This is a genomic window from Pseudomonas sp. 58 R 3, assembly GCF_900006605.1.
Lineage (GTDB): Bacteria > Pseudomonadota > Gammaproteobacteria > Pseudomonadales > Pseudomonadaceae > Aquipseudomonas > Aquipseudomonas salomonii.
Genome location: NZ_CVTT01000015.1, coordinates 1 through 43,796, shown reverse-complemented (window position 1 = coordinate 43,796; position 43,796 = coordinate 1). Strand labels below are relative to the sequence as shown.

The 43,796-nt window shown below is 60.5% G+C and carries 39 protein-coding genes and 2 pseudogenes; 22 read left to right on the top strand and 19 right to left on the bottom strand.

Annotated features, from left to right (window positions below; genetic code table 11):
• The 5 genes from BFP92_RS01935 to BFP92_RS01915 all read right to left on the bottom strand — a co-directional run.
• Positions 1–610, bottom strand: a 610-nt coding sequence (locus BFP92_RS01935; RefSeq protein ID WP_275656393.1) for a thiamine pyrophosphate-binding protein, incomplete at its 3' end; no start/stop codon positions are given.
• Positions 600–2,708 (bottom strand): acetate--CoA ligase family protein, encoded by a 2,109-nt coding sequence (locus BFP92_RS01930; protein WP_065911385.1) that lies wholly within the window; start codon positions 2,706–2,708, stop codon positions 600–602. The genes BFP92_RS01930 and BFP92_RS01935, both read right to left, overlap by 11 nt.
• An 18-nt stretch (positions 2,709–2,726) precedes the next feature.
• Entirely contained in the window at positions 2,727–3,887 is a 1,161-nt protein-coding gene (locus BFP92_RS01925) for an acyl-CoA dehydrogenase family protein (RefSeq protein WP_065911383.1), read from the bottom strand.
• Between the two features lie 31 nt (positions 3,888–3,918).
• Positions 3,919–4,710 (bottom strand): enoyl-CoA hydratase/isomerase family protein, encoded by a 792-nt coding sequence (locus BFP92_RS01920; protein ID WP_065911382.1) that lies wholly within the window; start codon positions 4,708–4,710, stop codon positions 3,919–3,921.
• A gap of 150 nt (positions 4,711–4,860) precedes the next feature.
• Positions 4,861–5,499, bottom strand: coding sequence for a TetR family transcriptional regulator C-terminal domain-containing protein (locus BFP92_RS01915; RefSeq protein WP_065911381.1), 639 nt, complete (start codon positions 5,497–5,499; stop codon positions 4,861–4,863).
• A 181-nt stretch (positions 5,500–5,680) separates the two neighbouring features.
• On the opposite strand from BFP92_RS01915, the pseudogene BFP92_RS32275 reads away from it, so the two are divergent.
• The 3 genes and pseudogenes from BFP92_RS32275 to BFP92_RS01905 form a co-directional block, all read left to right on the top strand.
• Positions 5,681–6,138, top strand: a pseudogene (locus BFP92_RS32275) (NAD(P)-binding protein); the annotation flags it as partial.
• Between the two features lie 34 nt (positions 6,139–6,172).
• Positions 6,173–6,657, top strand: a pseudogene (locus BFP92_RS01910) (cupin domain-containing protein).
• A 310-nt stretch (positions 6,658–6,967) separates the two neighbouring features.
• Positions 6,968–7,798, top strand: coding sequence for a hypothetical protein (locus BFP92_RS01905; protein ID WP_065911379.1), 831 nt, complete (start codon positions 6,968–6,970; stop codon positions 7,796–7,798).
• Between the two features lie 9 nt (positions 7,799–7,807).
• On the opposite strand, the gene BFP92_RS01900 is transcribed toward BFP92_RS01905, so the two are convergent.
• Entirely contained in the window at positions 7,808–8,203 is a 396-nt protein-coding gene (locus BFP92_RS01900) for a carboxymuconolactone decarboxylase family protein (RefSeq protein ID WP_065911377.1), read from the bottom strand.
• A gap of 275 nt (positions 8,204–8,478) precedes the next feature.
• Here BFP92_RS01900 and dkgB point away from each other — a divergent pair, with 275 nt between their 5' ends.
• The gene (gene dkgB, locus BFP92_RS01895; protein ID WP_065911375.1) at positions 8,479–9,297 is read left to right on the top strand and encodes a 2,5-didehydrogluconate reductase DkgB; all 819 of its coding nucleotides are present in this window, start codon (positions 8,479–8,481) and stop codon (positions 9,295–9,297) included.
• On the opposite strand, the gene BFP92_RS01890 is transcribed toward dkgB, so the two are convergent.
• The 8 genes from BFP92_RS01890 to BFP92_RS01855 all read right to left on the bottom strand — a co-directional run bounded on the left by BFP92_RS01890 (position 9,294) and on the right by BFP92_RS01855 (position 18,411).
• Entirely contained in the window at positions 9,294–9,716 is a 423-nt protein-coding gene (locus BFP92_RS01890; RefSeq protein ID WP_056858053.1) for an ANTAR domain-containing protein, read from the bottom strand. The two genes, dkgB and BFP92_RS01890, sit on opposite strands and share 4 nt — an antisense overlap.
• 134 nt (positions 9,717–9,850) lie before the next feature.
• Positions 9,851–13,477, bottom strand: a complete 3,627-nt coding sequence (locus BFP92_RS01885; RefSeq protein ID WP_065911373.1) for a transporter substrate-binding domain-containing protein — start codon at positions 13,475–13,477, stop codon at positions 9,851–9,853.
• Between the two features lie 6 nt (positions 13,478–13,483).
• Positions 13,484–14,131, bottom strand: a complete 648-nt coding sequence (locus tag BFP92_RS01880) for a response regulator transcription factor (protein ID WP_065911371.1) — start codon at positions 14,129–14,131, stop codon at positions 13,484–13,486.
• Positions 14,132–14,393: 262 nt separating this feature from the next.
• A complete protein-coding gene (locus tag BFP92_RS01875) occupies positions 14,394–15,110 on the bottom strand; it encodes an MgtC/SapB family protein (protein WP_056858056.1) in 717 nt (238 codons plus the stop codon).
• A gap of 560 nt (positions 15,111–15,670) precedes the next feature.
• Entirely contained in the window at positions 15,671–16,252 is a 582-nt protein-coding gene (locus BFP92_RS01870; protein WP_065911369.1) for a GNAT family N-acetyltransferase, read from the bottom strand.
• A gap of 13 nt (positions 16,253–16,265) precedes the next feature.
• Positions 16,266–16,610, bottom strand: a complete 345-nt coding sequence (locus BFP92_RS01865) for an FKBP-type peptidyl-prolyl cis-trans isomerase (RefSeq protein ID WP_065911367.1) — start codon at positions 16,608–16,610, stop codon at positions 16,266–16,268.
• 94 nt (positions 16,611–16,704) lie between these two features.
• Entirely contained in the window at positions 16,705–17,325 is a 621-nt protein-coding gene (locus BFP92_RS01860; protein ID WP_017138992.1) for a transglycosylase SLT domain-containing protein, read from the bottom strand.
• A gap of 117 nt (positions 17,326–17,442) precedes the next feature.
• A complete protein-coding gene (locus tag BFP92_RS01855) occupies positions 17,443–18,411 on the bottom strand; it encodes a hypothetical protein (RefSeq protein WP_065911365.1) in 969 nt (322 codons plus the stop codon).
• Between the two features lie 171 nt (positions 18,412–18,582).
• On the opposite strand from BFP92_RS01855, the gene BFP92_RS01850 reads away from it, so the two are divergent.
• The 3 genes from BFP92_RS01850 (at position 18,583) to BFP92_RS01840 (ending at position 20,750) form a co-directional block, all read left to right on the top strand.
• Positions 18,583–20,079 carry a PAS domain S-box protein gene (locus BFP92_RS01850; protein ID WP_065911364.1) on the top strand — a complete coding sequence of 499 codons (1,497 nt, stop codon included), beginning with the start codon at positions 18,583–18,585 and terminating at the stop codon, positions 20,077–20,079.
• Between the two features lie 132 nt (positions 20,080–20,211).
• Complete coding sequence (locus BFP92_RS01845) at positions 20,212–20,463, top strand: CsbD family protein (protein ID WP_065911363.1); 252 nt, start codon at positions 20,212–20,214, stop codon at positions 20,461–20,463.
• A 14-nt stretch (positions 20,464–20,477) separates the two neighbouring features.
• On the top strand, positions 20,478–20,750 hold the full coding sequence (locus BFP92_RS01840) for a DUF1652 domain-containing protein (RefSeq protein ID WP_056858062.1): 273 nt from the start codon (positions 20,478–20,480) through the stop codon (positions 20,748–20,750).
• Positions 20,751–20,869: 119 nt separating this feature from the next.
• On the opposite strand, the gene BFP92_RS01835 is transcribed toward BFP92_RS01840, so the two are convergent.
• Positions 20,870–21,178, bottom strand: a complete 309-nt coding sequence (locus BFP92_RS01835) for an RcnB family protein (RefSeq protein WP_065911361.1) — start codon at positions 21,176–21,178, stop codon at positions 20,870–20,872.
• A gap of 213 nt (positions 21,179–21,391) precedes the next feature.
• On the opposite strand from BFP92_RS01835, the gene BFP92_RS01830 reads away from it, so the two are divergent.
• The 5 genes from BFP92_RS01830 to BFP92_RS01810 all read left to right on the top strand — a co-directional run bounded on the left by BFP92_RS01830 (position 21,392) and on the right by BFP92_RS01810 (position 27,614).
• Positions 21,392–22,429 carry a hypothetical protein gene (locus BFP92_RS01830; RefSeq protein WP_139114019.1) on the top strand — a complete coding sequence of 346 codons (1,038 nt, stop codon included), beginning with the start codon at positions 21,392–21,394 and terminating at the stop codon, positions 22,427–22,429.
• A 138-nt stretch (positions 22,430–22,567) separates the two neighbouring features.
• Positions 22,568–23,125 (top strand): helix-turn-helix domain-containing protein, encoded by a 558-nt coding sequence (locus BFP92_RS01825; RefSeq protein ID WP_065911390.1) that lies wholly within the window; start codon positions 22,568–22,570, stop codon positions 23,123–23,125.
• An 11-nt stretch (positions 23,126–23,136) separates the two neighbouring features.
• On the top strand, positions 23,137–24,483 hold the full coding sequence (locus BFP92_RS01820) for a glutamine synthetase family protein (RefSeq protein ID WP_065911357.1): 1,347 nt from the start codon (positions 23,137–23,139) through the stop codon (positions 24,481–24,483).
• A gap of 14 nt (positions 24,484–24,497) precedes the next feature.
• A complete protein-coding gene (locus tag BFP92_RS01815) occupies positions 24,498–25,598 on the top strand; it encodes a DNA alkylation repair protein (RefSeq protein ID WP_065911355.1) in 1,101 nt (366 codons plus the stop codon).
• A gap of 156 nt (positions 25,599–25,754) precedes the next feature.
• A complete protein-coding gene (locus tag BFP92_RS01810) occupies positions 25,755–27,614 on the top strand; it encodes a DUF3857 domain-containing transglutaminase family protein (protein ID WP_065911388.1) in 1,860 nt (619 codons plus the stop codon).
• A 133-nt stretch (positions 27,615–27,747) separates the two neighbouring features.
• Here the strand turns inward: BFP92_RS01810 and BFP92_RS01805 are convergent, their stop codons facing one another.
• A complete protein-coding gene (locus BFP92_RS01805; protein ID WP_065911353.1) occupies positions 27,748–28,641 on the bottom strand; it encodes a LysR family transcriptional regulator in 894 nt (297 codons plus the stop codon).
• 129 nt (positions 28,642–28,770) lie between these two features.
• Between BFP92_RS01805 and BFP92_RS01800 the strand changes: the two genes are divergently transcribed.
• The 6 genes from BFP92_RS01800 to BFP92_RS01775 all read left to right on the top strand — a co-directional run bounded on the left by BFP92_RS01800 (position 28,771) and on the right by BFP92_RS01775 (position 36,507).
• Complete coding sequence (locus tag BFP92_RS01800; RefSeq protein ID WP_065911351.1) at positions 28,771–30,417, top strand: GMC family oxidoreductase; 1,647 nt, start codon at positions 28,771–28,773, stop codon at positions 30,415–30,417.
• 65 nt (positions 30,418–30,482) lie between these two features.
• Positions 30,483–32,105, top strand: coding sequence for an MFS transporter (locus BFP92_RS01795; RefSeq protein ID WP_017135018.1), 1,623 nt, complete (start codon positions 30,483–30,485; stop codon positions 32,103–32,105).
• Positions 32,106–32,276: 171 nt separating this feature from the next.
• The gene (locus BFP92_RS01790; protein WP_065911387.1) at positions 32,277–34,226 is read left to right on the top strand and encodes a DNA topoisomerase III; all 1,950 of its coding nucleotides are present in this window, start codon (positions 32,277–32,279) and stop codon (positions 34,224–34,226) included.
• 132 nt (positions 34,227–34,358) lie between these two features.
• Positions 34,359–34,799: a CBS domain-containing protein gene (locus BFP92_RS01785; protein WP_056858068.1), complete on the top strand. Its 441-nt coding sequence runs from the start codon at positions 34,359–34,361 to the stop codon at positions 34,797–34,799.
• A gap of 8 nt (positions 34,800–34,807) precedes the next feature.
• On the top strand, positions 34,808–35,656 hold the full coding sequence (locus BFP92_RS01780) for an NAD-dependent protein deacetylase (RefSeq protein WP_065911349.1): 849 nt from the start codon (positions 34,808–34,810) through the stop codon (positions 35,654–35,656).
• A 521-nt stretch (positions 35,657–36,177) separates the two neighbouring features.
• A complete protein-coding gene (locus tag BFP92_RS01775) occupies positions 36,178–36,507 on the top strand; it encodes a hypothetical protein (protein WP_056860409.1) in 330 nt (109 codons plus the stop codon).
• Between the two features lie 122 nt (positions 36,508–36,629).
• Here BFP92_RS01775 and BFP92_RS01770 read toward each other — a convergent pair whose 3' ends face one another.
• Positions 36,630–37,532 carry a LysR family transcriptional regulator gene (locus BFP92_RS01770; RefSeq protein WP_065911347.1) on the bottom strand — a complete coding sequence of 301 codons (903 nt, stop codon included), beginning with the start codon at positions 37,530–37,532 and terminating at the stop codon, positions 36,630–36,632.
• A 133-nt stretch (positions 37,533–37,665) separates the two neighbouring features.
• Here BFP92_RS01770 and BFP92_RS01765 point away from each other — a divergent pair, with 133 nt between their 5' ends.
• Genes BFP92_RS01765 through BFP92_RS01755 form a run of 3 tightly spaced genes read left to right on the top strand, consistent with a single transcriptional unit; the run spans position 37,666 to position 40,248 of the window.
• Positions 37,666–38,364, top strand: coding sequence for a CoA transferase subunit A (locus BFP92_RS01765; RefSeq protein ID WP_058420641.1), 699 nt, complete (start codon positions 37,666–37,668; stop codon positions 38,362–38,364).
• Positions 38,365–38,395: 31 nt separating this feature from the next.
• The gene (locus BFP92_RS01760) at positions 38,396–39,055 is read left to right on the top strand and encodes a CoA transferase subunit B (protein ID WP_065911345.1); all 660 of its coding nucleotides are present in this window, start codon (positions 38,396–38,398) and stop codon (positions 39,053–39,055) included.
• A gap of 11 nt (positions 39,056–39,066) precedes the next feature.
• Positions 39,067–40,248 (top strand): acetyl-CoA C-acetyltransferase, encoded by a 1,182-nt coding sequence (locus BFP92_RS01755; RefSeq protein ID WP_065911343.1) that lies wholly within the window; start codon positions 39,067–39,069, stop codon positions 40,246–40,248.
• A 187-nt stretch (positions 40,249–40,435) separates the two neighbouring features.
• On the opposite strand, the gene BFP92_RS01750 is transcribed toward BFP92_RS01755, so the two are convergent.
• Both BFP92_RS01750 and BFP92_RS01745 read right to left on the bottom strand, forming a co-directional pair.
• The gene (locus tag BFP92_RS01750) at positions 40,436–40,855 is read right to left on the bottom strand and encodes a PaaI family thioesterase (RefSeq protein WP_065911341.1); all 420 of its coding nucleotides are present in this window, start codon (positions 40,853–40,855) and stop codon (positions 40,436–40,438) included.
• A gap of 90 nt (positions 40,856–40,945) precedes the next feature.
• Positions 40,946–42,031, bottom strand: a complete 1,086-nt coding sequence (locus BFP92_RS01745; protein ID WP_065911338.1) for a DUF1615 domain-containing protein — start codon at positions 42,029–42,031, stop codon at positions 40,946–40,948.
• 336 nt (positions 42,032–42,367) lie between these two features.
• Here BFP92_RS01745 and BFP92_RS01740 point away from each other — a divergent pair.
• Positions 42,368–43,796 (top strand): DUF6531 domain-containing protein (locus BFP92_RS01740; RefSeq protein WP_239694229.1); only part of this gene is annotated, 1,429 nt, incomplete at its 3' end.

The following is a 43,796-nucleotide window of genomic DNA, read 5'->3' as shown; positions in this document are numbered from 1 at the left end:
CGAGCTTGGCCACGGCCTGCTCCAGCGCGTCAGCGGGTGGCAGGCCGCGCCCCGGACGCCGCACGACTTCATGGCTCCAGTCGCGCCTGATCGGCGCTGCCAGCACATCCAACGGCACCGAAATATGCACCGGCCGTGGGCGCTCGCTGTCGAACACCGCATAGGCGCGGGCGATCAATTCGGGCAAATCCTCGGCACTCAAGGCCACCGCCGAAAACGCGGTGATCGGCGCGGTGATGGCGCGCTGGTCCTGGGTTTCGTGCAGGCTGCCCCAGCCTTTGCCGAGGCTGGCGGTGTGATTGACGCTGGAGATCACCAGCATCGGGATCGAGTCGGCGTAGGCCTGGCCAATCGCTGTAGCGGCATTGGTCACGCCGGGCCCGGTGATCACAAAACACACGCCCGGTTTGCCGCTGACCCGCGCATAGCCGTCGGCCATAAAACCGGCGCCCTGCTCGTGGCGCGTCAGCACATGGCGAATGCCACTGCCGGGCAAGCCGCGATACAGCTCCAGGGTGTGGACACCCGGAATGCCGAACACCGTGTCGACGCCATAATTAGCCAGCAACCGCACCAGGGCCTGGCCGCCGGTCAGGATCTTATCTTGCATGTTCATCTCCTAGGCGAATCAACGCATCCACCGCCAGCGTGCCGTGGGCATTGACCAACAATGGGTTCACATCCAGCTCCAGCAACTGCCCGGCGTTGGCGCAGGCGTAGTCGGCCACCGCGCGAATGGCCGCCACCAACGCATCCATATCCGCCACTTCACGCCCGCGAAAACCTTGCAGCAAGGCCGCGCTGCGCAGGCTGAGCACGGCGTTGCGAATCGCCTCATCGGTGGTCGGCAGCAGCAGGCTGCGGCTGTCTTTGAGCAACTCCACCAGGACGCCACCGGCGCCAATCACCAGGGCCAGGCCAAAGTTATTTTCGCGCTTGATGCCCACGATCAACTCGGCCAAGGGCTGGGTAGCCATGGCCTCCAGCAGCAGTTGGTCGAAGACCACGCCCGGCGCATAGGCGGCAATCTGCCCGCGCATTTGCACAAGCGCGGCGGTCAGGGCAAAGCCATCCTGCAGGTTCAGCGCGACGGCCCCGGCTTCGGTTTTGTGCGGCAGGTCGGTGCTGACGGCCTTGAGCACCAACGGGTAGCCCAACAGTTTGGCGTCGGCGATGGCGCGCCCTGGCGTGCTCAGCACCGCCGCAGGCGTGCTCAAGCCAAAGGCGCGCAAGGCCTGTTTGGACACCCATTCATCCAGCGCCAGGCCTTGGCCCGCAAGCGGCTGCGGGCACAGCGGGGCAAGGATCGACTCGCCGCGCTCGAGCAACACACGACGATGGTTTTGATAATCGGCAATCCGCCCCCAGGCGGCGAGTGCATCTTCCACGCCTTGCAGCGCGGCAATGCCGTGGGCATGCAGGCGTTCGCGGGCATGGGCGGGCAGTAATTCGGGAAAGGCCGAGGTGACAAAACCGGTTTTGCCATGGCGGTTGAGCGCGGCGCAAAACAACTCCAGCAACAGGTCGCATTCCTTACGCTCGCCGGTAAATTCGGCCGGGTAATCCAGTACCAGCATCGCCGCATCGGCGTCAGTGCGCAGGGCCGTCTCGAGCAGGCATTCGAGCGCTGCGCGGTCGCCCCAGATGGCGGTGGTGAAGTCCAATGGGTTGACCAGGTTGGCGTAGCTGGGCAGCACCTGCGCCAGCTCGGCGCGCTGGCCTTGGTCGAGTTTTGGCAAGGCCAGTTGGTTGCGCTCGGCGTAGTCGGCAATCAGCCCCGCGTCGCCACCGGAACAGGCCAATGCGATCAGGCGATTACCGGCCGGCAGATTGCCGCAAGCCGCGGCTTTCAGGGTTTCGACAAAACTCACCGGCCCACTCACGCGGATCACGCCAAGGCGCGCAAACAGGCTGTCGTACAGCGCATCGGAGCCAGACAGCGAACTGGTATGACTCAGGGCCAGCTCGGCGCCGATCTGCGACACACCGGTTTTCAGCGCGATAATCGGGATGCCTTTTTCCAGCGCCTTGTGCGCCGCGCGGGCAAACCCCGGCACATTCTTCAAGCCTTCCAGGTGCAGGCCGATGGCGGTCACGCGCGGCTCATCGAGCAGCACGTCCATCAACTCGGCAACCCCCAACTGTGCCTGGTTGCCTACCGACGCCATATACGCAATGGGCAGCGAGCGGTCGCTCATCGACAGGTTATAGGCGAAGTTGCCGCTTTGGGTGAGCACCGCCACGCCCTTCTCTACCGCCTTGCCGCCGTGGGCCACCGGCCACAGCGCGGCGCTGTGCAAGTAGTCCAGCAGGCCGTAACAGTTGGGGCCGAGCAAGGCCATGTCGCCCGCCGCAGAAACCAGCTGCTGTTGCAAGGCCGCACCATCGGCGCCCGTTTCAGCAAACCCGGAGGCGTAACAAATGGCGCCGCCAGTGCCGATGGCGGCGAGTTCGGCGACGCAGGCCAAGGTCAGCTCACGGTTAGTCGCGATAAACACCGCATCCGGGCCGTAAGGCAAATCGGCGACCCGACGCACACACGGGATGCCGTCGAGGCGGTCATGCTGCGGGTTGACCAGCCACATCGGCCCGGTAAAACCGCCGTCGGCGCAGCGCTTGAGGGCGCGGGCCATGCTGCGCCCGCCGACAAAAGCCAGGTGCCGGGGCGCCAGCAGGCGCTTGAGGTTGTCGCCAATAGCCTGGGACATAAGCGTTCTCCGCGCCGATCAGCGCAACAACGGCCGCAACAGTTCACGGGCAATAATGTGCCGCTGGATTTCCGACGTGCCTTCCCAGATCCGTTCGATCCGCGCGTTACGCCAGATGCGCTCCACCGGCCCTTCGTCCATCAAGCCCATGCCGCCGAAAATCTGCACGGCTTCATCGGCCACCTTGCCCAGGGTTTCACTGGCAAACAGCTTGGCCATGCCGGCCTCGCCATCGGTCATGCTGCCCTGGTCCATCTTCCAGGCGGTGTGCAGGGTCAGAAGCTCGGCGGCGCGAATCTGCGTGGCCATGTCGGCCAGCTTGAAACTCACGCCCTGGTAGGTGCCGATGGGCTGGCCGAACTGCTTGCGGTCCGCCGCCCATTGCAGCGACACCTCCAGCGCACGCTGGGCCTGGCCGACACAGTTGGCAGCCACCATCACGCGCCCGGCGGTGAGCCAGGCATTGGCCACTTCCCAACCCTTACCGACTTCGCCGAGCACTTTGGAGGCGGGCACACGGCAGTCGTCGAAGAACATTTCATAGGTGTGATAACCACGGTTACTCACACACTTGGGACCGCGGCGGATGGTCAAGCCGGGCGTATCGCGATCGACCAGAAATGACGTCACCGCATTGCGCTGTCGGCCGTTGTGTTCGTAGGTGTCGGTCACGGCAAACACGATGGCAAAATCGGCGTGGCCGGCGTGGCTGATGAAGTGCTTGCTGCCGTTGATCACAAAGTCATCGCCGCTGCGCACAGCGCGGGTCTTGATCGCGTTGGCGTCGGAGCCGGCGCCGGGTTCGGTCAGCGCAAAGCAGTCGATTTTCTTGCCTTGCACGCACGGCAACAGGTAGTCCTCGACCTGCGCGCCGGTGCAGGCCATCAGGATCTTCGACGGGCGCGCGACAAACACATGCAGCGCCCACGAGACCTTGGACAACTCACGCTCGATCAGCGCTTGCGACAGGTAATCCAGGCCACCACCGCCCACCTCTTCGGGCATGTTGAAGGCGTAGAAACCGGCAGCGACAGCCTTGTCGCGAATCTGCGCGGCCAGCTCGGGCGACACCGCGTCGGCGCGGTCCACCGCGTCCTCATGGGGCAACAATTCCTTGGCAACAAAGCTGCGTACCGCGTCCACCAACATGTCTTGTTCTTGGCTGAGTTGGAAATTCATGGCGCTACCTGTGTGTGCTTCCTGTGTGGGCTTAGCGACCGGAGAAAACCGGCAGGCGTTTTTCCATCGAGGCACGCAGCGCTTCGGCGCCGTCGTCGCTGCGCCCGCACAACAGCCCGGCGGCCCGTTCGGCCTCAAGCTGTTCAGGCAGGCTGCGCCCGGCGCTTTCGCGGATCAGGGTTTTGGTCTGGGCGAAGGCGAAGGTGGGGCCGTTGGCCAGGCGCGTGGCCAGCTCGCCCGTGTGAGCGTGCAGTTGCTCATCGGCGACCACTTCGCCCACCAGCCCGGCGGCCAGTGCGCGCTCGGCGCTCCACAGCTCATCGAGAAACAGCAGGCGCTTGGCTTGCTCGCTGCCGATCAGGCGTGGCAAGTGCCAGCTGGCGCCAGCGTCCGGCGAATACGCCATGCGGGTGTAGCCGGCCTTGAAGCGCGCCGATTGGGCGGCGATACGCAGGTCGCAGCACAGGCTCAGGTCCATGCCGGCGCCGACGGCAGTGCCGTTGATCGCAGCAAGCGTAGGTTTGTCGAGGGTGTGCAGGCGGTTCATCAGGGCGTGAGCGGTTTCGGTCCAGCCGTAGGTTTCCAGGGCGCCACAGGACTCGGCGTCGGCCCACTCAGCCAGGTCGGCACCGGCGCAAAAACTGCGGCCGCTGCCGGTAAGCACCACCACGCGCACACTGGGGTCGGTGTTGAACGCTTCGAGCACGGCATGCAGGTGCTTAAGCGTCGGGATGTCGAGTGCATTGCGCTGCGGGCCACGGTTGAGCGTGATCCAGGCAACGCCAGCTTGCACCAGAGTGAGCACGGGCGAATCGGTAGTCATGGCTTCCTCGAATTATTTTAATTGGCGTGAGGGGTACGACATGGCGAGATACTAAACGAGTGTTCAGCAAGGAGGCAATCGGCAAACTGCAAATATTTTCAGGGCGAAAAAAAACGCTCGAAAAGAGCGTTCAGGCGCTGAAGGGAAGGTTCAGGCTTTGAGCTGGTAGCGCGCGCGACCGCCGCCTTGCAGGCCGTCGACCCAGGCTTCGCAGATCTGGATGCCCTGCTGCGGCGTGAACGTGCCGGGGTTGAGCCCCGACTCCAGCCACAACCCATCGAGCAACGCGCTCAAGCCGATGGCGGCCAAATCAGCATCGAATTGCTCCCAGCCTTCCTCTATGGCCATGTCCGCCAACGCCGAACGCATAATGGTGCGGTACTCGCCATAGGAATGCTCGTGGGCCTGGTTGATCGCCGGTGCAGTCTTGACCGCGCCCCAGAACACCAGCCAGGCATCCAGCAATTGCGGGTCGAGCAGTTCAGCCGAAAAGGAGCCACGAAACAGCGCCGACAAACGCTCACGCGGCTGCGGCGGCGCCTTGGCCATGGTCTCGCGCAACAGGCTCATGACTTGGGCGGTGATGGTGCGATAGGCCTCGGCCACCAGCTCATCCTTGCCCGAATAGTGATGGCTGATCAGCCCGACCGACACCCCGGCCTCGGCGCTGATCTTGCGGATCGAAGCGCCCTGAAAACCGTCACGCTTGAGGCACGTGAGCGTCGCCTGGACCAGGTTGGCCTTGCGCAATTGCGGCTCCATGCGGGAGAAACGCGATTCCTGGGTCATGGGGCGGTGTCCTTCGGTTGAGTCGGCGGAACGACTCTACCTCAGTCACGGTAACCGGGCGACACCCGATCCAGCATCCGCAGCAACGCGCCTGAAGAACCGCATCATGTCCAGCGGGCATGACACTTCGATGCCGACGGATAACCGGGTCAATGCGCAGTTGATCGCCTATCACCGTGCGCGCGCCGAGGATGTGCGCGCGTGCATCGCTTGCAATCAGGCCTGTATCGGTCACTTTCACAAGGGGTTGCCAATCGCCTGTATCCAGCACCCGGAGACCGGGCGCGAGCTGCAGTTTGGCCACCTGCAACCGACGTTGAAGCGCCGCCGTATCATGGTGGTCGGCGGTGGCCCGGCAGGGATGAAAGCCGCCGCCGTGGCCGCCCAGCGCGGCCATGACGTCACCCTGTTTGAGGCCAGCGCACAGCTGGGCGGGCAGGTGTTGTTGGCGCAGTTGGCGAACCGATGCTGCTGGAGAATATCGACGGCCTGGTGTTGTGCCTGGGCCATCAGCCGGTGGACACCCTGGGCGCGGAGCTTGCGGGGCTGGTGCCGTTTGATCGCATCGGCGACTGCCTGGCGCCGCGCACCGCCGAAGAGGCGATCTACGAAGGACTCAAGGTAGCGTGGAAACTCTGAACGACGAACCGCATCCACTGTTTCCGGCACCCGCATTCGCGGCCTGCGCAAGGCACGCGGCCTGACGCTGACCGAACTGGCGTACCCATCGATCCCGGAGCTGTTCAATATCGCCCGCAGCCTGGGCGTGACCATCCAGTGTTTTTTTGCCAGCGAGGCCGCCCCTGCCCCAGCGGATGAAGGCTATGTGGTACGCAAAAACAATCGTCAAAGCATCCGTTATGAAGATGGCATCGTCGACCAACTCCTGACCGCGTTGCCCAACCACCAACTGGAGATGCTGCACGCATGCTTTCCACCCGGTACCTACAGTACCTACAGCCAGCAAAGCTACAGCCATGAAGGCGAAGAAGCCGGTTAGTGTTGAGCGGCACGTTTGAGCTGTGGGTCGGTGAGCGGCATTTCCGGCTGGCTGAAGGCGACAGTTTCAGCTTTGCCAGCAGCGAGCCGCACCGGTATGGCAACCCGGGCAAGGTGGATACAGTGGTGATCTGGGTGATTACCCCCCCGACATTTTAGGCCGCCGGCGCAAATGCAGACGTTTCCTACGGGAACCGACGACAGTGGCGCGGCTTGCCATCAGTGGTGAGGCGCCCTGTCGCTTGCTATAAAAATGGCTACTTCTTTTCGAGGTTGTCGCCATGTCTTTATTGCATTTGTTGTTTGGGAAACCGACTCAGGATGATTGGGATCGAGTAAGGGATGTCAAATCCCGTAAAACCTGGAAGCTCGTACGTGGAGGCATCGGCCTGGACATCGATGAGGTTATTGCGTCAGAGGGTTACAAGGACGCTGTGCGCCAAGTACAAAAAATGGAGTCCGATCATTCATGGGCCTGCTGATCATTGTGCCGTTACTGGTCAGTGGCTATCTGGTCTGCCTCAGGCACCCGTTTTTCTACTTGCGCCTGCATCGCTTCCAGGGACAACTGCTTTACCTGCAGGTAGCCAGGCTCGGCATGCTCTGCCTGATCGTTGCCACGTTTTTAAGTGCTGCACTGCTGACGTTGTCAAAACAAACGGCCTTTATCGCAGGGCATGAAATTGCGGCGGACTACAGCCAAAAACTGGGTACGTTATTGGTAGAACTCGACATTGCCAATGAGAAAAACTGCATGCTTTGGGTTTTCATGTTGCAGGCGGGTATGACCGCTCTGGCGATTCCCTTTTTCTGGGCAAGGCTTTATGTACGCATGAAGAAGAGAATGCTGAAGCTGGAAACCGACACGCAGCTCTACCACGTGCTTTCGCTGGGTATTCTTGAGGGCACGCCATTCAAGCTTTTATTGAGAGAATCCATCGTCAAGTGCGTGCCGTGCATGTTCAGTTTAAGCGACAGGAAGGTCTATGTCGGGATTGTATTGTTCGCAGGCACGCCCTCGGAGTCCGAAGGCATTGGCCAGGGGTTCAGCCTGGTGCCCATACTCAGTGGTTACCGGGACAAGGACACATTGGAGGTCACGCTCCACACTCACTACTCTTCTATAAACCGCCCCAGGCCGATTCTGCTGGTTCAGGAAAACGTCGTGTCGGCCACTCGCTTTGACTTCACCACATGGACCCGTTCCCAGTCCCGCAGAAGCCGAAAGGCGCAGCAGGGGCAGTTCCATCACCACCGCCCTGCGCGCCGCCCGGTAGAAGCCCCGCGCATCTGCGCATGAGGCTGGGTATCACGGCCACTTGAACATATCGTCCACCGGCACACGGTAGCCGGTAGCCAGGCGGTTGGTCTCGTTGGCCATGCCGACCACGGCCTGCAACTCGCCAAACATCTCGTCGGTCATGCCGGCCTTGCGTGCGGCGGCGGTGTGGGAGGCGATGCAATACGGGCAATTGTTGGTCACGCTGACCGCCACATACAGCAACTCCTTGGTCAGCGGGTCGAGTGCTCCCGGTGCCATGATTTCCTTGAGGCCTTCCCAGGTGCGGCGCAATGTCGGCGGGTGGGCAGCCAGGCATTTCCAGAAGTTGTTCACCTGGTCGACCTTGCGTGTTTGCATGATGTCGTCGTAGACCGCGCGCACTTCAGGGCTGGCATCGGCGTATTCGGTGAGGTGTTGGGTCATGGTCTTTCCAAGGCTGGCATAGAGCATTCTGGAATACCGCGCCGTACCCATTGCTGGCAAGTGAAGCCGCTAAACCTCGGGTGACAAAGTTGACCAACGGTCATGCGAACCCATGCTTTAGTGAACGGGCGCGCAAGGCACCGCCCCCTCACCGCAGCAAGACCATGGGCATTCGTGATTTGTGGTTAAGAGTCCTTTTCGCAATGGGCGGTTTTTCCGAGTGAACGACGGGGGGATACTCGACTCCATTGTTCACACCTCTTCTGGAGTTACTGATGTCTACCCCAACCCCAAACGTCCCCGCCTTCGGCCTCGGCACCTTCCGCCTGCAAGGCCAGGTGGTGATCGATTCTGTGAACACCGGCCTGGAACTGGGCTACCGCGTCATCGACACCGCGCAAATCTACGAGAACGAAGCCGATGTCGGCAAAGCCATTGCCGACAGCGGCGTAGCGCGTGATGGGCTGTTTATCACCAGCAAGATCTGGATCGCCAATTTCGCCGAAGGCCAGTTGATTGCGAGCCTGCGCGAAAGCCTGCGCAAACTCAAAACCGATTATCTCGACCTGACGCTGATCCACTGGCCATCGCCGGAAGGCCAGGTGCCGGTCGCCGAATTCATGGGCCAGTTGCTGGAAGCCAAGCGCCTGGGCCTGACCCGCCAGATCGGCATATCCAACTTCACCATTGACCTGATGAAGCAGGCTATCGCTGCGGTGGGTGCCGAGAACATCGCCACCAACCAGATCGAGCTGCACCCCTACCTGCAAAACCGGAAGGTTGTGGATTTCGCCACCGCCCAGGGTATCCAGATCACGTCGTACATGACCCTGGCCTACGGCGAAGTGCTCAAAGACCCGGTGATCCAGCAGATCGCCGAACGCCATCAAGCCACACCGGCGCAGGTCACGCTGGCCTGGGCTATGCAATTGGGTTACGCGGTGATCCCGTCGTCGACCAAACGCGCCAACCTGCAAAGCAATCTCGAGGCCCTGCACCTGACCTTGAGCGCAGCCGATATGGCGCAAATCGCCGCCCTGGAGCGCGGCCATCGATTGACCAGCCCCAAGGGCATTGCGCCGAAGTGGGACTAAACCCCGGCCAGGGGTTTGCGCGATAACTCCCGCAGCCACGGCAACACCCGCAGGCCCGTCGTGGCCTCGGGTGGGTCGATGATATCCATGAAATGTTCAAGATTGACGTTGTCCGGCACACCCGGCAACCGCACCAGTACGGCAGACTTTGTACCCGTCGACCTGCCCAGGTCCTGATGGTCGTAGAGCAGCACATGCCGCACCTGCGGCTGCGGCCCGCAAGCCTGCTGCGCCAGCCCCGCATTAATGATCAACACGTCGAAGGGTTCGGCCGGGATCGCGGTGAGTATCTGGACTTCCTGATAGGTCTGCACCGGCACAATCCGGTGGTAACCCAATTGATTGAGCATTTTTTCGATATACAGTCGTTGCAGGTGTTGTTCATCGGCAATCAGGATGGTCAGTGCTTTGTTCGGCATGGCGAACCCCTGGGCTGGCAGCGCTCGTCAGTGAGCGTCACCCATTTTCCAGACATATACCGAAGACAAAATCAGGCATATTCCCCCTTCATGTAGGAGTTCTCCCAAATCTACCGAATACCCCTCAACGGCGGTCAGAGCTGCTTGCAATAAGCATCCATGCGCTGGTGCAAATCAGCAATCGCCGCGTCTATCGCTTTAACCGCCACGGCCAATGCACTGCGCTTGTGCCGCTCACACACCGCCTCCAATGTTTCGCAACAGGCGATCAACGTCTCAGCCTTGACCATTCGCGCCCCTCCTTTGACGCGATGCGCAAGTTCGTGCAGCTCGCCAAAACTGTGCTGGCGTAGCGGCAATGCCAATATCGCACGGTCTGCTTTCAGGCTGTCGAGCAAGGCGCCCAACAGCTCCTTGAGCGCGGCGCTATCGTCCCCTGTTACGACGGTCAAAGCCGTCAAATCAAACCCCGGCTCAGCGCCGGGTGACTCAGGCCCGAGCGCATAGGCGCTCAGCGCCGAGCGCAAGTCCTCAAGCCCGGCAGGCTTGAACAGGCAACCATCCATGCCCGCCTGCCGGCAGCGCTCGGTTTCTTCGGGCTGGGCATTGGCGGTAAACCCCAGCAGCAGACAGGCGTGCAAGCCTTGCTCATGCTCTTGCGCACGGATTTCACGCGCCAAGGCATAGCCATCCTTGAGGGGCATGTTGCAATCGGTGATCACCACATCGGGCCGCTGGGTTTGCCAGCGCTCCAAGCCCTGGACGCCGTCTTCGGCAGTGCAGATGCGGTGTCCCAGAAAGCTCAGCTGCCGAGCCAGCAGCAGGCGATTGGCCGGGTAGTCATCTACCACCAGAATGTTCAACACACGCACGGGCCGGGTGGGTGCCGGCGTGGCCGAAACCTCGCGTGTTATTGTCGCTGTCGTCGCTAATGTGAGTGCCACGTCCACCCGCGTCCCCTGCCCCAGCATACTGCTCAACTGCAGATTGCCCGCCATCATTTCGCACAACGTGCGGCTGATCACCAACCCCAGGCCCGAGCCGCTGCGCGCCGATTGCTCGGTATTGCTGCCCTGGATAAACGGGTTGAACAGCCGCTGCTGGTCCTCGGCACTGATGCCTATGCCGGTGTCTTCTACCCATAAGGTGAGGTCCAATTGGCCGGGGTCCGATGCCAACCCGCAGCGCCCGCCCAAGCGCACCCGGCCCTGGTCGGTAAACTTGATGGCATTGCTCAGCAGGTTGGACACCACCTGCTTGAATCGCAACGGGTCGATCAACACCGCGCGATCCATTTGCGGGTCAAGCTCGACTTGCAGCGCCAGGCCCTTCGCGCGCGCCAACCCTTCAAATACCCGTGCCACCGACGTCAACAGTTCATGCAGGTTGGCTGGTTCAAGGGCTAATGACAGATGGCCGGACTCGATTCGGGCAATATCCAGAATGTCGCCGATCAGCTCCAGCATGCCATGGGAGGCCACCGAGGCCACTTCCAGGGCATCGCGGTCGGCACGCCCTTGTTCGGCGTTGGCCAGCGCCAGCTCAATCATGCCGATCACCGCATTCATGGGGGTGCGGATTTCGTGGCTCATGGTCGCCAGGAACGTGGTCTTGGCACGGTTGGCGGCGTCAGCTTCCTCCTTGGCCTCCTGCAGCTGGCCCAGCAAGCGCTGGCGCTCGCTCACATCCACCCAGCCGGCAATCATGCCCACGACATTTTCGTCGCCATCACGGTACGGGAGCATCCAGTGGTAAATGGTCAACACCTTGCCCGCAGGCAACCTGAGCACCCGATCATGAATCTGCGGCTCGCCCCGCTCCATCAAGCGCAGATAATCCTCATGGAATGACTGGGCCTGCGGCGGGTTGCCGGTGTCGGTTTCGATCACCGTCTTGCCAATCACCCCTTCAAGCTTGAAGCCAAACACATCCAGGTAAGCACTGTTGCAAGCCATCAGCCGGCCCTGGCGATCACGTACGTAGATGGGGTGGGGCGTACCGTCGATCAGCACGCCCATAAAGCGCATCTGGTCGCTCAACGCCCGCTCGGCCTGAGCGCGCTTGCGTATCAGGCTGCGCAGGTAAATCGCCCACCCCAGGGTGATCAGCAGCAATACCGCCGCCAGGCCGAACCCTTGGATAATCGTGCTGCGGTGGCGCAGCCAATGGTCTTCGATGATCACATCGGTGCGCCATTGGCTGATCAGTTCATCCATCTCCTGGGGCGGGATGCTCAGCAACGCCTTGTCCAGTATCGAGTACAGCTCCAGCTGACCCCGGTTGACCCCGAACGTCATGCGCACGGGTTCAGAGCCGACGGTGCTGGTAACGTGCAAGCGGTCGCGGTACTCAAAGGCGATCAGGTAACGCGCATAGATCAGCGAACTGACGGCGCCCTCGGCACTGCCGCTGGCGACCAGGGCCATGGCATCCGTAGGGTTCTTCGCCTCCACAAACTGGATACCGGGATAGTCGCGATTGATGACTTCACGCAGCGCGTTGCCGCTGGGGATTGCCAGGCGTTTACCCAGCATATTCTCCAGGGTCATGGTGCCAGGCGTGTCGGTACGGGTGACCAGCACCAGCGGATTGGTCAAATAGGGCCGGGTAAAGCGCACCTGGTCAGAACCTTCGATGCTGGGCGTGACCACCGCCATCATGTCCGCCCGGCCCGAACGAACCGCCTCGATTTGCTGGGGCATCGTGCCGCCCGGGACCACATCGAACTTCAAGCCGGTGCGCAGGCTGATCCGGGAGAGAACGTCCGCACTCAAGCCCTCTGATTGCCCTTGTGCCGTGAAGGATGCCAACGGCAGCATCTGGTCGGACGCCACCACCCTCACCCGTGGGTGTTTTTCCAGCCAGCGTTGCTCGCTGGTACTCAGGTGCAGTCGCTCAGCCCCCAGGACGCCAAGATTGCCAGCACTCCAACGGCGCACGATATCCAGCTGCTGGTTAGTCGGGATCGACCTCAGCGCGCTGTTGATAATGCGCAGCAGGCGGATATTGTCCCGGCCCACCGCAAACGCAAAGGCGTTGGACTCCAAGGTCGAAAAGTCCGCCAGCTGTACGTTGTTGAGGTGGTTGCGATTGATCTGGTAGTGCGCGGTGATGGCATCTCCGAGGTAGACATCGGCGCGGCCAAAGGCCACGGCGCCGATGGCTTCGAAGACCGACGCAAACAGCTCCACATGGGCCTTTGGGTAGAACGCCTCGACCACATCGGGCGGCATGTAGTGATAAAGCATCGCCACACGCTTGCCGGCCAAGTCGACACTCAGGGACTGGGTGTCTCCGGTACGGGTGACCAGCACGGGCTGGTCATTGGCATAGGAGCGCGACAGGACGAGTTGCGGGTCCCCCGCCTCAAACCCGTTGGCCGAACCCAGGAAGTCGATGGAGCCTTGCTTGAGCGCTTCGATCACCTCATCACGCGTGTCATAGCGGCGCACTTCAACGCTGACGTTGAGCGCCTGGGCAAGCAACTGGGCATAGTCGGCGGTGATACCTTCCAGCTCATCGTTGTTGTTGGTCAGTTCGAAAGGCCCGTAATCGGGCGCGGAAACCCCCATCCATAGGGTGCGCCGCTCACGCAGCCAGTGCCAGTCAGCGTCTCCCAGTACCACGGGCGCGTCATGCCCGTCGAGGCTCGAATGCCCCAGCAACCGCAAGGTGTGCGGCTCATCAAGGGCAACAGCGAACAGCGGCAGCAGGCTCATCGACACCATCAGGATGAATCGTCGAACCAGGGCCAGGATCATGTCGAATCAGATCAGATGATTGCGCTGGGCAAATTTGGCCATGTGCACCACAGAAGACATCCGCAACTTCTCCTTGAGTCGAGTCTTGTAGGTACTGATGGTCTTGTGGCTCAGCAGCATATCCAGGGCAATCTTGTTGTTGGTGTAACCCAACGCCAACATCCTCAACACGGCCAATTCGCGATCCGACAGCGAATGCACCAGTTCTTGCTCGGTGGCCTGCAAATCGTCACGGCGCACCGAACTGCTTGGCAGGCTAGGGAAACAGTTGTAGTTGGACATCACCGCCTTGATTGCTTTTTGCAGCTCTTCCAGCTCTCCGGTCTTGGCAACAAACCCCATGGCGCCGGCACGCATGCACCGGGTGGAAAAAAACTCCGGCGGATACGACGTCAATACCAGAATCTTGCAGGGCGCCCCCAGCGCCTTGACTCGGGCGATCACCTCCAGCCCACCCAGTTTTGGAATGGCCAAGTCGAGAATAATCAAGACGGGGCACCATTCTCTAACCTTCTGAAGCGCGTCCGCCCCCGTGCCGGCTTCCTCAATGTCAGTGAAGCCTTCGCACTTGAGCAAATACCTGACAGTCGCCCGTATAAACGGATGGTCGTCCACGATTAATACTTTGTTCCCACTAACTGACGCTTTGCTCATATCACTACCCTGAGAAGAATAAGTACCCTTACACATCACGCGGGACACAGGTACCTGTGAGAAATGACAGTGCCGACCAGTGGCACTGCCTTCACTCAGGTGGCCCCTTCGATCGAAGTCATGCCGAGCACATGTAGCCGAACCGTGACCACCGGCCAGCTGCAAGTGCGCAACCTTAACAACGAAATAACGTATTGACCGAAGGGGGAATCCCAATCATATGTAAGACTTTTCCTCGCAAAATAGCGCTTGCGCACGCTTCTCAGTCGGTGGTGCTCGGGCTCCAGAACGCCTGCACGACCAGGCTCGATGTGGAAATACGCGCCACCAGCGCGTCCAGTTCGTCGCCGTCTACCGAGGTCGCGGCCAGGGTGGCCTCGATTTCCACCTCTTCGCTGCCGAACGGCCGCACATCAACGTCGCTGGCCGGGTAGTTGCAGCGCGCCAGTTCGGCTTCCAGCAGCACCATCACCGCCTGTTGCTGGCTGCGCCGGGCGATGACATAGAGGATGTTGGTGACCTCCGCCGACACCACGTCCAGTGGCTGGCGGTTGATGTTATTGACGATCGGCCGCAGCAAGGTGTTGGCCGCCAGCACAAACAGGGTGCCCAACAGTGCTTCAAGGATCAGATCAGCCCCCGCACACGCCCCCACCGCCGCCGACGCCCAAAGTGTGGCGGCAGTGTTGAGCCCACGCACGTTGCCTTCTTCGCGCATGATTACGCCCGCGCCCAAAAAGCCGATGCCCGACACCACGTACGCGACCACTCGCACCGCGCCCTCCGCGCCGCCCAGGCGGTTGGCCATGTCGACGAAGATCGCCGCGCCCACCGCCACCAGCACGTTGGTGCGCAAGCCCGCCGTACGCTGGCGGTACTGGCGCTCGAAGCCGATCAAACCACCGAGGATAAACGCCGCGGTGAGGCTGACCACGGTATCGACCAGGGAGTTGAGGTTGATGTTGTTGATTGCCTGCATAAGAAAAATCTCCATGACTGCTGCGCATGCCGGAAACCTTCGTGCAGGTACGACCGACTGCACCGTGCCCGTTGTAAAGGCACAGTCAGCTTGGCCCGCCCGCCGTAAAAGGCAGGCGCGTGCGTAGCATCCCAAGTGATTTGAGGTGCTGGTCAGCGTCGATGAGAGGGATGCAGGCAACTGCCAGGACTGGCCGCTGCCGGAATGCCGCTTCTCGCTTTTTGAGGCGAGACAACGGCATCAGGAAAAATGCGCGTTACCTTGCCAAGTAGATGCCGGTTACCGAAACCGGCCGACGACTGTCGCTCGAACAAGTACCCACTGAGGGTCTCCGCTATTGATGAAAACGCGCGGAGTTTACCCCGCGTTTTGGAGTGAGTAAACCGTAGGAAAATTTACCGATGGCGTTTGGATGGATTGTTCAGGGTGAGTTCAGAAACTGAAGATCAAGTGTGGGAGCTGGCTTGCCTGCGATGGCGGTCTGTCTGCTGGAGGTTTATTGCCTGATATTGCGTCATCGCAGGCAAGCCAGCTCCCACAAGAACTGTGTACGTCCGCTATTACGACATATCGGGCCGATCCCGCTCAACCAGCTTCAGGTAATTGTCCATCTGCCCACCTGCCAGCGCCTTGACCTGAATTGACACTGTATTCACCTGCCGTCCCATCCTGATGCCTTCACGCGTGCGCACCTGCACATACCCAAGCCTGGGCCAGAAGCGCTCGGCCTTGGTATTGCCGACCACCACCGTCAATCGCAGCCACTGGGCACCGTTGCGCACCGCCCAGGCTTCAAGATCGGCATGCAGTTGTCGCGCAAACCCAGTGCCGTGCAGGCGCGTATGCACCAGCAGCAAACCGATATGCCACACGCCGACGGCCAGCAAATCTGCCGCGATGTTCACCACGGCAGCCAGTGAGTCCTGCGCATCGCGATAACCCAGCCAGTACATCCGGCTGCAACGCCAACCTGCAGGCAAACAGCCCTGCAACTCTTCGTGCGCTTCGGTCGGTGATGCCGGTTCACCGTTGACCGCGATGAAATACTCGGGTGCCTGGTCAAAAAAACACTGCAGTTCACCCGCGTCGCCGTCATGCAGTTCAACCACTCGAATACCTTCAAGTGAGCAACCAACTTCCATGTTTATTTTCCCTTTAATCGTCGCGCGTCAGCACTTCCAGCAACTCGATTTCAAAACGCAGATTACTGTTGGGTTTGATATGCGCGCCCATCGAACGCTCGCCATAAGCCAGGTGTGCCGGCACAAAAAGCGTGCGCACGCCGCCGACCTGCATGCCCATCAAGCCCAGGTCCCAGCCCTTGATCACACGCCCGGTGCCGATCACACACTGGAACGGCCTGCCGCGCTCCCAGGACGAATCGAACACGGTGCCGTCTTCGAGGGTGCCGGTGTATTGGGTGGTGATCAGCGCACCCTTGACCACGGTTTTGCCGGTGCCCTGCCGGGTGTCGGCGATCTGGAGTTCATCGTTGCTCATGGGGCTCTCGTTGGATGCGTAAAGACTTGGGTTTTCCCGCAATAGAGTGAGCTTGGCAAGTGCGCCCTCGCCACACCCTCATGCCGATCGTTCATTACAACCAATGCCAGAACCGGCTCCAGAACCCGCGGCCCAGATCATCCTTGCAACGCGCATATTGCGCCGCGTACATCTGCGAGCGCGCCTGCACCTTGCTCGCCACCGGCGGCAGCCAGGCTTTGGCCGCATAGGTGCGCTGGCGATAGCCGCCCCAGCCTTCGTGGTAGTTCAGGTATTGGCCGTAGGCGTCGTATTTGTACACGCCGTTGATGGTGTAGGTCTTGTCCATGTACCAACCCACAAAGTCGATGGAGTCGTCGAAATCCTGACGGCTCGCACCACTGCGGCCGGTGCTCTTGCGGTAGTCGTTCCACACCTCATCCTTGGCCTGGGAATAGCCTTCGGCGGTCGACACGCGCCCCCAGGGGATAATCCATAGCAGGTATTTGCGCGGGGTCTTGGCATCCTGGCGGAAGCCCGACTCTTGATACATGATCGCGAACGGCACCTGGATCGGCACGCCCCAGCGCTTTTGCGTGACCTTGGCGGCGTCGTACCAATCGTCTTTTTCACGAAAGATGCCGCAGATGTCGTTTGGCGTGCGTGGCGGTGAAGTACCGCACGCCGCCAGCAGTGAAGTGAGTAATAACAGCCCGACAGCTTTGCCTGCGCTCAAAGTGCACCTTTGCGTGATACGCGTAAAAAGCCGGTATTTTACGCATTCATTAGGGCGCAGGGGTGAGCGAGTTATCCACTGTGCCCACAGGCGGCGTCCCTGCCGCACATGTTCAGCTTAAGCCAACGGCACGCGACGCGTGGTCAGTGCGGTACGACCCACAAAGAAGCTCAACGCTGCGCCCAACAGCAACATGGCCAAGGTGCTCCAGGCTGCGCGGGACAGCTGTTTAGCCGCCACTTCACCGGCTTCACGGGCTTTCTGCTCGGCTTGCTGCTTGAGCTCATCGACCTTTTGCATCGCTTGCTGATAAGCCTGGGCATAGTTGTCGACGATCTGGGTGGCTTCGGCTTTGCTCTTGCCGGTACGGGCGGCCACGATGTTGACCAGCGCGTCTTTGTCCGCTGCATTCAACGCAGGCTCGCCGGAGGCTTTGACGCGTTCGAACCACTGCTTCAACTCATCACCGGCCTGGGCAGGGTTGGTCGCGGCGTCCTTGGCCGATTGCTTGCCGTCGGCGGCGGCCTGGTCGGTTTTCTGCTCGACGTTGGCCGGGTCCAGCTCAGGCTTGCCGCTCTGCTTGAGCAAGGTGTCGAGTTGGCCTTGCAGGCTGTTCCAATCGAGTTGGATACCCTGCTCGTTCAACTGCTGCTTGATGCTGTTGCCGATCCCAGGCGCAGCAGCGGCGATACCACTGCCGGCGGCGGACAAGCCCTTGCCCACCACATTACCGGCGGTGCCGACCACACTGGCGGCCAGACCAGCCAGCAGCCAGGTGGTGAGCAAGGTGGTAAAGGTCCAGGTCAGTAAGCCGTGCAGGCCGCCACGGTCCGGTGCAGTGCGCCCGGCCACAAAGGCGCCGAGGCCGACGGCCACCAGGGTGGAAACAAACAGCCAGATCCCTGCACCCGTGCCGAAGCCGCTCAGGGGGTTGCCCGCTTCCATCGGGTTGACGGCACTCGCGCCAATGGCCGTGCCCAGCACGCTGAGCACCAGGTAGGTCACCAGGGCAATTGCACTGCCGGCCAGCACAGAACTCCAGGACACGCGAAACGGTGAACGGTTGGTTTCATAGACAGTTGTCATGATTAATCCTTTGAGTGGTTGACCGTATCAGTCTGGCGAGGCCGCTGCCGGTCGTCCCCGCTCAAATGCACCAGAGCCTCTGGTGCATTCGCACCCCGCAAGGGGCACGTTGTGTGCACTATCCTGATGCCTGGGTGTCGTACCCTTCATGCGCCCATCCCCGGAGAGACCATGACACAGGACGTTCTTGCCAAAGAAACCAACCGCCGCCAATTGCAGCAGATCATTTCCGGGTTATCGGACGGTGTGATCCTGGCCGAAGTCGACCAGACCATTCTGTGGGCCAACGAAGCCGCGCTGACCATGCACGGGGTCAGTGAGGTGGAGCAGCTCGGCGCCAATACCGAGCAATACGCCAAGCGCTTCGCCTTGCGCTATCGCAACAACCATCCCTTGCCCCTGGACAGCTACCCGCTCAGCCGAGTAGCAGCCGGTGAAGAATTCAGCGATGTGGTGGTGGAAGTCACCCCCGCCGACGACGAAGACCGCCGTTGGGTGCACCGCTTGCGCAGCCTGGTGCTGACGGACGCCCACGGCGAACCGGAGCTGTTGGTGCTGATCCTCAGCGACGCCACCGAGTGGGCCAGCGCAGAACAACGTTTCGAGAAAACCTTCAACGCCAACCCGGCACCTGCGGTGATCTGCCGTCTCAGCGACCTGCGCTACATCAAGGTCAACCAGGGTTTCCTGGAGATGACCGGTTACAACCGCGACCAGGTCATCGGCAAATCCGTGTATGAACTGGACGTGCTGGAACACGCCGATCGCAAGGACCTGGCCATCCAGCGCCTGGGCGAAGGCGCAACCATCCCGCAGATGCAGGCCGAGCTGCGCCTGCCCGAAGGCGGCAGCAAACTGGTAATCGTCGCCGGCCAGCCGTTGGACATGAACGAGGAAGACTGCATGCTGTTTTCCTTCACCGACCTGGAGCCACGGCGCAAGGCCGAGACCGCCTTGCGCCAGAGCGAAGAACGTTTCGCCAAATCCTTCCGCCTGACACCGGTGCCGACCCTGGTGTGCAACGCCGCCAACCGGCAAGTGGTGGATATCAACGAAGCGTTCATGAGCATCACCGGCTACACCAGCGAAGAACTGATCGGCAAGAACGTCGAGGACATCCACTTCATCGACAGCGCACCGGCGGGAGCGCAATTGTTCACTACCCTGGAAAACGCCGGCAACCTCGAAGGCCAGGACCTCAAGGTGCGCAAGAAAGGCAACGAGGTGATCGACTGCGTGGTCTCCGCCGACACGGTGATTATCGAGGACGTGCCCTGCTACCTGCTGGTGCTGATGAACATCACCGAACGCAAACGCTCGGAGCTTGAGCTGGTGGCGGCCATTGAGGAAGTGATGCAGGACGCCTCCTGGTTCAGCCAGACCCTGATCGAGAAGCTGGCCAACGCCAAGAGCGTCAACAGCCCCAACCTGCCGAACGTGGCCTTTACCGACCTCACCGCCCGTGAGCGTGATGTGCTGGGTCTGATCTGCGAAGGCCTGGCCGACAAAGAGATTGCCTCGCGCCTGAAACTTGCACCCAACACGGTGCGTAACCATGTGGCCACGGTGTACTCCAAACTCGGCGTGCACAGCCGCAGCGCGGCCATTGTGTGGGCCAGGGAGCGTGGCTTGTTTGCCGGCGAACTGCGCATCAAAAGCAAACCCTAGAGTGCAAATGCACTAGTGCGACCAGTGCAAATTCGCCTTATTGCACTGACGCGTGCTGCTTAACCTTGAAGAGTGGGTACAGGGCCTATGGTCCCGTGCCGAAATGGTTTGATCTCTTCCAAGGAAAGCACGATGAAAAGCGAACAAGTCAAAGGCGCCGTAGAAAAAGTTGCCGGCAAGGCCCAGGGCGTTATCGGCGACCTCACCGGCGATGATCAATTGCACGCTGAAGGTGTGGCGCGTCAGGCGGCAGGTCAACTGCAGCAAACGTACGGCGACGCGCTGGAGACCGTCGGTGATTTCGCCAAAAACAAACCCCTGACGACCGTGGCTGTCGTTGCCGGTATCGGTTTGCTTGTGGGCCTGTTGCTGCGTCGTCGTTGAGGAGGCCGAGGCCTATGTTTACCCTCTCTCAATTGCGCAACTGCATCGAAGAAGGTTTGTCGCCGCTGACCTGCGAGTTCACCCTGTGCCGGGACGCGTCACTGACCCTCAAGGTCTACGACGCCGAAACCGGCCGGGTTGACCTGGTAGTCACCGGCATCAGTACCAACCGCCTGCAGACCCCGCAAGAAGTCGCCAAGATGGTTGAAGAGTTGCGCTACGAACTGCAGAGCAACAACGTCGGCAAGCTCACGCTGGATGATTTTGCTTCAACGACGACCCAATAAAAATGCAGCCGGGCTGATTTCCAGGCCGACCTGTGTGACGTCGAAGCTAACGTGATGGGTGAGGTAACGCGACCGGGATGGCCGGTTACCTTTATGCGCTAACGAGGAAAACACACCGATCAGCGCTTGACGGGGGTGATCTCGAGAATGGTGCCGTTGGTGGTTTTGAGCAGCACAAACTTGTCCCCCACCCGTGCCCATTGGCTGTCTGCCTCCGGCTGCTTGAGGCCACGTTTTTTCCAGTCGCTGAGCGCCGATTCCTTGCGCATCAGGATATCCGGGGCGCGGTCACCCTCTTTCAAATCCCGCGTATTGATGCTCGAAGGCTGCACGGTTTCCTGAGGTGTATCACCGGCCTGCACGACAAAGCTGGCGGTGGACAGCCCAGCGGTGAGCAGCAGGCAAGCGGCTAGGGTCTTGGACTTCATGGGTGCTCCTTCAATGAATGATGCGTACCCAGGTTCCGACCGCAGGCGTGGCAATTCATTCAGCCGCAGATGATGCGGCGTGCTCGTTGACTAAATGACCCAACGTTCGCGCATCAAAAACTGGAGAAGTCCTACAGCCATCCCAGCGTTCTGAGTTCTCAATTCAAACCCAGCCATGAGCTGTGGTTTTCAGAACTCAGAGGACGTTGCAAAGTGACACAACGCGTACAAGTACTTTCGCTGCAAACCACTACTCCCGATGCCCACTCATCGCGCGCAGCCCATGAGTCAATTCTGGAATTCGCCAAGCGTGAGACGAATCGCCGCGCAGAGCAATTGATCAGCTCAATGAGGCGCTCATTGGTAGCCCTCAAAGACGATTCATTTCAGCCCCTGGTTACGTTTGTAACCGCGCCCGAACTCTACTGGAATATTCCGTGGAGCAGCGTCAAGAATGTGCAAGAGCTTAAACAGCTGGAAGTGTTTTACCGCCGGACAATTCAACAACACGTCAGGCAGATTATTCGCGCTTTCCCGGCCAGGCAGTGGGGACGCCTCATCCTGTTACCGGGTACAAATGCATTGTTAACGCCCAGCAAACAGAACCCAAACCGCTACGAGGCTTTGAATTACGTAGTGGCCGGGAACAATTTCGGGAAACGATCATTTTGGGGCGCGCCCTTGATTTCAATGTGGCCCAAGCGAAATACCGCCTTGATTGACTACATGGGCCTGTCAGCAGAGCAGGCTGTAGAAAAGGATAACGAGCTGATCATTTTCGACCCGGAAACGGCCTCGCCGGAGCTTTTCGACGGCGACCCACCTTTGGTATTTGTGTACCAGCTCTGCGAGACACTCAGTGTCAATGTGTATGAACTGAGCACCTCCACCGCAAAACATCAACGCGGGTGTCGGCTGCTGCCTCTGTTCGACAACCAGCCAGTCCCGGATCTGCCCTTTGGTATTGATATTTGCGCGGATTATGGTCTCGGTCGTTTGGATGAATTGCGCAAGCCTCAGGTCAAAATCGACTTTCTGATTGCGGCGGGCCAGCGCACCGCGGCGGGTAAAGAGCTACACCAATCAGTGCAATACGTCGTCCGTAACGATGGTCGTATGTACACCACTCCTGACGGCCGCCCGCACAGCCAATGCGAGCTATGGACTGTGATTGATGGAAAAACCCACACGGTAATACCTGCTCGGCTGGTTACTGAAAACGTCTGGCTACATCAGTTCGAGGTCGATTGACCGACGGCCAGCCAGCCTCCAGCACAGCCAAGGGTCTTGATCGTTCCGGCGCTCCAGCGTCGGAATGATCAATTCACCGCCATTGCCCCCATGAAATAATTCGTGTAATTTTTCATGAAATTTATCGATATAAATTTCATGAATCAACAACAAGAACTCGACGCACTGGCCGTGTTGATCCACGACCTGCGCAAGCACAAGAAACTCACCCTCGCCCAACTCGCGCAAAAAATCGAGCGGTCGGTGGGTTTCTTGTCCCAGGTCGAACGCGGCCTGTCGCGCCCTACCGTGGCCGATCTCACCGCCATCAGCCATGCCCTCGACGTACCCACCACCTACTTCTACAGCCTGCCCAAACCCAAGGCGGTGGATTGGGTCACGCGCCCCAATGAGCGGCGCACGGTGTATTACGCCAATGGCATCACCGACATTCTGGTGTCGCCCAGCATGCACGGCGCGTTTTCGATGCTCGACAGCCTGTTGGCGCCCGGTGCCAACAGTGGCGAGCAAACCATGAGCGACCGCGCCGAGCAGGCCGGCTTTGTGCTGGAGGGCGAGTTGACGCTGTGGGTGGAAGGTGAGACTGACCCGGTCACCCTCGGGCCTGGCGACAGCTTCCACCTGGCCAGTTTTGCCCATTGCCGCTACGCCAACCTGACTGATCTGCCCGCCCGCGTATTGTGGGTTTACAACTAGGAGCAACACCCGTGAAAAGCCAACCCTCCACGTTGCTGGCCGAAGTACGGACCTTTCGCCAGAACCACCCCGAGGTGCGTTACGTCGACCTGATCGCCCTGGACATTCCGGGGCATTTCTACGGCAAGCGCTACCCGGTGGAGATGCTGGAAAAAGTCGCCGCCGGCAGCCCGCTGAAGCTGCCGCAAAACGCCGTTCTGCTGGGCGCTCAGGGCGGGCTGTTCAAGATCGGTGATTATTGCTTTCACGACGGCGACCCGGATGCCAACCGCCGCCTGGTGCCAGGCACGCTCAAGCCGGTGAGCTGGGAAGCGCAGCCGCTGGGGCAGATGTTGATCACCTCGGATGGCACCGAAGCGCCGATTGAGTTCGAACCACGTGAAGTGCTGGCCAAGGTGCTGGAACGCCTGCATCACAAGGGCATTCACCCGGTAGTGGCGTTTGAGCTGGAGTTTTACCTATTCGATAAAAAACTCGACGACGGCCTGCCGCAATTCGCCCGCGACCCGTTGAGTGATGACGCTGACGACCAGCCCACCCTGCATATCGAGCGATTGTCGCGCTTCAGTGAAGTGCTCGACGACATGGCGCAAACCGCCCAGGCCCAAGGCATCGACATCACGGTGATCACCGCCGAACTCGGCCCTGGCCAGTTCGAGATCAACTTCGGCCACTGCGACGACGGCCTGCGCGCCGCCGACTGGGCCGCGCTGTTCTGCCGCAGCACCCGTGGCGTGGCACTCAAGCACGGCTACCGCGCCAGCTTTATGGCCAAGCCTTATCTGCAATTTCCCGGCAGCGGCATGCATGTGCATGTCAGCCTGTATGACGGCGCGGGCAATAATTTACTCGCGGCGCACCAGCAGCAACCGCTGCGCCACGCGGTGGCCGGTTGCCTGGCCTTGCTGCCGCACTGCATGCCGATCTTCTCGCCCAACCACAACGCCTTCCGCCGCTTGGGTGGCACCGTGAACGCGGCCACTCGTGCCAGCTGGGGCTTTGAAGACCGCGACGCCTGCGTGCGCATTCCCGAATCCGACCCGCGCAACCTGCGCATCGAACACCGCCTGGCCAGCGCCGATGCCAACCCGTACCTGGTGCTGGCAGCGATCCTGGCAGGCTTGGAGCATGGCCTGGAAACCAGGCAAGAACCCATCGCGCCGCTGAACGAGGACCGTAACAGCGGCGCCGACTTCCCCCTGGAAATGCTCGACGCCGTGCGCGCCATGCAGCATCAAGCGATATTGCGCGATAAGCTGGGCGCCGAATTTATCGACGTGTACTGCGAAAACAAACGCCAGGACCACCTGGCCTTTCAACAAGAGATCAACGCGCGGGAATACCGCTGGTTTCTCTAGCCCTGGAATCACCGATGACCGACCAAAGCGCCCCGGCCCTCAAGGAAATCTTCAACGTCGAACGCCTGCAACACATCGCCAGTGAAATGACAGCGGTGTACCCGGCGTTCGACGCCAAAGGCTTTCTAAAGCACGCCAAAGCCGGGCTTGCCGAGTTGTCGGTGATGCAGCGCATGGCGCGGGTCAGTGAGAGCCTGCATGCGGTCATCCCATTGGATTATGCGCAAACCCTCAAGCTGTTATATGCCCTGGCCCCGCGCTTGAACAGTGCATTTGTGTGCCTGTTCCTGCCGCACTATGTGGCCAGTTACGGCCTGAATGACTTCAAACGCTCCATGGCCGCGCTCAAATACTTCACCGTGTTTGGCTCGGCCGAGTTCGCCATTCGCCCGTTCTTGTTGAACGACTTTGAGCGCACCCTGGCCGTGATGCAGCAGTGGTCGCTGGACGCCAACGAACATGTGCGGCGCCTTGCCAGTGAAGGCTCGCGCCCTCGCCTGCCCTGGTCCTTTCGCTTGGCCCAGGTGCAGGCCAACCCGCAGCTGTGCGCCTCGATCCTGGATAACCTCAAGGCCGACAGCAGCCTGTATGTGCGCAAGTCAGTGGCCAACCACCTCAACGACATCACCAAGGACCACCCGGACTGGGTGCTCAGCCTGATCGAAGGCTGGAACCTGGACAACCCGCACACCGCCTGGATCGCCCGGCACGCCTTGCGCAGCCTGATCAAGCAAGGCAATACCCGCGCACTGACGATCATGGGTGCCGGCGCCAGGGCCGAGGTGAACATTCACCACCTGAAAGTCACACCGGCGGTGATCAACCTGGGCGAGCGCATCAACCTGTCGTTCAGCCTGGAATCCACCGCCACCGCCGCGCAGAAGCTGGTGGTCGACTACGCCATCGACTACGTAAAAAGTGCCGGCCATAGCGCGCAGAAAGTGTTCAAGCTCAAGGCCTTTACCCTGGGCGCAGGCGAACATCACGCCATCCGCCGCGAACAACATATCCGTGAGTTGACCACGCGCAAGCATTACGCGGGCAAGCATTGGGTGCATGTGCTGGTGAACGGCGAAAAGCTCGCCAGTGCCGAATTTGAACTGCTAAAACCCTGAAACAAATCAAGCAAAAGGCTCTAGCACGGGTCTTTCAGACACATTTATTGTCAGACAATCGTGGCTTTTGTTGTTGCGACCCATTATCATCCGGCGCCTTCTCACTACCCGACGGGTAGTTGTTCCACTGTATCACCCGAGGCGCCCATGCACCGTTTGTACCGTTTTTCGTTTCACCGCCCCTTGCTTGCCCTGAGCCTGGGGCTGGTTTGCCACTGTGCTAATGCCGCCCTGCAACCCATGGCCGAAGCCCCGCTGGCCAGCGACACCGAGCTGCACTGCCACTTCAACCGCGACGCCAGCACCGACTGCACCACCACCCAGCACTACACCATCCTCAAGCCCAGCGGCCGCGAAATGCTCTCGCGCATCGACTTCGATTACGCCGAAGGCGACAGCTTTGAAGTGCTCAGCGCGCAATCCACCCAGCCGGGCGCCAAGCCGGTCGCGCTGGACGCCGCGCAAATCGACACGCGCACCGCGCCCAATCCGGACCAGGGCTTCAGCCGCTACAAGCAGACATCCCTGGCCTTCCCGAACCTGCGCGTGGGCACAAAAATTCGCTTCACCGTGCGTGAGCGGCGCGCCGCCAAACCGCTGGTGACCCAGTTTCACTACGCCCTCATGTTTGGCCCCAGTGCGTTCCGCCGCGACCACGTGAAGGCGCGCTTTACTGCCGAACGGCCGATCCAGTGGCGCAGTGAGTTGTTCGACGGTTTCAACGTAACGGCATCCGCCAACGGCAAGACCCTGGACGTGGTGCAAAAAAAGCCGACCTACCTCAATTACATCAACGAATCCTCCAGCGCCGCGCTGCAACACATCCCGCGCCTGGAAGTGGGCAGCGCCCTGGACCGCCAGGCGTATTTCGGTGATTTCGCCCAGCGCTACAACCAGATTCTCGGCGCCAACCTGCCGGCGCAAGCGGCCGCTGCTGTAGCCGCCGCACGCAACCTGGCGCCGGCGCAACAGGTCGAAGCGCTGATGCAGCACATCAACGACCACTACCGCTACCTCGGCGACTGGCGCGCTACCGAGCGCGGTTATGTGCCGTTCAACCTGGCGGAAATCGAGCAGCATGGTTATGGCGACTGCAAAGACCTGGCGATCCTGCTGACAGCAATGCTCAAAGCCAGCGGCATCAAGGCCGAGACCGCCTGGGTCAGCCGTGGCGACGTAGCGTTCTCATTGCTGATCCCTGGCACCAACGCGGCGAACCACGCGATCGTGCGTGCCGAAGTCGACGGCCAGGTCTGGTGGCTCGACCCGACCAACCCGGTGTTCGCACCCGGCCAGACCATGCCCGACATTCAGGACCGCTGGGTGCTGGTCAATGATGCTCAGGGCCAGGTACGCGAAGAACAGATCCCGCTGGAACGCCCGGAAACCACCCTGCGCCTGGACAAAAAAGTGCACTTCGACAAGCAAGGCAATGGCGCCACCCAGGCCACCATCACCTTCAGCCGCCTGCCGCTGATGCAAATGAGCGTCGCCGATCGCCAACAAGGCACCACCGCCACCGACCAGAACATCTGCGGCAACTTCGGCAACGAAATCAGCGGCTGCACCATCACTCGCCCACCCACCGCCTTCGTGGTGCACGACGGCTACATCGTCAACGCCAGCATGAACGACCAGCGCGCGCTGGAAAAGCTCGCGAACGACTACGTCTACACCGACGAGTCACTCAAAGGCCGCTGGGATGGCTTCATCAACTACCGCCGCCATGATCAACAAGCCGACCTTTATCTGGGCAACCCGGAAACCTACGACTACCGCTTCACGCTGACCGGTGGGCAGATGGAAAAAGCCATCCCCGGCTGCCAGGTGCGTTCGCCGTGGTATGACCTGGATCTGGACGGCAAGCTTATGGATAACGGGCTGCAGTATCACTATCGCCTGAGCCAGAAAACGCGCTGGTTGACCCATGCGGAAGTCGCCAGTGAAGCGTTCGGCAAGATGATAAAAGAGGCGCGGGCGTGTGCCGAACAGGTGCATCAGGTGGTGAAGCTCTAATAATTCACTGACACAACACAAACCCAATGTGGGAGCTGGCTTGCCTGCGATTGCAGTGTGTCATTCAACAAATAAGTTGACTGACAGGGACTCATCGCAGGCAAGCCAGCTCCCACATTTTTATCCGGTTTCTTCAGTGAGTTTCGCCGAGCAGCAACCCTTGCTCCCGCGCGCACAACTCCACCACATAATCCCACAACACCCGCAACCGCACCGACTTGTGCAGCTCTCGGCGCGAGCTGATCCAGTAGCTGCGCTGGATGCTTTCTGCCGGCAACAATGGCACCAGGTCCGGGTCGCCGGCGGCCATGAAGCACGGCAACACCGCAATGCCTAATCCCGAACGCGCCGCCTGGTGTTGAGCAATCACGCTGGTGCTGTGAAACACCACCTTGGGGTTGCGGCAAAAGCTGCTGAGGAACTTGAGTTCCTGGCTGAACAGCAGGTCATCCACGTAATCAATCCAGGCATGGGCGGCGAGGTCTTCACGCTTTTCGATCGGCGGGTTGCGCGCAAGGTAGGCACGGCTGGCGTAGAGCGCCAGGCGGTAGTCAGTGAGTTTGCGCGTGACGAGTTGGTCGACGCTGGGGCGCTCGAGGTGGATGCTGATTTCCGCTTCACGGTTGAGAATGCTCACAAAGCGCGGCACCGCCACCAGTTCCACTTCCAGCCCCGGATAACGCTCGAAGAGCCCGCCCATGCGGCTGGCGAGGAACATCACGCCCAACCCCTCGGCCACGCCAAGGCGGATCTTGCCCAGCGGCGCAGCGGAATGGGTGAGTTCGTCTTCGGCCAGCAACGCGACGTTTTCCATGGCCTCGGCGTGCTTGAGCAGCGCTTCTCCGGAAGGCGTCAGTTCGTAGCCTTGGGCATGCTGCACGAACAACGCGGTGCCAAGGCTCTTCTCGATAGCCTCGATATGCCGGGCCACAGTGGCGTGCGTGGTTTTCAGGCGCTGCGCAGCGGTGAGCAGGCGGCCACTGCGTTGCAGCTCAAGAAAAAACCGCAGGTCATTCCAGTCGAACATGTCGCCTCCAATGCGGGAGCCTGAGCCGCGCTGTTTAAAAACGCACAGCAGCTGGGTAAAAACTAACATTTTTAAGACGAAAACTAACAACTAGGATGGGGCCAATAAGAAAAACAAGCGAGACCTCAGATGCCCATTGCAACTGCTGAATACGATTACATCGTCGTAGGCGCCGGCCCCGCAGGCTGCCTGCTGGCTAATCGATTGTCCGCCAACCCCGCCCACCGCGTGCTGCTGCTCGAAGCCGGTGGCCGCGACAATTACCCCTGGATCCACATCCCCGTCGGTTACCTCTTCTGCATCGGCAACCCGCGCACCGACTGGTGCTTCAAGACCGAAGCCCAGGAAGGCCTGCAAGGCCGTGCGCTGAGTTACCCACGCGGCAAGGTGCTGGGCGGCTGCTCGTCCATCAACGGCATGATCTATATGCGCGGCCAAGCCCAGGATTACGACGGCTGGGCCGCCGCAGGCAACCCCGGCTGGGCCTGGAAAGATGTGCTGCCGCTGTTCAAACAGAGCGAAAACCATTTTGCCGGCGGTTCGGAATTTCACAGCGACGGCGGTGAGTGGCGCGTGGAGCAACAGCGCCTGCACTGGCCGATCCTCGATGCCTTTCGCGATGCGGCGGCGCAAAGTGGCATCGCACCGATCAGCGATTTCAACCAGGGCGACAATGAAGGCTGCGGCTACTTCCAGGTCAACCAGAAGGCCGGGGTGCGCTGGAACGCGGCCAAGGCATTTCTCAAGCCGATCCGCCAGCGCCCCAACCTCACCGTGCTGACCGAAGTGGAAGTCGACCGCGTGGTGCTGGAAAACGGCCGCGCTTCGGCTGTGGTCGGGCGCCAGCATGGCCAGCAATCAAGCTGGAAAGCACGCAAGGAAATCGTCCTGTGCGCCGGTTCCGTCGGCTCGCCGGGTATCCTGCAACGCTCAGGGATTGGCCCGTCCCATGTGCTCAAGCCATTGGGCATCAACGTGCTGCATGAACTGCCGGGTGTCGGTGGCAACCTGCAGGACCACCTGCAACTGCGGCTGATCTACAAGCTGGAAAACGCACGCACGTTGAACCAGATCGCCGGCACGCTGTTGGGCAAAATGGGCATGGGCCTGCGCTACCTGTATGACCGCAGCGGCCCATTGTCGATGGCGCCCAGCCAGCTCGGCGCCTTCGCCCGCTCCGGCCCGGAACAGACGTCGGCCAATCTTGAGTATCACGTGCAGCCATTGTCCCTGGAACGCTTTGGCGAACCGTTGCATGCGTTCCCGGCATTTACCGCCTCGGTCTGCGACCTGCGCCCGCAAAGCCGTGGCCGCATTGATATTCGCTCGGCCAACCCGGCAGATGCCCCCCTGATACGGCCCAACTACCTCAGCCATCCCGAAGATTTGCGCGTAGCCGCCGACGCAATTCGCCTGACCCGCCGCATTGTCGCCGCACCGGCCCTGAGCCAGTTCAAGCCGGTGGAATACCTGCCGGGCGACGCGCTGCAAACCGAAGAACAGCTGCATGAAGCCGCTGCACGCATCGGCACGACGATTTTCCACCCGGTGGGTACTTGCCGCATGGGCGATGACAACGATGCAGTGGTCGATGCCCAACTGCGCGTGCATGGCGTGCCGGGCCTGCGCATTGCCGATGCCTCGGTGATGCCACGCATCACATCCGGCAACACTTGCTCACCTACACTGATGATTGCGGAAAAAGCAGCGCAGCTGATGCTTTCGCCGAACACAAGGAGTCTCGCCCCGCAGAGAGAAACGCTTCATGCAATCTGAATAGCGGCGCCGCACCCGGCGCCGACAGTGGAACAACAATAAATAATCACTGTGAGGGATACCCGATGTCAGAACATGCTCAACCCCTGGGCTCGGCCGTCAAGGCGAGCACCGGCAGCGAATCAAGGAAAGTCATCTTCGCCTCGTCTTTAGGGACGGTGTTCGAGTGGTACGACTTTTTCCTCTACGGCGCCCTGGCGGCGGTAATCAGCAAGCAATTCTTTGCCGGGGTGAATGACACTACGGCGTTTATCTTTGCCTTGATGGCCTTTGCCGCAGGCTTTGTGGTGCGGCCGTTCGGCGCGCTGGTGTTCGGCCGCCTGGGCGACATGATCGGGCGCAAGTACACGTTTTTGGTCACCATCATCCTCATGGGTGTCGCGACATTCTGTGTCGGGCTGTTGCCGACCTATGCCAGCATCGGCATTGCGGCGCCGATCATTCTGATCGTGCTGCGTATGCTGCAAGGCCTGGCGTTGGGCGGCGAATATGGCGGCGCAGCCACCTATGTGGCCGAGCACGCACCGGCCGGCAAACGCGGCCTGCACACCAGCTGGATTCAATCCACCGCCACCCTGGGCCTGCTGCTGTCGCTGCTGGTGGTGCTGGCTTGCCGTTACTTCACCGGCGACCAGTTCGAAGTGTGGGGCTGGCGCATTCCGTTCCTGTTCTCCATTGTGCTGCTGGGCATTTCCACCTGGATCCGCATGAGCCTGCATGAGTCGCCGGCATTCCTGAAGATGAAAGAGGAAGGCAAGGCGAGCAAGTCGCCGATCCGCGAATCCTTCGGCAAATGGGAAAACCTCAAGGTGGTGCTGATTGCGCTGTTCAGCATCAACGGCGGGCAGGCAGTGACCTTCTACGCCGCGCAGTTCTACGTGCTGTTCTTCCTCACGCAATTCCTGAAGATGGACCCGGCCCTGGCCAATATGCTGCTGATCATCAGCGTGGTAATCGGCGCACCGTTCTTCATCCTGTTTGGCTGGCTGTCGGACAAGGTTGGGCGCAAACCGGTGCTGATGCTCGGTTTGCTGCTGGCCACCGCGCTGTACTTCCCGATCTTCAAGGGGCTGGCGCACTACACCAACCCGGCGATGGACCAGGCCAGCCACCAGGCGCCGATTACCGTATTGGCCGACCCGGCCACCTGCACCTTCCAGTTCGACCCGGTCGGCAAGGCGCGTTTTGACAGCCCATGCGACAAGGTCAAGACCTTCCTGGTCAAACAGGGCCTGCCTTACAGCAGCGCCGCCGCGCCAGCCGGCAGCCCGGTGCAGGTGAGCGTCGGTGATGTGCGCATCGACGGTTACGACGAAGCGGCCCTGCGCGGCGCGGTGACCCTGGCCGGCTACCCGACGTCGGCGGATGTGGCGCAGGTCAACAAGGTGATGGTGGTGGTGCTGATCGTGGTGCTGATCCTGATCGCCGCCATGTGCTACGGCCCGCTGGCGGCGCTGATGGTGGAACTGTTCCCGACGCGTATCCGCTACACCTCGATGTCCCTGCCCTACCACATCGGTAACGGCTGGTTTGGCGGGTTCCTGCCGACCGTGTCGTTTGCCCTGGTGGTGTACACCGGCGATATCTTCTACGGCCTGTGGTACCCGGTGGTGGTGACCGGGGTGAGCTTGATTGTGGGGTTGTTCTGCCTGAAAGAAACCAAGAACGTGGATATCAATAACAACTGATCTTCAAAACGCTGAAGATCCCCTGTGGGAGCTGGCTTGTGTGCAAGCCAGCTCCCACATTTGGCTGTGTGGTGCCCACACAAATTGCTGTACATCCATACAGATAAAGGTTGCTCAATTGCCTTTGACTGAGCATCCTGCAAGGCATCGACCCGATTTGATGTGATGACCATGCGGCTGTACCTCTGTGAAAAACCCTCCCAGGCCAAGGATATCGCGGCCGTGCTCGGCGCCAGCCGGCGCGGCGACGGCTGCTGGCTGGGTAACGGGGTCACAGTCACCTGGTGCATCGGCCACCTGCTGGAAACCGCCCCGCCCGACGCCTACGACGCCAAATACAAGCGCTGGGTGCTGGCCGACCTGCCGATCGTGCCGGAAAAATGGAAGATGCGGGTCAAGCCCAAGACCGCCAGCCAGTTCAAGGCCGTCAAGCGTTTGCTCGGGGAAGCCCAGGAACTGGTGATTGCCACCGACGCCGACCGCGAAGGCGAAATGATCGCCCGTGAGCTGGTGGAGCATTGCCGCTATCGCGGGCCGATCCAGCGCTTATGGTTATCGGCGCTGGATGAAGCCTCCATCCGCAAGGCCTTGGCGGCCCTCAAACCCGGCGCCGAAACCTTCAGCCTGTACCACTCGGCCCTGGGCCGCTCGCGCGCCGACTGGCTGATCGGCATGAACATGAGTCGCCTGTTTACCCTGCTCGGGCGTCAATCCGGCTATCAAGGCGTATTGCCGGTGGGCCGCGTGCAAACCCCGACCTTGCGCCTGGTGGTGGACCGCGACCGCAGCATCGCCGACTTTGTACCGGTGGCTTACTGGGCCATTGATGTCGACCTGCGCCACGGCCCCATGATCTTCACCGCTCAATGGCGCGCCGCTGAGGATGCCTGCGACGATCAAGGCCGCTGTCTTAACCCGCAACTGGCCCGCGATGCCGCCGATGCGATGACCCACGCCGCCAGCGCCAGGCTGGTCAAGCTGCGTACCGAGCGCGTGCGCGAGGTGGCGCCCCTGCCCTTCGACCTCGGCACATTGCAGGAAATCTGCTCCAAAAAGCTCGGCCTCGGCGCCCAGGAAACCCTGGACATCGCACAGTCCCTATACGAAACCCACAAAGTCATCACCTACCCTCGCAGTGACTGCGGCTACCTGCCGCTCAGCCAACACGGTGATGCGCCGAAGATCCTGGCCGCGCTGGCCCGCGCGGATGCGGCGGTGAACGAGCTGATGGCGCATATCGACCCGCAACGCCGTTCACGGGCCTGGAACGACGCCAAGGTCAGCGCGCACCACGGCATTATTCCTACGGGTGCGGGTAAGGATGTCGCGCAACTGACCGGCAAGCACCGTGCGGTCTACACGCTGATTCGCGCACGTTACCTGGCGCAGTTCCTGCCCAACCATGAATACGATCGCACCCAGGCGGATTTCGACTGCGCAGGCCAAGCTTTGCGCGCGGTAGGTAAAGTCATCATCGAGCCGGGCTGGAAACGCGCCCTGCCCGAGGCGCTCGCGCCCGCCAAAGGCCGCGAAGCCCCCGCACCGCAGGCCTTGCCGACGCTGGTGCAAGGCCAGGATTACGCGGTGGCCAAAGTCAACCTCAAGGACCTGTGGACCCAGCCGCCCAAGCCCTTCACCGAGGGTGACCTGATCAAGGCGATGAAAAACGTCGCCAAGCTGGTGCAAGACCCGCTGCTCAAGCAAAAGCTCAAGGACACCACCGGCATCGGCACCGAAGCCACCCGCGCCGGGATTATCCAGGGCTTGCTCGACCGGGGTTATCTGGTCAAAAACGGCAAGGCACTGTCGGCCACTGCGGCGGCGTTCAGCCTGATCGACGCGGTGCCGCGGGCGATTGCCGACCCCGGCACTACTGCGATCTGGGAGCAGGCGCTGGACATGGTGCAAAGCGGAGAGATGAGCCTGGAAGAATTCGTCGCCAAGCAGGCGGCCTGGATGAGCAAACAAGTGGCACGCTGCAATGGCATGCGCATGACCATCACCGGTCCGGCCAGCCCGGCGGGCCGAGGCGCCACGCCGTGGAAAAACAAACGCAAGGCCGCACCGCGCAAGACGACAGGCGCTCCGAAGCGGGCGAAAAAACCGAAAAGTGCCGGCTAAAACGCGAATTAAACCAGTGAATGACGTTTTTCGACGGGTTTAACGCCGCTTTGGGCCTTGCAGCGCTGTAGCCCGTCTAGGATTCTGTAGGGGACTCGCTGACTTCCTAACAACAACACCGGAGTGGCCGCCATGAAAACCGTTGCACAAGTGCTCAAAGCCAAGGACCAGAAGAATCAGGACGTGCATACCATCCAATGGGATCACACGGTGTTTGAGGCGCTGGTGCGAATGTCAGAAAAAAACGTAGGGGCCTTGCCGGTGGTCAAGGAGGGTGCAGTTGTCGGCATCCTCAGTGAACGTGATTACGCGCGCAAAATCATGCTCAAAGGCCTTTCGTCGGTCACCACAAAGGTCCATGAGGTAATGAGTTCACCTGTGATCACCGTTGATACCCATAAAAGTGTCGAAGAATGCATGAACATCATGACCGACAGTCACCTGCGCCACCTGCCCGTGGTCGAAGACGGCAAACTGCTGGGCCTGCTGTCCATCGGTGACTTGGTAAAAGAGGCCATTGCCGAACAGGCCGATCTGATCAAACAGCTGGAGCAGTACATCCGCGGCGAATAGGGGAACCCATGCTCGATACGCTGGACCACCAAGACGACCACCTCGACACCCTGTACCGGGCCATGGCTGAACGACGCTTTTTGGTCTTGACCGGTGCAGGTATCAGCACGTCATCGGGCATCCCGGATTATCGCGACAGCGAAGGCGTGCGCCGTGGCAAGGCGCCGATGATGTACCAGGAATTCCTCGCCACCGCCCAAGCGCGCCGCCGCTATTGGGCACGGGCCATGCTGGGTTGGCCACGGGTGCGTATTGCGCAGCCGAACCAGGCTCATCTGGCGCTGGCAACACTGCAGCAAAGCGAGCGTATCAGCGGGCTGATCACGCAAAACGTCGACACCCTGCATGATCAGGCCGGCAGCCATGAGGTGATCGAACTGCATGGCAGCTTGCATCGTGTGCTTTGCCTGGACTGCCAGCAGCGCAGTACCCGCGACGTGATTCAGCGGCAGATGGAAATCGATAATCCTTACCTGGTGCAGGTCCACGCGGTGCAGGCGCCTGACGGTGACACCCTGCTCGATTCGACCTTTGAAGAACGCTTTCAGGTGCCGCGCTGCCCCCATTGCAACGGCGAGCGCTTGAAGCCAGACGTTGTATTTTTTGGCGAGAACGTGGCACCGGCGACGGCCGCCAGGGCCATGGCCGCCGTTGAGCATGCCGACGGGCTGCTGGTGGTGGGATCTTCGCTGATGGCCTATTCCGCGTTTCGCCTGTGCAAGGCGATGGTGGAGCAAGGCAAGCCGGTGATAGCCATCAACCTGGGCAAGACCCGTGGGGATGAGCTGTTGCAGGTGAAGATCGAGGCGTCATGCGAGCGGTTGTTGCCTCTGCTGGCCGAGCGATTGGGACAGTAGGCAAACTTCAAATCAAAAATGTGGGAGCTCTGTGCTGATTTGGCCATTACGCCCACCACGACCCACCGCACAAAAAATGACGCCCAAGTCACGTTTTCACGCATTCTCCCGTCCCCACAGCAATTTATGTAGTGACTGAAAATAATCACTACATAACCGTTGACGTAACCTTTTTGTCCTTGCATTATCGAGACGTCTCCCGGATCGGGAGCGTTGGTAACACGCGTTTTGAGCAAGCTCGTCTGACCGCCGAGCTGTTTTTTCCGGATGTGCACTGCCCACAAGGCAGATTGATGAAGCTGACCGGCCCGCAAGGGTTGGTACAAGGAGCTAAAACGCTGCTTGTCTTCGTGATGAAACCATTGCGTAGCCGTTCATCAGCAAGACTACATGCATCAGGTTCAAGACCCTGCCCGTATTCGGCAGACCGTCACTGACGCCCGGTTTTCGCAACCGGAGACAACTAAGCAGTTTTAACGGAATCAACTGATAGATCGCCAACTGGTCAAGGGGCTTACATTATGAATCTGAACAACCAACCAACTATCGATGAATTGGCTGAGATGTTCGCAGCGCAGAAAGACAAACTCGACGACCATATCCTTTGGGTTGGCAAATCGGGCGAAGTCAAAATTGACTGTCTGGCGCCCCATACCGAAGAAGCCGAGTTCGACCGCAACCACCGCGAACTGGCGGCGCGCCTGAAGATGTACCGCCGCGGCCAGGGTTATGTCGGCAAGAAAGCGGCAGCCGATCGCAATTTTATCGAGCAAGTATTCGACACACTTAACAGTGCCTGGGCGTCTTTCAAGGATAACTCGCAAGTTAAAGTGATCGACCGCTACTACTAAGTACAACTTGCCCATTGTGGGAGCGGGTCTGTTTGCGATAACGGTTTAACTGCCAACACTGTTGTTGAATGTTAACTGGCTATCGCAGGCAAGCCAGCTCCCACATTTGTTTTGTGGCACCCTCAAAAAGTCGGGAAACGTCCCTTCGCCGCTTCATCGCGAAAAATATCAAACAACACCTGCGCCGCCGCCGACAACTCATGCCCAGGTTTGGTCAGCACACCAATCGGCCGCTCGATCACCGGATCGCTCAAGGTGATGCAATGGGCGCCCGCCTCCTCCATCTGACGTGCGCACAATGCGGGCACGGCGCTGACACCCAGGCCACTGGCAACCATCTTGCCCACCGTAGCCAATTGATGACTTTCCAGGGCCACCGGCAATTTCAACCGCAAGGCTCCCAAGTGCTCCTCAAGCATCACTCGCACCGTCGAAGGCCGTTGCAATGTGATGAAGGGGTGTTCCAACAGGGTTTTCCAGTCGACTTCGGTACATTGCGCCAGGGGCGAATCACCGGGCACCACCGCAATAAACCGGTCCAGGTATAACGGCGTGAAGGCCAGGGACGAGCCTTCAGATGGCTCGAACGCCACGCCCAGCTCCACTTGGCGATCGCGGACCATCTCCAGCACCTGTTCATTGATCAGGTCGTGCACCGTCACATTCACCTGCGGGTAACGCGCGCGGAATATCTTCAGGATCGGTGGCAGCAGGTTGCCCGCAAACGACGGCATCGCCGCTACGGTGACGCGACCACGTTGCAGGGTAAAACGCTGGCGCAGTTCATCTTCGGCATTGTCCCAATCGGCAATCAACCGACGTGCCAGCGGCAGCAGCGATTCACCCTCGGGCGTCAGCGCAACATTGCGGGTATTACGGCTGAACAGGCGGCCGCCCAGGCCCTCTTCCAGGCCCTTGATGGTCAGGCTCAGCGCCGACTGGGAAAGGTGCAGACGCTCGCAGGCAGCGGCAAAACTCAGGCTTTGGGCCACGGCGAGAAAGGCACGCATCTGTTTGACGGTCATGAGGCTGCTCCGGGTGCGGATTGAACTATGCTGTTTTCTAAATCAATCAACCTTAAAAAACAACTTAACAAATCAATCCGTCGGCGCAACACTCAGTTCATTGGCTGGCCCACACACAATAAAAGAGGTGCATATGGCAGGTTTCGATAAACGCGTGGCGTCCTATGAAGAAGCACTGGCAGGCCTGGAAGACGGCATGACCGTGCTCTCCGGTGGTTTTGGCCTGTGCGGCATACCAGAAAACCTCATCGCCGAGATCAAGCGCAAAGGCACCCGCGACCTGACCGTGGTGTCCAACAACTGCGGCGTCGACGGGTTTGGCCTGGGCGTACTGCTGGAAGAAAAGCAGATCAGCAAAGTGATCGCCTCCTACGTCGGTGAAAACGCCCTGTTCGAGAAGCAACTGCTCAGCGGCGAAATCGAAGTGGTGCTGACGCCCCAAGGCACCCTGGCGGAAAAAATGCGTGCAGGCGGCGCCGGCATCCCGGCCTTCTTTACCGCCACCGGCGTCGGTACTCCCGTGGCCGAAGGCAAGGAAACCCGCGAATTCAACGGTCGCCCGTACCTGATGGAAGAGTCCATCACCGGCGACTTCGCCATTGTCAAAGGCTGGAAAGCCGACCACTTCGGCAACGTCATCTACCGCCATACCGCGCAGAACTTCAACCCGCTGGCGGCTACTGCGGGCAAGATCACCGTGGTCGAAGTTGAGGAAATCGTCGAACCGGGCGAGCTGGACCCGGCGCAGATCCACACCCCAGGCATCTACGTCGACCGAGTCATTTGCGGCACCTTCGAGAAGCGCATCGAACAGCGCACCGTCCGCAAATAATCCGCCAGCCCAAATAATAAGGAGACAACACATGGCTCTTACCCGCGAACAAATGGCTCAACGCGTCGCCCGCGAAATGCAGGACGGTTTCTACGTCAACCTCGGCATCGGCATCCCCACCCTGGTGGCCAACTACATTCCCGAAGGCATGGAAGTCATGCTGCAATCGGAAAACGGCCTGCTCGGCATGGGCCCGTTTCCGACCGAGGAAACCATCGATGCCGACATGATCAACGCCGGCAAACAAACCGTGACGGCGCGCATCGGCGCCTCGATTTTCTCCTCTGCGGAATCCTTCGCGATGATTCGCGGCGGGCATGTCGACCTCACCGTGCTCGGTGCATTTGAAGTGGACGTGCAAGGCAACATCGCGTCGTGGATGATCCCCGGCAAGCTGGTCAAGGGCATGGGCGGCGCCATGGACCTGGTGGCTGGTGCGGAAAACATCATCGTGATCATGACCCACGCGTCCAAGGACGGTGAGTCCAAATTGCTCAGCCAATGCAGCCTGCCGCTGACCGGCGCCCAGTGCATCAAGCGCGTGCTGACAGACCTTGCGTACCTGGAAATCGAAAATGGCGCTTTTGTCCTCAAGGAACGCGCACCTGGCGTCAGCGTTGAAGAGATTGTGAGCAAGACCGCCGGTAAACTGATCGTCCCGGACCACGTTCCAGAAATGCACTTCCAGTGAGGACAGATTCCATGCAAGACGTCGTGATTGTTGCTGCCACCCGCACCGCTGTGGGCAGCTTTCAAGGAGCGCTGGCCAGCATTCCGGCACCGGAGTTGGGCGCGGCCGTGATCCGTCGCCTGCTGGAGCAGACCGGCCTGGACCCGGCTCAGGTCGATGAAGTGATCCTCGGCCAGGTACTGACCGCAGGCAGCGGCCAGAACCCGGCGCGCCAGGCCTCGATTCTGGCTGGCCTGCCCCACGCCGTGCCGGCTTTGACCCTGAACAAGGTCTGCGGCTCGGGCCTCAAGGCCCTGCACCTGGGCGCTCAAGCCATCCGTTGCGGCGACGCTGATGTGATCATCGCCGGCGGCATGGAGAACATGAGCCTGGCGCCGTACGTCTTGCCCGCTGCGCGCACGGGCTTGCGCATGGGTCATGCCAAGATGCTCGACAGCATGATCACCGACGGCCTGTGGGATGCGTTCAACGACTACCACATGGGCATCACCGCCGAAAACCTAGTGGACAAGTACGGCATCAGCCGTGAAGCCCAGGACGCCTTCGCCGCAGCCTCCCAGCAAAAAGCCGCCGCTGCTATCGAAGCCGGCCGGTTTGTCGATGAAATCACTCCGGTCCTGATCCCGCAGCGCAAGGGCGACCCGGTGGCCTTCGCCGTGGATGAACAACCGCGCGGCGGCACCACTGCCGAGTCATTGGCCAAGCTCAAGCCCGCGTTCAAGAAAGACGGCAGCGTTACCGCCGGCAACGCCTCCAGCCTCAATGACGGCGCCGCCGCTGTGCTGCTGATGAGCGCTGACAAAGCCAAGGCTCTCGGCTTGCCTGTATTGGCGCGTATCGCCAGCTACGCCAACGCCGGTGTCGACCCTGCGATCATGGGCATCGGCCCGGTCTCGGCTACCCGCCGCTGCCTGGACAAAGCCGGTTGGAGCCTGGGCGACCTGGACCTGATCGAAGCTAACGAAGCCTTCGCCGCGCAATCTTTGGCGGTCGGCAAAGAGCTGGAATGGGACGCGAACAAGGTCAACGTCAATGGCGGCGCCATCGCCATCGGCCACCCGATCGGCGCCTCAGGCTGCCGCGTGCTGGTGACCCTGCTGCATGAAATGATCAAGCGCGACGCCAAGAAAGGCCTGGCCACCCTGTGCATCGGCGGCGGCCAAGGCGTAGCCCTGGCCCTCGAGCGCAGTTGATCTAAAGAGCAACACGAGAAAAGGCTCGATTCCACGAAAAATCGGGCCTTTTCTTTACGCGTTTTTCCCGAAAAAACACAGTATTCATGTGGGAGCTGGCTTGCCTGCGATAGCGGTGCATCAGCCAGCAACGGCTTGAATGACGAACCGCTATCGCAGGCAAGCCAGCTCCCACCGTTGATCGCGGTTATCCCTCGGTATGAGGTACCGCAAACACCGCATTCGCGCGTGCCACCACCTTGTCGCCCACTTGCAGGCTCACGGTGGCAAACGCCATCTGCCGGCCACGCTTGTGGTGCTCCAGGCGCACCACAATCCACTCCCCCACTTGCACGGCACCCAGGTAGTCCAACGTCATGCTCGCGGTTATCAACGGTAACGGCGGTTCGCTGGAAAACGCCATCGCATAACCCATGCCGACATCCGCCAGGGTCGCCAACACCCCACCGTGCACCGTGCCACGGCCATTGGCGTGGCGGTTGTCGGCACGCAGGCCGATTTCCAGTTGTAACCCTTCGCCCCGGCAATATGCCGGACCTAACAGGTCGAGCAACGGGCTGCTGCGTGGCAGCGAGACAAAGCCTTCGGGCACGACGTGCGTGATCATGGCGAGTGCTTCCTTGGCCAAAACACGAGGTGTAACCCAGCCGTCCCAAGACCGCCATCAAGATCAGCCAAGCCAATGATCAACAATCAGCTAACGCTTCATGCAACGCTGATAGCGCTCATCCACGCGCTTGGCAAACCACGCGGTGGTGAGGTTGCGGGTGATCTTCGGGCTTTTGAGCACGATGCCCGGCAAGATCGCGCGCGGCACCGGCTTGCCGGCAGCCTTGTCGGCCAGGGCAAAGACGCGCTTGTAGAGAGTGGTTTCCTCGAAATCGAACTGCTCACCCTTTTCCAACTGGCTACGGATGCTGGGGTTGCGCATATCCAGCTTCGCGCCCAGGGAACGCACCGCCAACTCGGTGGTGCCGGGCAGCAGTGAGCCATAACGAATCAGATCCCCATCCAGCGCCAGCTCGGTGCCGCTGACTCGGCTGACAGCGGCCTGGAACGCGGCATTGCGGCTGGCATACCACCCCGCGTTGAAATCGGCGAAGCGGTATAACGGCTGGTCGTAGCTCACCGGGTAACCGAGCAGATGCGTGATACCGAAGTACATGCCGCCACGACGGGTGAAGACTTCCCGGCGAATGGTGCCATCCACGGTGTAGGGATAATCGCGAGCGTGTTGCTGGGCAAAGTCGATGCTGACCTGCATGGGGCCGGCGGTGTGCACCGGGTTGAAGCCGCCGAACAAGGTATTACCCAGGGGCACCATGCTGATGAAATCGTCAAAAATGCCGCTCAAGTCCCTCTCTGTGCGTGCGGCACTGAGGCGCTCGGCGTAGGTCTTGCCGGTGGGCGAACGCAATTGCAGCGTGGTGCGCACCACAAAGGCCGGCACATGGACCTTGCCGGCGCGGCGCAGGATTTCATCCTGGGCGATCTTGCCCATATTCGGCACCGGCGGGTCTACCTGGTAGGTGGACTCTTGCTCGGTCACCGCCAGCACGGCGCAGATATTTTCGCTGCTGGGGTAGATTTTCTGGCTGTCGAAGGCGGTGTAAATGTCCTGGGCCCAGCCGTTGCGGTCCGCCACCGTGGCTGGCAACAGCCGCACAATCTGCGCCTTCACCTCAGCCTCGCTGCGTTCAGGCTGCTGCGGGCCGCGTGGGGTGGAGCAACCGGCCAGCACCAGCAACGTGGTGAGGCACAGGATCAGGCGGCTTGAATACATGGGGCTTCCTTGAATAACGACGGGCCGGGTTGTGCGGATATCGACAGGTAAGTCTAACCGGGGTTCGCCGACCTGCTGCATTTGTCAGTTACGACCAAACGTGACTGCCTGCTGTACGACAATCACATCACCACACCCGACCGAGCAGACGACAAAAACTACGGAAACATCCTACCAATCCGCCAGATAAGCACTGCTGCGCGCGTCTTAAAACCTCTGCAAAGTCCTTCGCCTGATCACACAGTGCGAGGGATTGCAGATGGTTTTGTTTGTTAGAGCCCGGGCTAAAGGGGCTACCGCTTGAACCCGGCCATTGGCAGGCTGGCCCTGACCCCAATGGACGTGAAGACGGTCGACGTTGAAAGCGTCTTCGGCGATTTTCGCGAATGCCTGAATACCTTTGACGACTGGGCGTCGAGCTTCTGGAGCTTCTCGGCGCTGGATGTCGAGCAGGTGTTCAAGGTCGGGGATGAGGTGGCGCTGGTCGCCCCGATCAACCGCTCCATCATTCCCAGCAGCACCGTCGCCACGTGCCAGGCCAATGGCACGTTGACCCTGGTGCATATGTTCCAAAGCACGCGTTTTGTGCCCATCGGCAATACGCCGGTGGTGCTGCAACGCGTCGATCCCAACGGCGGCCCATTGGGCGAGCCGATCCACCACACCATCGGCCCCAGCGGCATTCTCGAAATCAACGAGTGTGATCGTAATCAAGCGTACCGAATCAGTTTTTATCCCAATGTTTCCAAAGATCACGTCAAGGCACTGTACGCGTCTTATCAGTCAGTGATTGCGGGGTTGGAAGAGCGCCTGCGTAAAGCCTGGAACGACACCTTCCAGGCGCAGTGGGTAATTTATACCGACGCTAAACCGCTCGACCAACGCAGGATGCTGGAGAAAGCGGTTCTCCATGGCATGGGCACGGCGCTCTACACCCTTTGGGACAACTTGACGCAGCTGTATGAGCTGTTGGCGGACATCAAGCCCAACAGCGAAAAGTTGCTGACGTACATCTCCCAGGCCGAGCTTGATGAGCTGCTGACACTCAGCAACGACGCGATCGCCAACGGCCTGCTGGTACTCAGTGATGAGCCGCTGTTGTTCGTTTACGTGTCGGCGATGGTCAGCTGGATGCGCCTGCTGCCGCCGCAAGATATGTATGAGCTGATGGGCGAAATCACCGGCGAGGTGTTGATCAACTTGCTGTTGATTTGGGCGACGGCGGGCATGGGCGTGGCGGTACGCCTGGGCACTCAAGTTCTCGGGCACATCAAGTCCGGACGGGCGCAGAGTTTGCTCGAGTTGCTGGCAAAACAGCATGTGGGGCTGACGTTAGAGCCACATGCAGCGGCGGTTAAACCTCTGTTGCTAGGCAGTGCCGCGACGCGGATCAAGACCGTGCCGGTTGCGCCGTTGAAAGCAGGGAATGAGTTGGTTGCCAACCCGGTGCCGGTGGTGCGCGGCAAGACGCAGCAGACCGCGTTGGTACGCCAGGAACCTGTGGATGATGTGCCGGCTTCGGGCAAGAACCTCAATGGCGATGCTGCAGCTGCGGCGGACAAAACCGTTACCAATGGTTGCCCCGTGTCGATGGTCACCGGCGAGGAATTGCTGACCCTCACAGACGGCATGCTGGATGGGATTTTGCCGTTCGAGTGGACACGGCTGTATCGCACCAGTGCGGTGGAAGTGGATGGCGGGTTGGGGTTTGGCTGGAGCCATTCACTGGCACAGCGGTTGGTGGTTTCGGGTGATTCGGTGGTGT

Coding starts and splice junctions, on each gene's coding strand:
- BFP92_RS01930 (WP_065911385.1), bottom strand. CDS start 2,708: ATGTCCCAGGCTATTGGCGACAACCTCAAGCGCCTGCTGGCGCCCCGG.
- BFP92_RS01925 (WP_065911383.1), bottom strand. CDS start 3,887: ATGAATTTCCAACTCAGCCAAGAACAAGACATGTTGGTGGACGCGGTA.
- BFP92_RS01920 (WP_065911382.1), bottom strand. CDS start 4,710: ATGACTACCGATTCGCCCGTGCTCACTCTGGTGCAAGCTGGCGTTGCC.
- BFP92_RS01915 (WP_065911381.1), bottom strand. CDS start 5,499: ATGACCCAGGAATCGCGTTTCTCCCGCATGGAGCCGCAATTGCGCAAG.
- BFP92_RS01905 (WP_065911379.1), top strand. CDS start 6,968: ATGGGCCTGCTGATCATTGTGCCGTTACTGGTCAGTGGCTATCTGGTC.
- BFP92_RS01900 (WP_065911377.1), bottom strand. CDS start 8,203: ATGACCCAACACCTCACCGAATACGCCGATGCCAGCCCTGAAGTGCGC.
- dkgB (WP_065911375.1), top strand. CDS start 8,479: ATGTCTACCCCAACCCCAAACGTCCCCGCCTTCGGCCTCGGCACCTTC.
- BFP92_RS01890 (WP_056858053.1), bottom strand. CDS start 9,716: ATGCCGAACAAAGCACTGACCATCCTGATTGCCGATGAACAACACCTG.
- BFP92_RS01885 (WP_065911373.1), bottom strand. CDS start 13,477: ATGATCCTGGCCCTGGTTCGACGATTCATCCTGATGGTGTCGATGAGC.
- BFP92_RS01880 (WP_065911371.1), bottom strand. CDS start 14,131: ATGAGCAAAGCGTCAGTTAGTGGGAACAAAGTATTAATCGTGGACGAC.
- BFP92_RS01875 (WP_056858056.1), bottom strand. CDS start 15,110: ATGCAGGCAATCAACAACATCAACCTCAACTCCCTGGTCGATACCGTG.
- BFP92_RS01870 (WP_065911369.1), bottom strand. CDS start 16,252: ATGGAAGTTGGTTGCTCACTTGAAGGTATTCGAGTGGTTGAACTGCAT.
- BFP92_RS01865 (WP_065911367.1), bottom strand. CDS start 16,610: ATGAGCAACGATGAACTCCAGATCGCCGACACCCGGCAGGGCACCGGC.
- BFP92_RS01855 (WP_065911365.1), bottom strand. CDS start 18,411: ATGACAACTGTCTATGAAACCAACCGTTCACCGTTTCGCGTGTCCTGG.
- BFP92_RS01850 (WP_065911364.1), top strand. CDS start 18,583: ATGACACAGGACGTTCTTGCCAAAGAAACCAACCGCCGCCAATTGCAG.
- BFP92_RS01845 (WP_065911363.1), top strand. CDS start 20,212: ATGAAAAGCGAACAAGTCAAAGGCGCCGTAGAAAAAGTTGCCGGCAAG.
- BFP92_RS01840 (WP_056858062.1), top strand. CDS start 20,478: ATGTTTACCCTCTCTCAATTGCGCAACTGCATCGAAGAAGGTTTGTCG.
- BFP92_RS01835 (WP_065911361.1), bottom strand. CDS start 21,178: ATGAAGTCCAAGACCCTAGCCGCTTGCCTGCTGCTCACCGCTGGGCTG.
- BFP92_RS01825 (WP_065911390.1), top strand. CDS start 22,568: ATGAATCAACAACAAGAACTCGACGCACTGGCCGTGTTGATCCACGAC.
- BFP92_RS01815 (WP_065911355.1), top strand. CDS start 24,498: ATGACCGACCAAAGCGCCCCGGCCCTCAAGGAAATCTTCAACGTCGAA.
- BFP92_RS01805 (WP_065911353.1), bottom strand. CDS start 28,641: ATGTTCGACTGGAATGACCTGCGGTTTTTTCTTGAGCTGCAACGCAGT.
- BFP92_RS01800 (WP_065911351.1), top strand. CDS start 28,771: ATGCCCATTGCAACTGCTGAATACGATTACATCGTCGTAGGCGCCGGC.
- BFP92_RS01795 (WP_017135018.1), top strand. CDS start 30,483: ATGTCAGAACATGCTCAACCCCTGGGCTCGGCCGTCAAGGCGAGCACC.
- BFP92_RS01790 (WP_065911387.1), top strand. CDS start 32,277: ATGCGGCTGTACCTCTGTGAAAAACCCTCCCAGGCCAAGGATATCGCG.
- BFP92_RS01785 (WP_056858068.1), top strand. CDS start 34,359: ATGAAAACCGTTGCACAAGTGCTCAAAGCCAAGGACCAGAAGAATCAG.
- BFP92_RS01780 (WP_065911349.1), top strand. CDS start 34,808: ATGCTCGATACGCTGGACCACCAAGACGACCACCTCGACACCCTGTAC.
- BFP92_RS01775 (WP_056860409.1), top strand. CDS start 36,178: ATGAATCTGAACAACCAACCAACTATCGATGAATTGGCTGAGATGTTC.
- BFP92_RS01770 (WP_065911347.1), bottom strand. CDS start 37,532: ATGACCGTCAAACAGATGCGTGCCTTTCTCGCCGTGGCCCAAAGCCTG.
- BFP92_RS01765 (WP_058420641.1), top strand. CDS start 37,666: ATGGCAGGTTTCGATAAACGCGTGGCGTCCTATGAAGAAGCACTGGCA.
- BFP92_RS01760 (WP_065911345.1), top strand. CDS start 38,396: ATGGCTCTTACCCGCGAACAAATGGCTCAACGCGTCGCCCGCGAAATG.
- BFP92_RS01755 (WP_065911343.1), top strand. CDS start 39,067: ATGCAAGACGTCGTGATTGTTGCTGCCACCCGCACCGCTGTGGGCAGC.
- BFP92_RS01750 (WP_065911341.1), bottom strand. CDS start 40,855: ATGATCACGCACGTCGTGCCCGAAGGCTTTGTCTCGCTGCCACGCAGC.
- BFP92_RS01745 (WP_065911338.1), bottom strand. CDS start 42,031: ATGTATTCAAGCCGCCTGATCCTGTGCCTCACCACGTTGCTGGTGCTG.